Origin of the sequence: Aminobacter sp. BA135, assembly GCF_050859125.1 — a bacterium.
Taxonomy (GTDB): domain Bacteria; phylum Pseudomonadota; class Alphaproteobacteria; order Rhizobiales; family Rhizobiaceae; genus Aminobacter; species Aminobacter ciceronei.
The window spans coordinates 1,700,001-1,757,671 of record NZ_CP139572.1 but is presented as its reverse complement, the minus strand read 5'-3'; the positions used below and the strand labels follow the sequence as shown (position 1 = coordinate 1,757,671).

The window sequence follows — 57,671 nt, the reverse complement described above, 5'->3', positions numbered from 1 at the left end:
CATGTTGAAGACGCCGGCCGGGAAGCCCGCTTCCTCCATCATCTCGGCAAACACGATCGACGACATCGGGGCGATTTCAGACGGCTTCAGCACCACCGTGCAGCCGGCGGCCAGCGCCGGCACGACCTTCAGTGCCACCTGGTTCATCGGCCAGTTCCACGGCGTGATCAGCCCGCACACGCCGATAGGCTCGCGCACGATGCGCTCCTGCGGGTTCTTGTCGTTGAGCGGCTCCTCGAATTCGAAGCTTTTCAGCACCTCGATGAAGCTCTTGATGTGTCCCGAGCCGCTGGCTGCCTGCTGTTCCAGCGCCAGCTTGATCGGCGCGCCCATCTCCCAGGAAATCGCCTGGGCCATGTCGCCCACCCGCCGCTTGTAGGCAGCGAGCAGCTTTTCGAGCAACGTGATACGCTGTTCGCGGCTTGTGGCGCTCCACGCCGGGAAGGCGCGCTGCGCTGCGGCAACCGCCTTGTCGACGTCGGCGGCGGATCCCAGCGAGATCACCGCGAAGGGCTGCTCGTCGGCCGGGTTGATGACGTCGAGCTCTTTCGCGACCGTCGGCGCGACCCAGTTTCCATCGATGAAGAAATCCGTCTTGCGCAGCATGGCAGGCTCCTTGGTTCACGCCCCCGAAAATCGGGATCTCAAAATGCGACAGCGCCCTTGCGCCGGGTTGGACGCAGGGCTTGGTCGTGTTGGCAGTCTTGTAGAACGGCGCGCGGCACGTCCGTATCTCGAATCCGACCGCATTTGTAGGTCGGCTTTCCCTGAGCGTGAAGACTTGGTTCAGCGCTTCACGCGTTCTTGCCCCAATGTCAGTAGGTTTGGATAATATACCCCGCCACGTCTGGATCGCGCGTCAGCTTGTTTTTATAAGGCTCGTCCATCGAGGCCACCACCATGTCCATCACCGGTTCGCGTCGCCAGGCGGCGATCGCCTTCATCTTCGTCACCGCCGTTCTCGACATCGTCGCCATGGGCATCATCATTCCGGTGCTGCCTTCGCTGATCGAGGAGTTCGCCGGGTCCAACGCCGATGCTGGCTGGATCAACGGTGTCTTCATCGCGCTGTGGGCTTTCATGCAGTTCGTCTGCTCGCCGATCATCGGCTCGCTGTCCGACCGCTACGGCCGTCGCCCCGTCATCTTGCTCTCGACGGCAGGGCTTGCCGCCGACTACGTGCTGATGGCGCTGGCGCCGAACCTGTGGTGGCTGGCGCTCGGCCGCATCGTCGCCGGCATCACCTCGTCGAGCTTCACCACGGTCTTCGCCTACATGGCCGACATCACCCCGCCCGAGGGTCGCGCCCGCGCTTACGGCCTGATCGGTGCTGCCTTCAGTGCCGGCTTTGTTGCCGGTCCGCTGATGGGTGGCTTCCTCGGCGAAATCTCGCCACGCGCTCCGTTCTGGGTCGCGGCTGCGATGAGCGGGCTCGCCTTCCTCTACGGCGCCTTCGTGCTGCCGGAATCTTTGCCGCGCGAGAAGCGCATGTCGTTTTCCTGGCGCCGCGCCAATCCGTTCGGCGCGATGATGCTGCTGCGTTCGCACCCTGAGCTCACCGGGCTCGCCGCAGTGACCTTCCTGCTGCATTTCGCCCATCACGTCTTTTCGGCGGTGTTCGTGCTTTATGCCGCCTACCGCTACGACTGGCATGCCTGGGAGGTCGGCACGCTTTTGGCGATGGTCGGGGTGCTCGACATGATCGTCCAGGGCCTGATCGTCGGGCCAGCCGTCAAGCGCTTCGGCGACCGCGCGACGATGGTGTTCGGCCTGTTTGCCGGCGCCTTCGGCATCGCCTGCATGGGCCTTGCGCCTACGGGATTCTGGTTCTCGCTGGCGATCATTCCGAACGCGCTCTGGGGCCTCGCCATGCCGACGACGCAGTCGCTGATGACCCAGCGCGTTTCAGAATTCGAGCAGGGCCAGTTGCAAGGCGCCAACATGAGCGTGGCGAGCATCGCCGGCGTCGCCTCGCCGCTGTTCTTCGGCGCGGTCTATGCCTGGACGGTGCGCGACGGCACGCCGCTGCCCTATCCCGGCCTCGCCTTCTACCTCGCGGCGATCGTGCTTTTCGGCGCGGCCCTGCTGGGCTGGGTGGTGGCGCGCAAGGCAGACCGTGCCGATGCGGCCGAGAAGGCCGCCTGAGACGCGCTCAGGCGGGCCGCAAGGCTGGCAGCACCTCGCGTCCGAAAAACTCCATGTCGGCGAGCGCCGCCGCCATGTCGACGATGCCGTTGCCGTTGAAGACCAGGCGCATGGCATCAATACCCGTAACTGCCGCCAGCGCCCTGAGCTGCGCCACACAATCGTCGGGCGAGCCTGCAATCACCTGCCGCGTCATGGCCGTCTGCCGGTCGGGCATCACGATCTGGTCAGTAGGCCGCCCTGCGGCCTTTGCCGACGCCACCCGACGTTCGAACAGCCGCGGCACCAGCTCGTCGAGCTTGCCCATCGCCTGCACCGTCGTCGGAGCGATGCAGACATAGCGAGACAGTTGCGACGCCCGCAGACGGCAGGCATGGCCCTCCTCCTCGAGGATTGCCTGGTAGGTGGCAAGCTGCCCGACTTCAGGCGGATCGAGACTGAGCAGCAACGGCAATCCCTCGCGGGCGGCGAAGCCAAGCGTGTCGCGCGAGGTGCCGGCGACATAGACCGGCACCGTCTCGCCTGGAAGAAGCGGTCCAACCGAAACCTCCGAAGCCGGCCAGCACGCGCCCTCTTCGATCCTTGCGCCTGATGTCCAGGCATCGCGCATGATCCGGTAGGAGTCCTCGAAACGAGCCCTGGTGTTCTCGGCGGCGATGCCCAGCGCGGCAAGCGTCGCCGGATGCGTGCCACGGCCGATGCCCAGGTCGATGCGGCCGCCGCTCTGCCAGTGCAACTGTGCCACCTCCTCAGCCAAGAGGAATGGATGGTAGAGCGGCGTCACCACGATGGAGGTGCCGACCCGCAGGCGCTGCGTCCGGGCAAGGATGGCGGAGGCGAGGATCAAGGTCGACGGATAAGCCTGCGGCGGGTTCTGGAAATGAAATTCGTTGAACCAGATGCCGTCGAAGCCCATGCGCTCGACGTCTTCGCAGAGCCGCAACATCGAAGCGTGGCTCTCGGCCCTTCCCCCTCGCGCAAAGCCTGAAATGTCGAGGCGCATCAGGTCAGCTCGTGCGGGGCAAAAACGGGAATGTCGCGCAGCAGCCCGATCTCGACATTGACGCCATAGACGTCGCGCACCGTCTGTTCGGTCAGCGTGCTGCGCCAGTCGCCATGGCCGACAACGGCGCCCTTGTCGAGCAAGAGCAGGCTGTCGGAAAAGCGGGCGGCGAGCGACAGGTCATGGATGGCGACCAGCGCCGTCACACCTCGTTCGCGCGCGATCTCGGCCACCACGCGCAGGGTGAATAGCTGGTTGCCGATGTCGAGCGCGCTCGTCGGCTCGTCGAGCACCAGCACCTCGGTCTCCTGCGCCAGCGCACGTGCCAGCATCACACGCTGGCGTTCGCCGCCGCTGAGCTCCGACATCGGACGGAAGGCGAAATCCTCGAGTCGCAGCCGCCTGAGCATGTCCTCGACGACGGCGAGATCACCACGGCTCGGGCTCGCCCCCATATGCGGTGTGCGGCCGAGCAGGCAGGTCTCGAACACCGTCGCTGGAAAGCTGAGCGGCGAGGATTGCGCCACATAGGCGATCCGGCGGGCGCGGACTTTGGGCGACATCGCGCGGATGTCGTGGCCGTCGAGCAGGATTCGCCCCGACGACGGCGTGGCAAGGCCGAGCACGGTCCGCACCAGGGTCGACTTGCCGGCACCATTGGGGCCGATGAGGCCGAGTATGTCGCCCTTCGTCAGCCCGACCGAGACCTCGCGCAGCACGGGGCGGCTGCCATAACCGAAGCTGACCTTGTCGACGGAAAGATAGTCGCTCATGAAAAATACTCCGAGCGCCTGGACAGGATCAGGTGCAGGAACAGCGGCACGCCGACGAAGGCGACGACGATGCCGACCGGAATGACTGTCGGGCTGAACGCCATGCGCCCGACAGTGTCGGCCAGAAGCAGCAGCATGGCGCCGCAGATCGCCGAAAACGGGATGAGATGGCGATGGTCGCTGCCGATCATCAGCCGGGCGACATGCGGCCCGATCAACCCGACAAAGCCGATCACGCCGGTGAAGCTGATGACCACCGCCGAGACCACCACCGACAGCACGACGGCGATGCCGCGCAGCAGCGCGACATTGATGCCGAGCGAACGCGAAACGTCGTCGCCGGCGCTCGTCAACGCGTTGAATTGCCAGGCCCGCGACTGCGCCAGCGGCAGGGCGACCAGCAGTGCCGTACCAGAGACGGCAACCGCATCCCAGCCGATGCCGTTCAGGCTGCCGAACGTCCAGTGCACGACCCGGGCCAACTGCTCCTGGGTGGCGACGAACTGCACGGCTGCGGTCATGGCGCTGAACAGGTACATCAGGGCAATGCCGGTCAACACCATCGTCTGTGCCCCCATGCCGCGCAGCCAGGCCATGGAGAACACCAGCACGGCGCAGCCGAGTGCGAACAGAAATGCCGTCAGCGGCACGAAGTAGAGCCCGGCGGCGCTGAAGCCTATGCCGAACATGATGGCGATCGAGGCACCGAAGGCCGCCGCCGAGGACACGCCGATCGTATAGGGACTGACCAGCGGGTTGCGCGTGATCGCCTGCATCAAAACGCCGGCGAATGCCAGCGACCCACCGGCCACGATGGCCATGACGACGCGCGGCAGGCGCAGATGAACGAGCACCCGCGCCTGCTGCGGATCGACCTCGGCGACAAAATGACCGAACGAGACCTTTTGCAGGATGACCATGAGCAGCGTCATCAGCCCCGTCTCGGCGATGCCGACGATGGCAACGCCGCCGGCGACCAGCAGCAGCACGAGCAGCGAACACAGGATGACAGCCGCCTTGCGATGGCCGGTTCGGCGGTAGCGGCTGGAAATGCCGTCGGATCGGCTTCGCGCGAAATCGGCGCTGCTCGCGATGTCCATGGTCGAAGGCTCCGGATTGGGAAAATCACGCCGCAGCCTCTCGGGCCGCGGCGTGCGGTCCGTCAGTTGGAGGCAGTGCCCTGATAGGTCATGGCGCCCTGGAACGGCAGGCCCTGATAGATCTCGATCCATTCCTTCATCGCCGCTTCGGGATCGACGTCGGTGAAGCGGTCGGGATAGAGCCACTTGGCGACCTGCAGCGCGCCGGTGACCTTGGACGAGCCGCCGGCGAGGTAGTAGTTGATCAGACGCACATTGCCTGCCTGCCCTGCCGGCGTGCCCGATATTTCTTCGCGGGCGACGATCGCCTTCCAGCTCTCGGCGAACTTGGCCTCGGGAATGGTCTGGTAGGAACCGGGCTGCAGCTTGATCACCAAGTCCGGCTTGCGGGCGATGATCTCCTCGGGATCGACAGTGAAGCTGTTTTCGTTGCCGCGCGACGACGGCTCCTTCTTGATGTCGATGTCGCCGAAGACATTGATGCCGCCGCCGGCCTCGATCATGTCATGCCAGCCAGAGCCAGGCGTGACGGTCACCAGGTCGCGCACTTCTTCGAGATAAACCTTCTTGCGCTCGACGCCCTTCAGCCGCTCGGCCAGCAGGTCCATGTACCTGGTGTAGTAGGCGTTCAGCGCGTCGGCCTTTTCCTTCTCGTCGAACAGCTTTCCGAACAATGTCACGTTCTCGACATGCTGCAGCGTGTCCCAGGCGGTAACGACAAGCACCGGAATGTCGAAGGCCTCGAGCTTACTCGCGGCCTCCTCGTAGACGCCGTTGCGCGGGATCATCACCACGTCGGGCTTGAGCGCCACGATCGCCTCGTAATTGGGCTGCGTCTGGCCTTGGCCGACAATGTCGGCTTCCTTGAACTGCGGCCAGTAGGTCGGATCCCGCATCGTGCTGGCATCGACGCCAACGACCTTGTCGATGGCGCCAATGGCACGGGCGAACTCGACCGCGTAGCGGTTGAAGATCACCGCGCGCTTGATCGGCAATTCCAGCTCGACCTTGCGACCGGCATCGTCGGTGAAGCTTTCGGCAGCGGCCGGAGCGAGTCCGATGGACGATGCCATGGCTAGTCCGAGCCACAATGTCCACTGTCTGATGTTCATGATCTCTCCTTGCTTGAAAGGGGTGCGCAACGCCTGGCGTTGCCATGCCCGGAAGGCGTCCGGGACGATAGGTCGAGGCGCGATGCCACGGCAGCAGGCGACGAATGCGTCTGCCCAAGCTTTCGATATTCTTGGGAAACCGTTCTTCCCGACATCGCCGCGCCAACCTCTGCCTGCCCTGGCGGGGATGCGGAAATGCAGACCTGGCGAAAGCCGCAAACGGGCCTCCGGACGGGAACCGGCATTCCTGTGGCACACCCCGACCACGGAATCTCACTCTGTCAGGCAGGTCTCCTGGCTCGCGGGTCCTAGCCTTGTCGCCCGTCTTCCCGGCACGAATGCCAGTGACACAGGGGCAATAGGCTCACCGCTTACAGTTGCGGGACAGCTCCGGTTTCGCACCGGATTCCCTCTTAGCTTCCACCTCGCGGCGGAAGACCATGACGGCGCCAACCTATCGACGGCCAAGGTAAAGTCAAGTTGCCATCCGGGACTATACAGGGCGGCATTTGCCTGAGCCGCGACGATGCTGGAGACCAGGTTGCGCGGAACTGCAAGCAGCGCAAACTGTTCTCCGGCTCAGCGAACCGGCGAAACGGTCACCGAGACGATCTGGAACGGCACCGCACCATAGGTGGCGACCGTCTGCTCGTGCTCCCACGCGCGGAATTGTCGCGACGGCCGCGCCGACAGCACCAACGCGCCATCCGCCTGGTCCGGCCGAATGGTACCGCGAAACCGCAAAGTCAGCCGGCCGCCTGATTTACCCAGCTTGCGATAGCGCAGCCGCGCGAAATGGCATTCGCCGCCATTCAGCTCCATCTCGATGCGACGGCGCACCGGCGGCACGTCCAGCCGCACGACGATGTCGATCTCGGCAGGCGCACCGCCAACTGCCGCCGGCGGCAACGGCACCTGCTGCGCCAGTGCCGGGGTGACCTGCCCCGCACCATCGCCCGCCTGCGTGCGCCGGCCATGCCAGACGACGCCGGGCAGCTCGCGCTCACGGACAGCGCGTTTCTTGCGCATGCGCAACTGCTTGGCGACACCGCGTGACAGCCAGGTCAGACCCTTGAAGTCGGTCCGCGGCTTGGCCTGCAGCAAGGCAGCGATACGGGCAGCGCCGGCGCGATCGGCCATGTCGACCACCTGCTCCAGCACATCGTCGGGAGCCGGCACCGACATCTCTGCTTTCAGATAGCTCAGCGCCACCGCCGTCGGCACGGCAAGGTGCCTGCGGGCGACGACGTCGCAAAGTACGGCCCAGTCGACGCCGCCGGCGCGGATCGCCGAGGCTGTGTCGACCAGCCAGTCGCTGTGGGTATGAGCGTCGAGGCCGCCATGGCCGATCGCCAGCGTCACCCGGTCGGCGCTCGAAGGGACCAGCACGTCGAGACTGGTGAAGGAGGCCGGCGTGGCACGCTGCCAAACCGCAGCGTCGTCCGCCTCATCTGCCTGCGACCAGTCATAAGCGACCTGGTGCAGATCGATGTCGCCATAGCTGCCCTTGAAGAAATTCATCGACCGCACCGCAGCTAACCGCGGCTTGAGATATTGGGGACTGACCCCTGTCGACACCTGCCAATCGCCCCGGCGCAGCACGTCGAAGGCGTTGGCCATGTGCTCGGGGTGCACAAGTATGTCGATGTCGTGCGCCACCCGGCCACGCTGTGCCGCCGGCTCGACCGCGATGCGGCTCGCGCCCTTGAGCAGCATGATCGGCACGCCGGCCGCGACGATGGCCCTCAGTGCGGGCTCGGCCTCGCGCATGGCAAGCCGCGACTTGGTCCACAGCATCTTCTGCAGGCCAGCGAGACGCGGATAGGCGGGATGCGCGGCCAGCGCCTTGCCGAACCGGTCGGCGATCGCGGCAAGCAGCCTGTGCTCGCGGAACTCGACAGCATCGATGTCGTTGGCATCGAGCCACCGCAAGGCCTGCGTCTGCGCGACCGCATGGTCCGGCAACAGCACCGCCTTGAGCAACTGGTCGAGACCGTTGGTTGGCCATGCCCAGCCATAGTCGGGGAAGCGCCGGCCGATGCGGCGTGACGTCGGTGCCATCAGCCCTGCCCGGTGTTCTTGAGCTTGCGCCGCAGCATGGCCATCCTTGCCACCTCGAGATAGCCGCGGTCACGCTCGGGGTCGCGACCATACGACATGCTTCCCGGCAGGATCCGGCGCAAGGCCAGCACCTCGTCGATCATGGCAAGCTGATGACCATCCTCGCGGGCCCGACCGAGCCAGTCGACCATGTCGCCCCGGTTGCCGGACGGATCGATCACCGGCCCGACGGCGAGCGCCACTTCGCGGCGGACCAGCATCGTCGTGCGCGACCAACCGGGCGCCACCTTGCCGGTGCCGTCATCGGTTTCGCCATGCCGGAACGTCCGCCACTGCGTGAACACGGCAGCCAGTTGCGGCGCCTCTTCCAGCCTGCGAAACTGACGCTCGATCTTGTCGCCAAGCCACAGATCGTCGGCATCGACAGTCGCAATGAAGGGCGCCCTGGCCAGCGCGAAGCCGTGCGTCGTGGCACTGCCCGGTCCGGAATTGTCCTGCCTGACATATCGGACCGGAACGCCCGATTGCCGCGTCACCGCCTCGGTCTCGTCGGTCGAGCCGTCATCGACGACGATGATCTCGGCAGGCGGCACTGTCTGCGCGGCAACCGAGCGCAGCGTCTCGGCGATCGTGCGGGCCGCGTTCCAGGCGGGAATGACGACGCTGTAGCTCATGACCGAAGCGGCGCCCCATCGCCCGACGGATGCGCCACCTTGATGAAACCTCTGAGGTCGCCGAGCGTCGGGTCGGCCTTGCGGCGGCGCATCGATTTCTGCATCGCCTTCAGGAACTCCCGCCGCGACTCGGCGACGTTCCGGGTCAAGTTGTGCTCATGGCGGCGGTAGTAGAGCGCGACCGTGTCGGGAAAGACAAATCGCGCCCTCTGCTCGAAGATGCGAAACAGGAAGTCGGTGTCCTCGGCCTGCGCCAGGTCCTCGTCGAAATCGCCGATCCGCGCAATCAGACCGCGACGGTAAATACCGGCCGACAGGTGCACGCCGCGAAAGATGCGGTCGTCGCACCCCGCAACCGGCTCCAGCGTCTCGTCGTCGATCTGGTCGACCATGCGCATGTAGGAATAGGTGAGTTCGAGCGTAGGGTCGGTCTTGAAATAGGCAAGGTCGGCGGCAAAGCGCCCTGCGGGTGAGATGTCGTCAGAATCGATGAAGGAGACGAACTCGGTGTCGTCAGAGAGCCGGCGCAGGCCGGCATTGCGCGCCTTGGTCACGCCTGAATTGGCTTGTGAAAACAGGCGGATCGGCGCGCCGTCGGCGATGAATGACCGCACAGCCGCCACGGTACCGTCGACCGAGCCGTCGTCGATGACGATGATGTCGAGCTCCGCCGCGTCGCGCTGGCGCAAAACCGAGCGCAGCGCCGAGCCGATGTAGCTCTCACGGTTGTAGACGGGCAGCACGATGCCCAGCTTCATGAATTGCCCCTGTCCAGAAACGCAGCAATCGTCTCCGCGATCTCGTTGCTGCGCGTCCCCAATGCCAGAGTGTAGCACGGCAAACGCCGCGTCAGCTCGCCAAAGAAGCGGAATCCGCTTTCGCGTTCACCAGGCATCTGCGCGATGCCGGACGGCGCCAGCGCCATCAGTGCCTCCTTGCGCGCAAGCGGCGTGATCGCACTTTGCGCCGCACCCGATATCTGCGGCACCAGCAGCGCCACGATGTCGAGTTGTCCGGCAACACCGCGCGGGCAAACATCCTGGACCCTGAACTGATACTTGCCCTGCCAGTTGAGCGGCCCCGGATCGTGCAGCAGCCTGGCAAGCCCGAGCCGTTCGAAACCGGCCTGATCCTGCTTGAGGGTTGTGAACAGAGGGCGCGCCAGCGAACGGTCGCCGTCGAATTCGACCAGCACGTAGTCGTCGCCGACGCTGTCGAGCCCGGCAAGCAGGCCCGAGGTGACCGTGCCCGACTTGCCGGCGCCGCCGGCCCCGGCCAGCAGCACGCCCCTGCCGCCCGTGCCGAGCGTTCCGGCATGCGTGAGGCGCATGCCACGCGCCGCATATTCCCAATGCAGGAAGCAGCGCAGCGGCGCGCCGAACTCCCATGGCGGGCAGCCGTCAGCCGACAGCATGAGCTGAACGCCCAGCCGCTTTTCGACATCGTAGAACTGCCAGTAGCTGAGGTCGTGGAAGTAATGGCCGCGCAGGCCGTTGGCCTCGAGCCGCTCGGAAAACATGTTGGGATGAAACAGCGCCTCACCCCATAATGCCGGCTGCGGGATCGAGCCAAGGCCAGGATGGGCGAGGAAAATCCGGGCCGGCGTCGCAGGTTCTGCAGCTGTGGCTGCTGCCATTCCATGGGCAAGCGCCATCGCCAGATCCCCGTGATCGGAAAACACGTCGATCACAAGGCCGGGCAACTCGACCCGACTTCTCCTGGGAAAGGCATCGGCATTCGCCTCGCAGGCGGCTAGAAGCTCGCGCGCATAGTCGGCAAGATCGTCAAGGGTTACACGTCGCATCGGAACCTGAAGGCAGCAAGTGGTATCGAAATGCGCCGGAAACCGGCGCTACTGCTTCACCGCCGGCCAGCCGGCAGGCTCGTCGACGTCGTGGATCGGGTCGACCATGACCAAGTCGGCGAGCTCGTCGTGCATGTCGACCTTGAGCGCCTCGCGAGCTGCCGCCAGACGCTGCGCCAACTCAGGCGACAATGCCCCGGATGCCATGCCGGTCGCAGGCGAGAGCAGTCCATAATCGGTCAGCCTGGCAATGAAGGCGTCCAGGTCGGCGGCGGAAAGCTGTCCGCTGCCGCAGGTGCGGCCGACCAGACTTGCCGGCGGAACCTGTGCGATCAGCGCTTCCCAAATGCAGCTGCCGCTATCGGAGAAGCCGAAATACCTGCCGCTGGCCAGGTCGAGAACGACCGCGTCACCATCGAACGTCTCATAGACGATGTCGTTGCCCGAGACCGCGTAAATTGTCGAATACCCCACGCCTGCCCTACCCCTAGGTTTTTCCCGGCAAACTGCTTATCAAGCAAATGCACATATAAGCAACAGCTGCGGGCCGAGCTATCTATAGGGTTGTATTGCAAAACGCAACACTCGCGTCTAGATTGTTTTTGGTGGCAATTTTCGGCACCTCTCCGTGGCCCTTCTCTGTCGGGTGGTTCCCGTGCGATAGGTGGGCGTTGCACGGGCTCGGCTTGCGGATGACATGCGACTGAAAAACAGATTGAGACTGGCGTGGTCGAGCCACGTCCATGCCGGTCCCGGCTTTGCACCTGATGCCGCCTCGAAAGCCGGAGCCGAGCTGCGCGTGGCCGCCGGCCGGCTGGACGACGGCTCGTACCCCGTCTTCTGCTCGTCGATGCTCAATCACGCCCCGCTTGGCGTTGCGAACTATCTTGGCTCGCGCCTGGCAGGGCGAGCAGTGCTGTTTCTCGTCTGGTTCACTTGGGCGATGCGCAAGGAGCGGCAGATCCTGCGGACGCTGACCGCTGAGCGCCTCTATCGCCGCCGCCATCCCGAGCATCGCTTCGTCTTCATGTGCAATGAGCTGGAAGAGGTTGCGCTGTTTCGCGAGAACGGTCTGAACGCGCTGTTCTGCAGTCACAACGCGCTGGCCGATGAAGAAACGTTCAAGCCTGTATCCGGTGTCGAGAACACCTACGATGCCTTCTACAACGCCATGATCAGCCCCTGGAAACGCCGGCATCTGGCCCGGCTGGTGCCCAGCGCCGCCCACGTCTTCTACGAATCGCGCCTCACCGGGCGGCAGAAGACCGCCGAGCTGCTCGACGAACTCAAACGCATGATGCCGGAACATCACTTTCTCAATCCGCACGATGCCCACCGCATCGAGAAGCTCGATTGGCAGGCGATCAATGCCGTCATGGCGGCGAGCGCCACGGGCCTGTGCCTGTCGGCGGAGGAAGGCGCGATGTATGCCAGCATCGAATACCTGCTTGCCGGCCTGCCCGTCGTCTCGACGCCCTCGATAGGCGGCCGCCATATCTTCGGCGACCCCGAGACATGGCTGACAGTGGAACCCACTGAAGCAGCGGTTCGCGACGGTGTCGCTCAGATGAAAGCGCGGAATGTGCCGCGCGAGCGCGTCCGCGACATCACGCTTGCCAAGGTCCACCAGCACCGCAAGCGGCTGCGCGCCTGCGTCCTGGTGGAGACCGATGGTCAGGTCGACCTGCCTGACAACTATGGCCACGCCCTCTACCGCCGTCTCAACAACTGGCAGCGCGGCCTGGACTTCGAGCGGATGCTCGTCGACGACTATCGCAGCGAATGAAGCTGATCCAGCGCTTCCAGCCGTCTATTCAAGACTTTTCCAGCCCCCCCCGACAAGCCTCTCCCGCTCAGTTGCCCAGCCCGCGCCGCAGCAGTTCGCCCAATGTCAGTTGGTGGTCGAACCGTCCGTCGCGCAGGAAGTTGATCGTCTGGGCGATGACCAGCGGATTGTTCATCATGAAGGTGTGGGTGGTCGGCAGCACGATGTGGTCGACCATGCCGGCGAGCCTGGTGCTTTCCACCGACACCTTGCCGTCATTGGGCCCGTCGAACATCGTCGACAGGATCGGGTTCACGCTGCGGTCACCGGCGATGATGCCGACCTCGAAATCCGCAGCACCGAGCTGGTTCGGAACGCTGTCCGGCCCCGTGCCGAGCTGCATGCCGGCGGGGCCATTGAGCATCTCGAACAACTTGAGTCCGCCGAGCGTGTCGACGACCTCGGAGCCGTGGTTGGGCGGCGCAAGCATCACCACCCGGCCGAGATTTGGCGGCCGGTTGTCCTTCAGCCAGACCCGGAGCAGGATACCGCCCATCGAATGGGTGACGAAGTTGACCCTGGCTGCCGGACCGCACTTTGCCGCCGACGCACCGACATGGGCGATCAACTGCCCGATTGGCGCCTCGACCGAAGGATAGGTGTCGCTGACGACGGCGTAGTCGAGTTTGGTGAATGTCTCTTCCATCAGCAGGAAGGACACGTCGGAGCGCGCGAGGCCATGCAGCAGCACGACGCAGTCTTGCGCAAAGGCGGCCGACGACATCAGCGACAACAACAGGGCAGACAACAGTCGCATGCGCGAAGCTAGACCGGATTGCCCGATAGCCTCAAGGACGAGATCATGAGCCGCCTCAGGGAACGTCGTCGCTGGCGGCAGGCCCGCCCTCGCCCTCGAGCATCGACACTCTTTTGGTCACCGACCGGCTGAACTTCAGGCGCACGCCCGCGCCATTGCCGCCCTCCTCGGGGATGAAGACGGCGCCGTAATGTTCCAATGCCGCCTGAAGCGCGCCAATGGCGGCATCGTCCGGGATGCCGGTCTTGCGTTCGAAGGCCTCGATATCGGCCTCGTCGACGCCGGAGGCCACAGCCAGTCTTTGCCGGCTGATCTCCACCAGCGCACGCGCCGCCCTGCACATCGCTCCCGTCATCATCGCCCGCGCCTCCTGTCGAAACAGAAGTGATTGCAAATGGCGAGGTGTCTGTCACCCCACCACATCGGGAACCGCACGCGCGAGCGGCAAATGCCTGTCAGGCGGCGTCTGTGCCAGCCTGATAGGTCATCGTCCTGACCACGTCCCGCGCTGGGCGCTTTTCACCGGCGAGAACCTCGAAATCGAGCTGGTTCTCGCGCGGGACCAGCGGACAGGTGACGAAGTTGGTGAAGGCGCATGGCAGCGCCACCGCATAGTTGAAATCGATCCAGTCGATGCGGCTGTTGGTGCCGTCGGTGAACTGCAGTTCGATGACGCGGCCGGCACCGTAGGTGACGGGGCCACTGGTCTTGTCGCGGACATGGGCCACCGGCTGCACGCCCGTTGCCGTGTCCTTGCCGATCAGCTCGATGGTATAGCTCTTGCCATTGTGCTCGAAGGTGAAGGTGCCGATCCGCGGCGTCGATTCACGCACGCCGGCTTCGACGGTTTCCGCCTCGTATTCGGTGATATCAGTCGGCGTGTAGACGCCGGGAATACGCCATGCTGGATCGTAGTCGAATGCGGAAACGCCCGCCTCCTCCACCGTCGTCGCCACGCGCGGATCGCGCACGCGCACACCATAAAGCGACTTGCCGTCATTCCTGCTGCGCAGGATGGCTTCGACCTCGTTGACACCGAAATAGACGGGCTCGCTTTTGCCGTGGCCATAGGTCTGGTTGCGGCCCGGAATGATCTCGACCGGCTCGGTCGGATAGGTGCCATTGACGGAGAGGTTCGGCCCCGAAGCGGGCGGGGTGAACATGACCTTGCTGTCCTCGACCGACCAGGTTCCGGGGAGCAGGTCGAAGCTGACGTCCTTGTCGCCGGCTTCCAGCCAGTACTGGGCGACGAGCGAGGTCCAGCCATAAGGCCGGAACATCTTGGCGACATGAGCGTAGCGCCATTCGCGCCACTGGCCTTCCAAATGTTCTCTTGTGGGCATGTTCGTCTCCCTTTCGAAGAATTCAGCTTTTTGCGTGGGCATTCTGGTGGGTGGCGGCCCCGGTGATCTCGTCCAGGAAGGCGAGCATGCCGCGCCAAGAGCCGGTGTCGGCCCTCGAGTTGCCGGAGGGCGTGCCGCCGTTGGTGTAGGGGACCTTCGACACCGGATGCAGGCGGCTAATCTGCGTCGACGGCACGATCGGTAGGTTGATGGCGTGACCGGCATCGTCGAAATCGAGATGCCGGACTAGATGACGATGGCCGTGCTTTTGCAAGGTCGATACGACCATGCGGGAATAGAGGCTGGACGGCCAGGCGCGGTCGTCGCGCCCGGAGATCAGCAACACCGGACCCGCTATTTTTTCGACTGGAATGCGCGCACGTGCAGCAAGCGCGGTGTCCTTCAGGCCTTCGAAGAAGACCGAATGATGCCGGTTGGGCGGAGCCTCGCCGGCCCAGGGATGCCAGTGCACGGCGGCATTGTCCTGCCACAGATGCGGCAGCGGAACGCCGCCCCTTGTCCAGGTCGTGCCTTGCCAGCCGCCACGTGCCGGATCGCCCGCGCCCTGGGCGCCATGGACCACAGCACCTGGCACGAAAGCAATCACGGCGGAGACCAGTTCAGGGAACGTGGCGCCGAGCAGGAGCGCGAGTTCGCCGCCGCGCGACTGGCCGCTGACAGCGACGAAGCCGTCTTTCGGCTGGAGCTCTCGACGCGCCCAGCGCAGGCCGGCCTCGAGATATTCGAGCGGTGTTTCGGTGATGAAGGGCGACAACCCCGGCGCCTTGAAGTAGCCGAGCGCAAAGGCCTGGTAACCACGGGATGCAAGCAGTGCTGCGCGCGGTTCGTTAATGCCGCCGCCCGAGCCGTTGAGCACCACGACGACCGGATGCGGTCCCGACCCGGCGGGCGTGAACAGCGTGCCGACCAATCCGTCGTCGCGGATCTCGCAACGCTCCACTCCAGGCGCGGCGAAAGCCTGAAGAAGCCTGGCCTCGGCCCGCACGCCACCTGCGGTTTCGGCTGTCAGCGTCGTCGCCATGGGCTGCATGATATCGTCGGCGAAGAGCTCGGCGCTGGTACTGTCGACCGGCTGCTGGCTCCAGATCAGGCCCATGGCTGCAACTTCGGCATAGTCTCCGCCGACCGGCGCGTCACGGGCCAGGTCGACCACGCCGTCGGCGCCCGCCATGAAGGTCGCCTGGCTCATCCAGGTCACGCCATGCGCCCGCTCGGTGCGGGCAGAGACGGCGACGAGTTCGTCAGGGACGAGGCCGGAGACGACGATCCGCCGCGGCTCGTCGATCAGGCCGTCTAAGGCATCGATGGAAAAGACAGGTGCTGAAACGGGCTTTGTGGTCATCTGGCTTACAAACTCTGCATCTGGTTGACCGGCGTGGTCATCGGCCTGGCTGGATCGTCATGCGGGCGAGAGAGGTGTCGAGACGCTGGACGAAATCGTCGTCCAGCACGGCCTTGGGTGCCGCGCGGCCGCCACGCGGCCAGTGACCGCCGCCCTCGATCCAGTCGCCCTTCAGCCCTTCCAGCTTTGCTTGCCAGTCGATGCCTTCATCAGCCTTGGCCGGATCGAAGGCGAGAATGAACACGCCCCGCCCTTCCGGATCACCCCTGCCTCCGCCGGCGATGCCGGCCATGAGCTCGACGACCAGCCCGAGCAGCGAGCCGATCTGGCCCCCACGCGGTAGCAAGGCCGCAACCTCGGCAGCAATGTTTGTCGGTCGGCCTTCACCGTCCAGCGCGATCCCTTCAGGCAGGGGCGCGCCGGAAACGCGGGCATTGCGGATATCTGCCATGGTCGCCGTGCTGGTGGCGACGTCGATGACGACACGGTTCGCACCCTGCCCCATGGCCAGCGCCAGTGGGTTGGTGCCGATCACCGCGCGACTGCCGCCATGTGGCGCGACGAAGGGCGGGCCCTCGGCGCCGGCGATGCCCAGAAGGCCGGCATCTGCGAGATGGCGAACGAAGGGAGCGAGCCGCCCGAAACCCCTGACGCCGCGCAGGAAGACGGCGGCGACGCCGAACTGCCTGGCAGCCTCGGCCAGATCGAGTGTGGCGCTGGCGACCGCCAGCGGCGCAAAGCAGGAGGCACAGTCGAGCCAGCCTATAGCCTGCGCGCCGTCGCGTACCGGCACCGGCGCAGCATCAACAGTCCATTCGTCGAGCATGGCGATGCCGAAGCGCGGCAGGCCGAGCTCATCGGCCTCGACAAGCGCCGACGCCGCGAGCTGCGCTGCCGGGCCGCCGCCAAGTGCTGCCGCCAACCGGCCGGCCGCATCAGGGATCGCGATCATTCGGCCGGGCTCCGCGCTGCGCCGCCAAGCTGGATCTCGCTTGCCGACAGATAGCCCAGCGTCATCAGACGCTCGATCAGGAACTCCCTGGAGTGCTTGATATGTGCGAACTCGATCGCCGCGGCCCGCTCGCCGTCGCCGGCCGCAATCGCATCGACCAGTGCCGTATGCTCGTCGGAATGCTCGCCTGCCTTGACGGTGAAATCGATGGCAAAACGCAGCAGGCGTTCGAGCTCGTCGAACAGGGTCTCTGAAAGCGCGACGACACGCTTGTTGCGGCTGCAGCGGGCAATGGCGAGGTGAAAGCGCCGCGCCACCTGCTGCATGGTGCCGATATCCATCGGCTCGGCATATTCCCTGACGATCTGGCGCAGCAGCGCGATTTCCGCCGGCGTGGCGTAACGTGCCGCCTGCCGCGCCGCATGCGGTCCGATCGCGGCGCGCATGTCGAGGATATCGTGCACCGCCTGGAAGGTGATGGGAGCGACGCGATAGCCGCTGCGCGGCAGGATCGTCACAAGTCCATCGGCGGCAAGCTTCTGCATGGCATCGCGCACCGGCGTCTTCGAGACCTCGTACTTGCCGGCGATTGAGGCAGCATCAAGCGTCGTCCCCGGCACGATCTCGCAACGCATGATCTCCTGGCGGAGCGCCAGATAGATGCGCTCCGAAACGGGTGCATTCACGGTGGGGTCGGCGTCGACGATCATGAGCTTGTGCTCCTCAGCCCCTCAGTGTTTTGCCCAGGGCACGAAACGCCGTTCCAGCGCCTCGAGCGCGAGAATGGTGAGATAACCCAGGGCCGAGATCACCACGATGCCGACGAACATGCGCGACACCGCAAAGGTCTGCCACGACGCCCAGATGAAGAAGCCGACACCGCTGCGCGCGCCAAGGAATTCCGCCGCCGCGATGATGATGTAGGACGACCCTGCGGCCAGCCGGAGCCCGGTGAAGATGTTGGGCAGAGCCGACGGCAGTGCAATGCGGAAAAATGTCTGGAAGCGCGTCGCGCCGGCGTTCTTGGCAACGTCGAGATAAATCTGCGGCGTCTGCATCACCCCGCCCATGGTGTTGTAGAGCAAGAGGAAGAATACGCCGATGGCGATGACGACGAATTTCGAGGCGTCGCCGACGCCGAAGATCAACAGGATCAGCGGCAGGATGGCGATCTTCGGCACGGGGTAGAGTGCGGCAAAGATCGGCCCGAGCACCCGCCGCGCCGTCTGCGACAGGCCGAGGATCAGGCCGAGCAGAATGCCCGGTACGGCACCCATGACATAGCCGACCGAGACGCGGCGCAGCGTGGCACCGATATGGTCGAAGATTTCGAAGCTGGCGATCATCTGCCAGGCGGTGCCGGCAATGGCACTCGGCGGCGGGAAGAAGCGCCGGTCGATGACATTGAGCTGCGAGGCGATCTCCCACAGCAACAACAACAGGATCGGGCTGAAATAGGAGATGGTGCGGAACAGCCGCTCACGCTGGGCCGGAGCCTTGAGCTGGCGGATCTGTTCTTCGGTCAGCTTTGCGGTGATGAGGCTCATGCGTGGCGCTCCGGCGAAGTTGAGGCCAACAGCCGCCAGACCTCATAGGTGAGGTCCCAGAAACGCTTGTCGCGGCGCATCTCGACGACGTCGCGCGGCCGGTCGAAGGGGACAGTGAGATCGGCGATAATGGTGCCGGGACGCGGCGACATCACCAACACCCGGTCGGCCAGTGTCAGCGCCTCGTCGACGCTGTGGGTGATGAACACGACGGTCTTGCCCGTCGTCTCCCAGATGCGCAGCAATTCCTGCTGCAGCACCAGCCGCGTCTGCTCGTCGAGTGCGCCGAACGGCTCGTCCATCAAGAGGATCTCGCGGTCGTCGACAAGCGCGCGCGCCACCGAGACGCGCTGCTTCATGCCGCCGGACAGCCGGTGCGGCAGCGCATCGGCAAAGTCGGTCAGCCCGGTCAGTTCGAGCAGTTCGTCGACGCGCATCCGCCGCTTTTCGGCAGAAACGCCCTTCAGGCTGAGCGGAAAGCCGACATTTTCGCGCACGGTGAGCCAGGGCAGCACCGAAGCCTCCTGGAACACCATCGCTGGCGGGTTTTCGCTCCGCATGTCGATGCTGCCGCCGAGCTTGCTTTCAAGCCCGGCGAGGATGCGCAGCACCGTCGTCTTGCCGCAGCCGCTGGGACCGACGATGCAGACGAATTCGCCGCGCTTGACCTCGAACTCGACCTCGTAGGCAGCGACGGTCGTGCGGTCGCTGTCGGCGTCGTAGAAGGCCTTGGTGAGGTTGCGCACCTCGATCGCCGTTTCGCTCATCGTACCCGCCCCTTGCGGCAACGCGGCCTGGGTCACTTCTTGCCCACCAGTTCGTTGGCGCGCTTCAGCAGGTCGCTGCGATAGACCGAGGAGATGTCGACGTCGCCCTTGTATTCGAGGTCGCCGCGCTTGCGGAAGAATGCCTCCTGCTCACGCACGGAGTTCAAGTCGATCGACCCGTCTTCCGAACGAATGGTGTAGGCTATGCCCTGCAGCAGCGATTTTTCGGTGCCGGTGTAGCGGGCGACGATGTCGAGCACCTTCTCGTCCTTCCAGCCGCCATTGTCGAGCTGGCGCGCGGCCTTGAGATAGGCGGCGAGGAAGTTGACGACGGCATCCTCGTGGCTCGCCACGAACTCCTTGTTGAAGGCGATGAAGCCAAGCTCGGTGCCGAAGGTATGGTCCTCGACAAGGCGGCGGCCCAGGCCTTCGCGCTCAAGCTGCAGGGCGAAGGGTTCGATGCTCCAGCCGGCCTCGAGGCCGCCATTGGCGAAGGCGGCGGCAGTCGCAGGCGGCGGCAGGTAGATCGCCTCGACGTCGTCGACGGTCAGACCACCCTTCTCCAGCGCCTTGGCGACCGAATACATGCCAAAGCCGCCAGGCCCTGGAATACCGACACGCTTGCCCTTGAGGTCGGCGACCGTCTTGATGCCTTCGTCCCAGGCCTTCTGCGAGACCATGAAGGGCGACGGCGACGGCACGGTATTGGGCATCTTGGCCGAGGTTGCGACTATGGCGACCGTGGCGCCCGCATTGATCGAGTTGAACAGCCCGGCACCCCAGGTCGCGGCACCCGCCTGAACATTGCCGGAGGCCAGCATCTGGATCGTCTCGGCGGTACCGCTCTTCGGCGACAGGGTCACGTCGACGCCGTATTCGTCGAAATAGCCGAGGTCCTCGGCGAGGAAGAACGGCGCGTAGTCGGCAAAGGGCGAATAGAGGAATTCGATCTTCGGCTTGTCCTCAGCCAGCGCGCCACCGGCGGCTCCGGCAAGAAGGCCAGCCGCAAGGGCTGCGACAACAAATCCGCGACGATTGACGGCAAACATAAGAACCCTCTCCATTGAGCGATCAGCCAGACTTTGATGTCCTGGATTTTGCAACTGATGCATCACATGGTGAAGGTGATATTTTCTAATTGGATTGGCAAGTGGAAAAATCTCATCCTCGAAGGTTGGCCATGGCAGCACGCCGGCGCAAAGGCCTAGCTTGTAGCGACCACAGAGACCCGACCGGCCCCGGCGCGAATTAAGAATCGCGAGGCTTGATCTGAAATATATTTCAGTATATGAATTTTATTGACATATGCTGGGTGAGCTGTAATCTCCAGACCGTCGGCTTTCGGGAGGAAGTCCGGCGGCAATCAATCCACATAGCGGCGCCTCGGGCGGCCGCGACGGTCATTGAGGATGGCTTCGGCCAAGGGAGGAAACTTGCGCAAATTTTTGAGCACGCTCGCAATCGCGGCGGCTGCGTCGACCTGTTTGGCTTCGACCCAGGCGCTTGCCGAAACCGCCAACCCGTTCAAATGCGAGCCGGGTGAGAAGTACGTCATGAACGTCATGGTCTCGGGCGTCGAATACTGGTTCCCGGTCTATGAGATGTTCAAGCAGGCCGGCCAGCAGTTCGGTTGCGAGACGGAATACACCGGCACGCCCGAATACGACGTCAACAAGCAGATCGCCACCTTCGACCAGGCGCTCGCCCAGAAGCCGGCCGGCATCCTGGTCCACCCGATGAACTCCGACCCGTTCATCGAGCCGATCAACCGCGCCATCGAGCAGGGCACCGCAGTCGTCACCTTCGCGGCCGACTCGCCCAACTCCAAGCGCACCTCCTTCATCACTTCGGACAATCTGGCCGAAGGCACCTATGCCGCCGACGCCGTTGCCAAGGCGATGGACGGCAAGGGCGAGTATGCCGTGCTGGAAAACCCCGGCCAGGACAACCACGACAAGCGCATCTCGGCCTTCATCGCCCGCATGGAAGCCAAATGGCCCGACATGAAGCTGGTCGGCCGCGCTGCCTCGAACCAGGACCCGACCAAGGCCTATCAGGCCGTTCTCAGCCTCGCCCAGGCACATCCTGACCTCGGTGCGGTGTTCATGCCGGAAGCCAACTCGGCGATCGGTGCTGCCCAGGCGGCCAAGGAAGGCGGCGGCAAGATCAAGGTCATGCTCGCCGACGTCAATGCCAAGATCCTCGACATGATCAAGGCCGGCGAGATCTACGGTTCGGTCAACCCCAACCAAGGCATGCAGGGCTATATGGGCTTCATGCTGCTGTGGCTGGCCGCGCACCCCAACCTGATCGACCCGATGAACGACACGAAGCGGTCAGGCGCCAACGGCATGAGCGTGCCCTTCGTCGACAACGGCTTCTCCATCGTGACCGCCGAAAATGCCGACGACTTCTATTGGGACAAGTATCTCAAGCGTCGCGGCACCAAGGGCATCGAGGAATAAGCTCGCATCCCTTGCCGCTCGCGGCAGAAAACCCGGAAGGGGGCCTTGGTCCCCTTCCCCTTTGTGGCGCCCATCGCAGGAGCATGGCGTGACTGAGACGCCCATTCTTGAAATACGCGGCCTGTCCAAGGCGTTCGGGCCGGTTAAGGCGCTCAGCGACGTGCAGTTCGAGCTCAGGCGCGCGGAGATCCATGCGCTGTGCGGCGAAAACGGCGCCGGCAAATCGACGCTGATGAACATGATCGCCGGCGTGCTGCAGCCCGACCGGGGCGAGATCCTGATCGACGGCACAAACGTTTCGATCCCCTCGCCGGCGGCAGCCCAGCGTCTTGGCGTAGCACTCGTCCACCAGGAGATTGCGCTCTGCCAGGACGCGACGGTCGCCGAAAATATCTACATGGCCGCCATCAATGCCCGCCGCGCGCCGCTGATGAATTTCCAGAAGCTTTATGCCGACGCGCAGAAGGTGATGGACCTGCTCGCGCCCATTCCCGTGCGCACCAGGGTCGCCGACCTCTCCATTTCCAACCAGCAGCTTGTCGAGATCGCCAAGGCGCTGACACTCGACTGCAAGGTGCTGATGCTCGACGAGCCGACCGCGGCGCTGACCGAAAGCGAAGCGCAACGCCTGTTTGCCATCGTCCGCGGCCTCAGGGATCGCGGCATTTCGGTGGTCTATATCAGCCATCGCATGGCCGAGATTTTCTCGCTCTGCGACCGTGTCACCGTCTTCCGCGACGGCCACTATGTCGCCACCGACCCAATTGCCAAAAGTTCACCCGACGACGTCGTGCGCAAGATGGTCGGCCGCGAGATCACCCAGCTCTATCCCGACAAGCTGGCTCAGGAGCCCGGCCACAAGCTGCTTTCGGTCGAAGGCCTATCGGATGGCGACCGCTTCAGCGGCGTCAATCTTGAGCTTCGGGCCGGAGAAATCCTCGGTATCGGCGGCCTGATCGGCGCTGGCCGCAGTGAAATTGCCCAGAGCATCTGTGGCCTCAGGCCCGTGATGTCGGGCACCGTCGCGCTCGACGGCCAGAGCTTGCGCATCTCGAGCTACAGCGATGCCGTCAAGGCTGGCCTCGTCTATCTCTCCGAAGACCGCAAGGGTTCGGGCGTGTTCCTCGACATGTCGATCGCGGCCAATGTCTCCGCGCTCGATTTGGGCAAGCTGACCGGTTCGCTCGGCCTGCTCGACCGCAAGGCCGAGGACCATCAGGCGACGGACCTGACCAGACGTCTCGGCGTGCGTATGGCCGGCATCGACGCCAAAGTGTCGACGCTGAGCGGCGGCAACCAGCAGAAGGTGGCGATCGCCAAGCAATTGTCGATCGACCCCAAGGTCATCATCATGGACGAACCGACGCGCGGCATCGATGTCGGCGCCAAGGTCGAGATCCACCGCCTGCTGCGCCAGCTTGCAGCCAAGGGCACCGGCATCGTCGTCATCTCCTCGGAACTGCCGGAACTGATCGGCCTGTGCGACCGCGTGATCGTGGTGCGCGAGGGCCGCATCGCCGGCGAACTCGGCGCCGACGCACTCGGCGAGGAAGCCATCATCATGCTCGCCTCGGGCGTCCAGAACTCTTCGAATCAAGAAAAGCAGGCTCAAAATGTCGCCTAGGGAAGCCGGAGAAACCGTGATGCACGCCGAGATCAAGGCACCCGACACCGCCGGGCGCATCAACTTCGCCCGCCTCGCTTCGATGCGCGAAGCCGGCCTGATCGTCATCATCCTGGCGCTGTGCATCGCCATGAGCTTTGCCTCGCCACACTTCCTGACATGGGGCAATTTCCGCGCCATGCTGATGAGCTTCTCGATCGAGGGCATCGTCGTGGTCGGCATGACCATCCTGCTGATCGTCGGCGGCATCGACCTGTCGGTCGGCTCGGTGGTCTGCTTCTCGATGGTGGTGTCGGGCGCACTGTTCCTCGCTGGGCTGGACCCGTGGACGGCGAGCCTGATCGGCATCGGCACAAGCGCCTTGATCGGCGCTGCCATGGGCTTTTTCGTCACCGTGGTCGGGCTCAACCACTTCATCACTTCGCTTGCGGCGATGGTCATCGTCCGCGGCCTGTGCCTGGTCATCACCAAGGGCACGCCGCTGTCGCTGTTTTCGCTGCCGCCGGAATTCAAGGCCATCGGCCAGGGCAGCTTCCACGGCCTGCCCTATGTCATCATCATCTTCGTCGTCGTCGTTGCGATCTTCGACTTCCTGCTGCGCCGCGCCACTGCCTTCCGCAAGGTGTTCTACACCGGCTCCAACGAGAAGGCGGCGCAGTTCTCCGGCATCAAGACCAAGCAGGTGAAGTTCTGGGTGACGGTGCTGTGCTCGACCCTCGCCGGGCTGGCGGGTGTCATCTACATGGCCCGCTTTGGTGCTGCGACGCCCACCTTCGGCGCCGGCATGGAGCTCAACATCATCGCGGCGGCGGTGATCGGCGGCGCATCTCTCAATGGCGGCTCGGGCACCATCTTCGGCGCCATTCTCGGTATGGCACTGCTCTCGGTGGTCACCAGCTCGCTGATCCTGCTCGACGTCTCCGTCTACTGGCAGGACATGATCAAGGGCTGCATCCTTCTGGCGGCCGTCTCCATCGACCACTTCCTGCACCGCAAGAAGTCCTGAGCATCAAGCACGAGACACCATCATGGCTCCCCCCAACACCCGCGACGACATATCGACCGTCCGCCAGATGCACCAGGCACTCGTGCTCCACTATGTCGAGGGCAAGACCCAGGCCGAGATCGCCAAAGAACTCGGCATCTCGCACGCCACCGTCAACCGGCTGATCAAGCGCGGCCACCAGCTCGGCCTCGTCGAGATCAAGATCAAGTCGCCGATCGACCATCTCGTCGACATCGAGACGCGTCTTGTCGCGCTCGGCGGTATCGAACGCGCCGTCGTCGTGCCCTCGGTATCCGACAATCCGCAGACCGCGCTGCAGCGGGTCGGCGAGGCCGCCGCCCGTCTGCTGCTCGACACCATCAAGGATGGCGACACCATCTCGATCACCGGCGGCAAGGGCGTCAGCGCACTTGTTGCCGGGCTCAAGCCCGGTCGCAGCTATGATGTCGAGGTCATCCCGGCCACCGGTCTCGTCCAGGGCAAGCACTATACCGACGTCAACCACGTCGCATCGCTGATGGCCGACAAGCTCGGCGGACGCGCCTACCAGGTGCATGCGCCTTTGTTTGCCGACACGCCGGAACAGCGCGAAATGCTGATGGGCGTACGTTCCGTTGCCGATGTCTTCCGCAAGGCGCGCGAGGCAGATGTGGCGGTTGTCGGCATCGGCTCGATCCTGACCGACGACTCCAGCTATTACGACCTGCACCCATCATCGAGCGCCGACCGGCAGGCCATCCAGCAGTCGGGCGCATCGGGCGAGTTGCTCGCCCACCTGATCGACAGTCGCGGCAAGCTCTGCGGCTACGCCCTCAACCGGTCGCTGGTGTCGCTGACCTTGGATGAATTCGCCACCATCCCGCGCTCGATCGGCATCGCCAGCGGGCCGAGCAAGGCCGCGCCCATCCTCAGCGCCATGCGCGGCAACCATCTCGACACCATCGTCACCGACGAGGCGACAAGCCTCCAGATTCTCGACCTTGCCGAACAGGAGGCAGCATGAGCTCCCGACAGATCCAACGCCCCATTGGCCGCTCCGGCGTCTCTGCTTCGGCCGTCGGCCTCGGCACCTGGGCGATCGGCGGCTGGATGTGGGGTGGCACCGACGAGCAGGCCTCGATCCGCGCCATCGAAGCCTCGATTGAATCAGGCATCAGCCTGATCGACACCGCGCCTGCCTATGGCCTCGGCCGCAGCGAGGAGATTGTCGGCAAGGCGATCAAGGGCAAGCGCGACAAGGTGGTCATCGCCACCAAATGCGGCCTCAACTGGCATTCCGGCAAGGGCAACCACTTCTTCGACCAGGACGACAAGCCGGTGCACCGCTATCTCGGCGCCGACGGCATCGCCCATGAGATCGAGCAGAGCCTCGGCCGCCTCGGCACCGACTACATCGACCTCTACATCACCCATTGGCAGGACCCGACGACGCCGATCACCGAGACCATGGCGACGCTGGAAAAGCTCAAGGCAGCGGGCAAGATCCGCGCCATCGGCGCTTCCAATGTCAGCACTGAGGACCTCGAGCTTTATGTCGCCGCTGGCCAGATCGACGCGATCCAGGAACGCTATTCGATGATCGATCGTGAGATCGAGACCAGCCTGCTGCCGATCACCCAGCGCAACGACATCGCCACGCTCAGCTACTCCTCGCTGGCGCTCGGCCTGTTGACCGGGATGATCGATCCTTCGCGTGAATTCACCGGCGATGACCAGCGCAAGGGCAATCCACGTTTCTCCGCCGCCAACAGGCAGAAGGTGGCAAAGCTCAAGCAGGCCATCGCGCCGGTCGCTGAACAGCACAAGGCGTCGATGGCCCAGATCGTCATCGCATGGACACTCGCCCAGCCCGGTATCACTTTCGGCTTGTGCGGCGCGCGCACAGCCGAACAGGCGCTCGACAATGCACGGGCCGGCGAGATCACGCTTGGCACGGACGAATTGGCAATCATCGACACGGCAATCGCCGCGCATCTCACCGCCATGGATGCCTGAGCGAAAAGGCACAGCCCACATGAACCGCTACGACACACTCGCCGCTCTGCGAGAGCGGCCCGATATTGCCGTGCTCGTGATAGGCGGCGGCATCAACGGCATCTCGGTGTTCCGCGAACTCGCGCTGCAAGGCGTCGACGTCGTGCTCGCCGACAAGGGCGACTATTGCTCAGGCGCCAGTGCTGCACTGTCGCGCATGGTGCATGGCGGGCTTCGCTATCTCGAAAACGGCGAGTTCAAGTTGGTGCGTGAATCGCTGGTCGAGCGCGACCGGCTGCTCAAGAACGCCCCGCACTATGTCGCGCCGCTGCCGACGACGGTGCCGATCTTCGACACCTTCTCCGGCATCGCCAACGGCGCGGTCCGCTTCCTCGGCCTGACGCGCAATCCCAGCCGCCGCGGCGCGCTGGTGATCAAGGCCGGACTGACCATGTACGACCTGTTCACGGCAGCACGGCGATTGATGCCGAAGCACCGCTTCCGCGGCCGTGCCGAAACACTCAAGACATGGCCCGCGATCAATTCCGATATCCGCAGCTCCGCCACCTATTACGACGCCTGGGTCAGCCGTCCCGAGCGCCTCGGCCTGGAGATGTTGTTCGACGCATTGGCATCGAGCCCCACCGCGCACGCCCTGAACTATGCCGCGGTCGCCGCGTCCAACGACGGCCTCGCCCTTACCGACAGCTTGACCGGCGAGGTCCTGCAGCTCCGCCCCAAGCTGATCATCAACGCCACCGGTGGTTGGATCGACCTCACCAACAAGGCCATTGGCGCGGCCGCCCCGCGCATGATGGGCGGTACCAAGGGCTCGCACCTGATCGTCGACAATGCCGAGCTGCAGGACGCGCTTGGCGGCCACATGGTCTATTACGAGAACGAGGATGGCCGCATCTGCATCCTGTTTCCCTATCTCGGCAAGGTGCTGATCGGTTCGACCGACATCCGCGTCGATGATCCCGACCAGGTCCGCTGCGAGGACGACGAGCGCAGCTACATCCTGCAGTCGCTGGCCTTCGTGTTTCCGACGATTGCGATCGCCGAAGAAGACATCGTCTTCCGCTTCGCCGGCGTGCGCCCCTTGCCTGCCAGCGATGACAGCTTCACCGGGCGCATTCCGCGCGACCATTTCTGCGAGTTCGTGGAACCAAGCGGCGGCCTGCCGGCGACCTTGTGCATGATCGGTGGCAAGTGGACAACCTTCCGCTCCTTCGGCGAGATGGCGGCCGACATGGCGCTCGAGCGCCTCGGCCTGACGCGCCATACCGGCACCCAGGACCTCGCCATCGGCGGCGGACGAGAATTTCCCGCCGCGTCGGATGCATGGTGCGCAAAGCTGGCGGAAAAGCACGGTCTCAATATCGAACGCGCGCATGCCCTGCTTGAGCGTTACGGCACCTCGGCGGTCGATTTCGCGGCTGCCTCCGACCCGATGCTGGTGGGCTCCGACTATTCGACCGGCGAAATCCGCATGATCGTCGAGCGCGAGCAGGTCGAATGCCTCGCCGACATATTCCTGCGCCGCACAACCATCGCCATTTCGGGCGGGCTCAACCTCCAACTCATCGAGGCCGTGCTCGCCATCCTGGCCAACCACAAAGGCTGGAGCGCCGCCGAGGCCGCCGCCGAGCGCAGCGCCTTTCTCGCCTTGCTCGCCCATCAGCACGGCATCGCACTTTCCGATCTCTCCCAGACGAACGACAAAAGGAGCGCCCTATGCGCCTGAACCACAAAGTCCGCATGAACAGGCTGTTCGGCGGTGGCCGCTGCCTCGACGTCGCCATCGATCACGGCGTCTGCAACGAACCGAGTTTCCTCAACGGGCTTGAGGACATGGCAAGCGTCGTCGGTCAGCTGGTCAAGGCTCGTCCCGACGCCATCCAGATGAACTACGGCCAGGCCGACCTGCTGCAGACCGTTCCGGGCAAGGACAAGCCCGCACTCGTGATGCGCATCGACATGGGCAATCCCTACAACAAGATCCGCCATCGGGCGATGTGGGCGGTGCTTCAGAACGAGGCCGAGCCTTTGCTCGGTGCGATCGAGATGGATGCGGCCTGCGTCGTGGTCAATCTGTTCATGCTGCCGGATGAGCCTGACCTGTTCCGGCAATGCGTCCAGAACATCGCGCGCGTCCGCGCCGACTGCGAGAAATACGGTCTGCCGCTGATGATCGAGCCGCTGGCGATGCTGCCCGTCGACCAGAGCGGCGGCTACATGGTCGACGGCGATGCCGAAAAGATCGTCACGCTGACCCGCCTCGCCCGCGAGATGGGCGCCGACATCATCAAGGCCGACCCGACCACCGATCCCAACGACTTCCACCGCGTGGTCGAGGCGGCACGCTGCCCGGTCCTGGTGCGTGGCGGCGGCAAGGAGGATCTGCGCGCCGTCTTCGACAAGTCGGCGGCGCTGATGGCGCAAGGCGCGATGGGGATGGTCTATGGTCGCAATATCTACCAGCATGCCCATCCGAGCGCGGTCGTTCGCGGACTGATGGCGATCATCCACGACGGCGCGGATGGTGCCACAGCCTTCGACCTGTACAAGCAGGCTTGAAGCAGCGGCATCGGGAGGAGCCAATGGGCACGTACATTCTTGGCCTCGATGCGGGCAACACCGTCATCAAGGCGATCATCTTCGACACGTCAGGGCGCGAACTTGCGCTCGCCGCCCGCGACGGCCGCTCCTGCATGCCGAAGCCAGGCCATGTCGAACGCGACCTCGACGAGCTCTGGCGCAACGCCATTGCCGTCATCGGCCAGTGCATCGACCAGGCCGGCATCGACGCCGGTGACATCGTTGCCATCGGCTGTGCCGGACATGGCAACGGGCTCTATGCGCTCGACCGCGACGGCGCTCCGCTGATCGGCATCCAGTCGCTCGACACGCGCGCCATAGGCATCGTCGACGAATGGGCCGAACAGAATGTCGGTGACCGCACCTACGCCCATTGCCTGCAAAAGCCGTGGGCGGCACAGACGCCCACCCTGCTCGCCTGGATCAAGCGCCATGCGCCCGCGCTTTTCAGCCGCATCGGCACGGTGTTTCTGTGCAAGGATTTTGTCGTCAACCGGCTGACCGGCGCACGCTCCACCGATACGTCTGATATGTCTGGCTGCGGCCTGCTTGAAATGCCCAGCCGCTGCTACGCTCAAGACCTGCTTGCCGCTTACGGGCTTGGCGACTGCATGGAGCTTCTGCCGCCTGTGCTGGAATCGGCCGAGATCGCCGGCCACGTCACGCCAGAGGTCGCGGCCCAGACCGGCCTGCGCGCCGGCACGCCAGTGGTGGCAGGCCTGTTCGATGTCGTTGCCAGCGCTGTCGGCTCGGGCGTCACCCGCACGGGCGCAGCCTCGATCATCGCCGGCACCTGGAGCATCAACCAGGTCATTACGGACGAGCCGATCCGCGACCCTTCGATTTTCATGCTGTCGACCTTCGACCCCAGGCGCTATCTGGCGATCGAATCGAGTGCCACCTCGGCCGCCAATCTCGAATGGATCGTCCGCGAGTTCTTCGAGCATGGCCATGACGGCGACGCTTCGCCGTTCGAATTGTGCAGCGAACTCGTCGCGTCTGTCGACCCCGATGGCGACATTCCGATCTACCACCCCTTCCTCTATGGCTCGCAGCAGAACGGCCACGCCCGCGCCGGATTCTACGGCGTCGCCGGCTGGCACACGCGCGGCCATATGTTGCGCGCCTTGTTCGAAGGCGTTGCCTTCGAGCACAAGCGCCACGTCGAGACCTTGTGCAAGGCGGGTGCCAACTTCGACGAGGTCACATTGTCGGGCGGCGGCTCGCGCAGCGCCGTCTGGCCGCAGATCTTCGCCGACGTGCTCGGCGTTCCGGTCACCGTGGCTCGCAGCCGCGAGACCGGCGCGCTGGGCGCCGCCATTGCCGCCGCGACCGGCTTTGGCCTCTTCGCCGACTATGCTGAAGGTGCGACGGCGATGACCTCGGCCGCCCGCCACTATACGCCCAATGGCGCGATTGCCCCTGTTTATGCCAGGCGCTATCGATTGTATGGCGAGATCAACCAGGCGATGGCCCCGATCTGGCAGCGCATCGCCATTGAGCAGTCCGAGCAGGCACCGCAGTGACCGAAGCATCCTCCTCATTTGGCGACCATGACTACGTCATCGTCGGCGCAGGCTCCGCCGGTTGCGTGCTTGCCAATCGGCTGTCCGCCGATCCCCGCAATCGCGTGCTTTTGCTCGAAGCCGGTGGTTCCGACCGCTATCACTGGGTCAACATCCCGATCGGCTACCTCTACTGCATGGGCAATCCGCGCACCGACTGGCTGATGAAGACCGAGCCGGATGCCGGCCTCAATGGCCGCAGCCTGAACTACCCCCGGGGCAAGGTGCTGGGCGGCTGCTCGTCGATCAACGGCATGATCTACATGCGTGGCCAGGCCGCCGACTATGATGGCTGGCGCCAGTCCGGCAATGTCGGTTGGGGGTGGGATGATGTGCTGCCTTACTTCCTGAAGTCGGAAGACCATCACGCCGGCAAGAGCGCCATGCACGGGTCGGGCGGCGAATGGCGCATCGAAAAACAACGCCTGTCCTGGCCGATCCTCGACGCCTTCCGCGACGCCGCCGAGGAACTCGGCATCCCGCGCACCGACGACTTCAACACCGGCACCAACGAAGGTTCCGGCTATTTCGAGGTCAACCAGCGGGGCGGCGTGCGCTGGAACACCTCCAAGGCCTTCCTGCGCGGCATAACCGACCGCAGCAACCTGCGTGTCGTCACCGGCGCCGAGACCGAGCAGCTCGAATTCGACGGCAGGCGCGTTACCGGCCTCGTCTTCCGCAAGGACGGCCAGTTGCATCGCGTCAAGGCAAGCCAGACAATCCTCGCCGCCGGCGCCATCAACTCGCCAAAGATTCTCGAGCTCTCCGGCGTCGGCCGGCCCGAGCTGCTTTCAAGCCTCGGCATCGAAATCCGTCATGCGCTGGCCGGCGTCGGCGAAAACCTGCAGGACCATCTGCAGATCCGGACCGTGTTCAAGGTAACGGGGGCGGCGACGCTCAACCAGCGCTACCACAATCTGTTCAGCCGCGCCGCCATGGGGCTCGAATATGCGGTGAAGCGCAGCGGCCCGCTGTCGATGGCGCCGAGCCAGCTCGGCATTTTCGCCAAGAGCGATCCGCGTCTCGAAACGCCCGATCTCGAATATCACGTTCAGCCGCTCAGCACTGATCGGCTGGGCGAACCGTTGCACCGCTTTCCAGCCGTCACGGTGTCGGTCTGCAATCTGCGTCCCGAAAGCCGCGGCAGCGTGCACATGGCTTCATCAGACGCGCGCGAGGCAGCGAAGATCAGGCCGAACTATCTCTCCACCGACGGCGACCGCAGCACCGCCATTGCCTCGCTGCGCCATGTCCGCCGCCTGATGAAGGCCAGGGCCGTCGCGCGCTTCGCGCCTGAGGAAATGCTTCCAGGGACCCAGTACGACAGCGACGCCGATCTCATCCGCAAGGCCGGCGACATCGGCACGACGATCTTCCACCCGGTCGGCACCTGCAAGATGGGGTCTGACACAATGTCCGTGGTCGACGACCGCCTGCGCGTCCACGGCCTCGACGGATTGCGTGTCGTCGACGCCTCGATCATGCCGACGATCGTTTCCGGCAACACCAATTCGCCTGTCATCATGATCGCCGAGAAGGCAGCCGAAATGATCCTCGGGGACCGCCGCGCCTAGCCGCAGATCGTCTGGGCCAAAAGAAAATCGCCTGGGGTAATGCAATCGTGACCCACTGGAACGGGGTCACCAATAGAGCCGGATTGTCTTGCCCGGCAGGCCAGATGGCGCGGCGCCGACACAAATTTCCAAGAAACGCCGGCTAGAGGCGGATCTTTCCGACAGGTCTTCGAGACGTCTTCATTCGCGATCGACATGACACGGTTGCGACCAGTCCGTCATGTTCACAAAACATCTGGTCCGCAGAAGATCAGAAGAACTGCAAGACATTCCGGGAGCGCTCTCGCGACGACGAAGATCGCCGCACAGGCAGCTTGGCGCCATCGCCGCCACGCTTGCCGGCCTCCTTTGGCGTCGACATACCCATGTTGACTGCGCTACTCATGTATTGCTACCGCCCCTCAGGCCCCAGCACCTTCAGCTTCCAAGGAGTGCCCCCGTGAAGTCCCCACATTTCGCCTTGACCAGCGCCGCCCTGCTGACCGCCCTCTACGCTTCATCAGCCCTGGCGCAGGATGCCGACGGCATCGTCGTCTACAACGCCCAGCACGAAAGCCTGACCAACGAGTGGGCCGAAGCCTTCACCAAGGAAACCGGCATCAAGGTAACGATCCGCAAGGGCAGCGACACCGAATTCGGCAACCAGATCGTCGCCGAAGGCAAGCTGTCGCCGGCCGACGTCTTCCTGACCGAGAACTCGCCGGCCATGGCGCTGGTCGACACTGCCGGGCTGTTCGCGCCTGTCGATGCCGACACGCTGGCGCAGGTGCCCGAGGAATTCCGTCCCGCCAACGGCCACTGGACCGGCATTGCCGCGCGCAGCACCGTCTTTGCCTATGACAAGACCAAGCTCACCGCCGACAAGCTTCCGAAATCGCTTCTAGACCTCGCCGACCCGAGCTGGAAAGGCCGCTGGGCGGCCTCGCCGTCGGGTGCCGATTTCCAGGCCATCGTCGGCGCGCTGCTCGAACTCAAGGGCGAGGCTACCACCGCCGAATGGCTGAAGGGCATGAAGGCCAATTTCACCGCCTATCGCGGCAACAGCACCGCCATGAAGGCGGTCAATGCCGGCGAGGTCGAGGGCGCCGTGATCTACCACTATTACTACTATGGCGATCAGGCCAAGACGGGCGAGAACAGCAAGAATGTCTCGCTGCATCTGTTCAAGAACCAGGATCCTGGCGCCTTCGTCAGCATCTCTGGAGGTGGGGTCCTCGCGTCCAGCAAACACCCCAAGGAAGCCCAGGCGTTCCTCAAGTGGATCACCGGCAAGACCGGCCAGGGCATCCTCAGGACCGGCACCTCGTTCGAATATGCCGTCGGCACCGGCGACGAGTCCAACCCGGAGCTCACCCCACTCAAGGACCTGCAGGCGCCGAAGGTCGAGGCCTCGAAGCTCGACAGCAAGAAGGTGTCCGAGCTGATGACGGCGGCCGGGCTGCTCTGAATGCCGCTGTGCCAATCAAGCTCCCGCGACACGGCCGCGGGAGCTTTTGCGCCTGAAGGGCTTGCCAAGACGGCGGAATTCCTTCACCGGATGGTCACCTATTCCTCGCCGCGAGGCGAACCGGGAGCCTGGAGTGACGCCTTCATCGGCTGAGTATCATCCTTCGCGGCCATCGACCCCAGCCGCGGCCTGGTCCCGCCTGCTGCCGACATCCTGGATCGCGGTCGCGGCGGTGCTGGTGTCGCTGTTTGCCCTTTTGCCGCTCGGCTTCATCATCTGGGTTGCGATCCAGACCGGCTGGACATCAGTTGCCCAGCTGGTGTTCCGGCCACGCGTCGGCGAACTCCTGGTCAACACGCTGTCGCTCGTCATCCTCGTCGTGCCGATCACCGTGCTTTTGTCGGTGGCCTTGGCCTGGCTGACCGAACGCAGCGACTTGCCCGGCGCACGTTTCTGGTCGGGGCTGTCGGTAGCGCCGCTCGCCGTTCCCGCCTTCGTCCATTCCTATGCCTGGATCACTCTGTTTCCATCCATGCACGGCCTTTTCGCCGGCGTGCTGATTTCGGTCATTGCCTATTTTCCCTTCATCTATCTGCCGGTGGCAGCGACGCTGCGCCGGCTCGATCCGGCTCTGGAAGATGCTGCCGCCTCGCTCGGCAACACCCCTTGGCGCGTCTTCCTTCGGGTCGTCCTGCCCCAGCTCAAGCTCGCCGTGCTGGGCGGCGCGCTGCTCGTTGGCCTGCACCTGCTTGCCGAATACGGCCTCTATGTCTTCATCCGCTTCGACACCTTCACCACCGCAATCGTCGACCAGTTCCAGTCGACGTTCAACGGACCGGCGGCCAATATGCTGGCCGGCGTGCTGGTCGTCTGCTGCCTCGTGCTCCTGGCGCTCGAAGCCATGCTGCGCGGCGGCGAGCGCTACGCCCGCGTCGGCTCGGGTGCTGCGCGCACCGCTGAGCGCACAAGCCTCGGCCGCGCCACCGTGCCTTGCCTCGCCTTGCCGCTGATCACAGCATCGCTGACGCTCGGCGTGCCGTTCCTGACCGTCGGCCGCTGGCTCGTCGCCGGTGGCGCCGGCGTCTGGAACCTCGATGTCATTGGCCTCGCGCTGTGGCAGACGCTCGTGCTGGCGCTTGGCGGCGCGCTGCTCACCGTCGCCATCGCCATTCCAATGGCGTGGCTGTCGATCCGCCGCCCAGGCCCACTGCCGCGCCTGCTCGAAGGCTGCAACTACATCGTCGGCTCCTTGCCCGGCGTGGTCATCGCGCTCGCTCTGGTCACGGTCACGGTGCGTGTCGCGATGCCGCTCTACCAGACCGTCGCCACCATCCTTGCCGCCTATGCGCTGATGTTCCTGCCCCGGGCGCTGGTGTCGCTACGCGCCAGCATCGCCCAGGCTCCGGTCGAGCTCGAACAGGCGGCCGGCAGCCTCGGCCGCAGCCCGCTGCGCGCGCTGTGGTCGACGACGGTGCGCCTCTCCGCGCCGGGCGCCGCCGCCGGCATTGCCCTGGTCGGGCTTGGCATCACCAATGAACTCACCGCCACCCAGATGCTCGCGCCCAACGGCACCCGCACGCTCGCCATGGCCTTCTGGGCGATGAGCAACGAACTCGACTATGCCGCAGCCGCACCCTACGCGCTGATCATGGTGGTGATGTCGCTGCCCTTGACCTGGCTCCTTTATGTACAGTCGCGACGGATGGCCGGCCGATGAGCTTTCTTCACCTGCATGGCCTGCGCAAAGCCTATGGCAATGTCACCGCCGTCGACGGCATCGAGCTTGCTGTAGCAGCCGGAAGCCGCACCGCCATCGTCGGCCCCTCGGGCTGCGGCAAGACCACACTGTTGCGTCTCATCGCCGGTTTCGAGGCCCCCGATGCCGGCAGCATCGTGCTTGATGGCACCGAGCTCGCGGGCAATGGCGATGCCGTGCCGGCGCATCGCCGCGGCATCGGCGTGGTGGCGCAAGACGGCGCGCTGTTTCCCCATCTCAGCATCGCCGACAATATCGGCTTCGGCATGAAACGCGACGAGGATGGGCGCGACGAACGCATCGCCGACCTCGCTTATGTCGTCGGCCTCGACAGGGGCATCCTCAAGCGCCGCCCGCACCAGCTCTCCGGCGGCCAGCAGCAACGCGTGGCACTCGCCCGTGCCATGGCGCGCAAGCCGCGCCTGATGCTGCTCGACGAACCGTTCTCGGCTCTCGACACGGGCTTGCGCGCCTCGATGCGCAAGGCCGTCGCCGAACTGCTCGAACAGGCCGGCATCGCCACGATCCTGGTCACCCACGACCAGGCCGAGGCCTTGTCTTTCGCCGACCAGGTCGCTGTCATGCGCGACGGCGCCTTCTCGCAGGTCGGCGCGCCACGCGACCTCTATCTGCGCCCGAAGGACCGGATGATCGCCGAGTTCCTTGGCGACAGCATCATCCTTCCGGCGCGTATCTCAGGCGGCATCGCCGAATGCGCCATCGGCCACATCGGCGCTGACAGCACGAGCCCGCGCGACGTCGCCCGTATCATGCTGCGCCCGGAGCAGGTCTTCCTTGAGCCGGCGTCGCGGGCAGACGTCGCCAATCCGCCACCCAACGTGGTTTTCGGCGAGATCATCGAGGCAGAGTTCGCCGGCTCGGTAAGCACTGTCGCGTTGCGTGTACTCAACAGTCTCGACCCGCCCGACGCCGCCGTTATCGGCAACCACCCGCTCATCCTGCGCCGGTCCTTCGTCGACGCGCCAACGGTGGGCGCGATCGTACGGATCAGCGTCCACGGCAAGGCCCACGTCTTCGATGGCACCGCCGGATCAGGCTGATCCCGCCGCTACCAACAGAAAGCCCCGCTGTTGCGAGGCTTTTGCGTTGTCGAAGGTGATGTGTGGTGCCGGTTGCGCCTACGACCGTGGGCGTTCCTTCTTGGGGTCGTAGTGGGCGAACGGCACGATCCTGGCCGGCAGGCGCTTTTGCTGGCCGTCGAGCTTGCCGACCTCGACCTCGGTGCCGATCTCTGCATGCGCTGCCTCGACACGGGCGAGTGCGATGTTCTTGCCGAGGATCGGCGAGCGCATCGACGAGGTGACGATGCCGATCTGGGCGCGGCCGATATGGACGCAGTCGCCATGGCCGACAGCGACATTGGCGTCGATGTCGAGACCGACAAGCTTGTGGATCGGGTTGTCCTTGCGCCGGATCAGCGCCTCGCGGCCGATGAAGTCGTCGGTCTTGGTCTTCAAGGGCACGGTGAAGCCGATGCCTGCCTCGAACGGGTCGGTCTGGTCGGAGAACTCGTAATTGGCAAAGATCAGCCCGGCCTCGATGCGCACCATGTCGAGGGCGGCAAAGCCCATCGGCTTCAGCCCATGCGGCTGGCCCGCTGCCCACACCGCGTCGAAGACAGTCTCGGCATCGCGCGGATGGCACCAGACCTCATAACCGAGCTCGCCGGTGTAGCCCGTGCGCGACACCACCACAGGGACACCCTGCGCATCGCCGATGCGGCCGATGGTGAAGCGGAACCATTCGAGTTCGCCGAGTGCCGGCTGGTGCGGCGGCGTCCAGACGATCTCCTTCAGGATGTCGCGGCTGTTCGGGCCCTGGACGGCGATGTTGTGCATCTGGTCGGTCGAGGAGCGGACCAGCACCTTGAGGCCGAGTTTCTCCGCCTGCTCGCGCAGCCAGACGCCGGAATAGTCGTCGCCGCAGATCCAGCGGAAATTGTCCTTGCCCAGGCGCAGCAAGGTGCCGTCGTCGACCATGCCGCCATGCTCGTAGCACATGGCGGTGTAGACGACCTGGCCGACACCGAGCTTCTTGACGTCGCGGGTCAGCGTGTACTGCATCAAGGCTTCGGCATCAGGGCCGGTGACCTCGAACTTGCGCAGGGCAGAGAGATCCATCACCACCGCCTTCTCACGGCAGGCCCAGTATTCGGCGATGGCGCCCTCCTTGGCGAATTCCTGCGGCAGCCAGAAGCCCTTGTATTCGATGAAGTTGCGGGTGTGCTTGGCAAAGCTTGCGTGGAAGCCGGTCTCGCGGGTCATCTTGGGTTCTGCCTCCGGGGTCGTGCGTCGGGCGATCGCGCGCTGGAACTTGTTGGAGCCGGAATAGGTCCGGACGTGGATGTCGGTGAGGTTCCAGCCATTGGATGGCGTGGTGTCGTCAGGACAGGCGGAGGAGACGCAGATGATGTCGGTCAGCGCTCTCAGCAGCACATAGTCGCCCGGCCGCGACCAGGGTTCGTCCGAGAACATCACGCCGTGGGCGTCGATGCCGGTGTTGAAGAAGAAGTTGACCGCCATCCAGCCGGCGCGGGCATTGACGCCATGCGGCACAAGCGCGCCGTTGAAGTTCTCCGAGCAGTTGATGTGGCCGGGATAACCGATGTCGTCGTAATATTTGGCGTAGCAGGCGAGCGCAAAAGCGTCATGCCGGCCGCAGGTGTCCTGCACGACCTCGACAAGCGGCTCGAAATCCTGGTCGAAATATTTGGCATGCAGGCCGGGCATCGGATAGGCGTGGCCCATCAGCGAGCGGGTGGCGGTGACGTCAAGCGCGAGGTCCCTGCCCTTATCGAGCTTGCGCGCCGAAAAGCACTGGAAGTCGGTGCACTGGCGGCCATCGACGTCGATGATCTGGATGTAGTCGCCGGCCTTGACGAAATAGCTCTCCGCCGTCTTCGACTTGACCCTGACATCGAGCACCGGATCGGCGAGCGGATCGGGCAGCTCGAAGCCGCCTGATACGGCACGCACCTTGGCCCGCTTGACCATCACCACCAGAGGCGTAGTCGTGTCCTGGCTGTCGACCGACATCGGCGCCCCGGGTGCGGCAATCACCAGCGAGCCCGGCCGCGAGACGACAAAACGCTCCTCGACCCCGGCAGCGGTCGCGCCATCGAAGAAGCGCACCGCCTCGACCCGGCCAAGCTCGAGCTTGCGGCGGGCGAGACCAAGCCGAAACTTCTGCAGGCTCTCGTCGCCATCGACGAGCAGCGCCTTCAGCCCCGAGGCATCGCTGTTCGAGCGCGTGCCGAGCATGCCCGGATCGGCGCGGCCGGCAGCATCGAAGGCCACCAGCTCGCACGCCTGCCCGCCTTCGAGATTGCGCACCGTCACATGATCGCCGGCCTCGATGTCGATCAGCACCGCACCGCCACCAGGCACGTGATAGCGCTCCATGCCGGGCACCAACAGGCCAGGCTGCACGATCAGACTCGGACGCGGGGGGCCCGAGACCACCTTGGGATAGACCACATTTGTCGCAATCATCACCGCCCTCCTCGCAGCACGCCGCAGCCACCTGCCAGATTAGCGTCCGGCTGTGAACCGGTCCCCCGCGGCATGTGAAAATCAGCACAGCAAATGTGAAAAATTGTTATCGGCTACTGCACGTCGAAGGTCGGCTTGAACCAGGCAGGGGCCAGGCTGCGTTCTAGGTCGAGCGCCTGGATATTGTTCCTGTCGATCACCTCGACCGGCGGGCCGACATGGCGGTAGTGCAGCGTGCCCTCGATCGCCCGGATCGCCTGGTCGATGGCAATCCGACCCTGCAGCGGCGGTGAGTCGGTCGGCGCCGCCACCACCTTGCCCCGGTTGATTTCGCGGAAGGTACCATGGGTGAAATAGTCGGCCAGAACCTGGACGTGGTTGGCCCTGCCCTGCGCCCTCAGGATGCTGACCGCAGCATCCGCCGTGGGCGCGCTGCCGACGATGTAGTCGATATCGGGCTGGGCTTCGAGCATCTCCTCGATCAGCAGGAGCTGGATCTCGACGCCGGTGTCGCCCCATTTGACCGCAGCAATCTCGGCCGAACTCTGCTTCAGCGCGCGCTGGAAGCCGGCTTCGACGAATTTCACCCAGCCTGCACCCTTTGGCCCGGGAAACCAGGCGACGCTGACCGGCATGGTGCCGGCCGGATGCAGCTGCGCCAGATAGGCACCGATGGACTGCCCCATCTCCTCCCAGGAGACCCCCGATTTCGCCGAGATGCCGGCGTCGTCGATGTCGTTGACCGCAGCGATGACAGGGATGCGCCTGGCGATATCCTTGATCGTCGGTGTCAGGCCCTCATAGGACACAGTGCCGACGATGAGCGCGTCGGCGGTGGCGCTGCAGGTGCGGATCTGCTCGATCTGGCGCTCGAGATTGGGATAGCCGCCGGCCTCGACGACGGTCAGTTTGACGCCCGCCGAACGCGCCTGCTCGACCATGCCGTAATTGACGCTGACCCAGTAGGAATCCTTGAGATGCGGATAGGACGCACAGATGCGCCACGGCTTCGCCGCTTTGACGACCGGCTGGTAATCGATCGGCGCCGGCTGCCTGGAATAGTCGAATGGCGGCTCCCAGGCGTTCAGCTTCCACGTCGTCTCAGCGGCCCCGGTGGACTGGGCGATACTGCAGGCGACAAAAGCCGTGGCGATCAGGTTCAGGCAGTGGCTTGGGGCGGGGGCACGCATCGTCTTACGCTAGTGCATGACCCCGAAAATCGAAATCGATTTTCGAAAAGGATCATGCCCACTCAAAAGCTGCAGCTTACGCTGGCAGTGCAAACCATGGTTATATGAGCCATGCTTCATAGGTTCGGCATCGGCGGGAGGCTGTTTCTCGCCTTCCTGTGCATCACCGCACTGTCCCTGACATCCGGCATCGTCAGCTGGCTGATCCTGCGCAACATTGCCGATGCCCAGGCCGTGGTGAACGCGCAAGCCCTGCCTGCGGTAGCGGCGACCCAGCGGACAGCCGAGCTCAGCGCCAAGCTGATCGCCACCGCACCTGCCCTTGCCGCCGTCACCTCGCGCGACGAACTGCTCGCCGAACAGGCCAAGCTCGCAACGCTGTCGCAGGAGATCGTCAAGTCGCTCGCCGAGGTCCGGCGTCTATCGATCGACCCCGAGCTCGTCGAGGCTTTTGCCGGCTCGGTCGAGAAGATGCTGGCCAACCTCAAACAGAACAACGAGCTGGTGCGCCAGCGCCTCGACGAGGACAAATCCTATCGCGACGGCGCCGAGGCCGCGACATCGGCAGCGCAATCGGTGCTGCTTCTGTCGGAAACGCTGATCTCCAACGCCTCGGCCGGCGCTTCGGCGGTGACCGCCAGCCTCTATGGCCTGATCGGCGATCCCGGGCGCCGGGAAGATGCCTATATCGCGCTCGACCGGCTGATCGAGCACGACATCTACCTGATGGAGCGCATGTACGAGCTGCGCCACCGCAGCGCCCAGATCAGCCTGCTGATCAACCGGCTGAGCCGCGCGGAGACAAAGGCCGAGATCAACGAGATCAGCGGCATCTTCCAGGACCATGTGAAGGTCATCAGGCGCCGCATCCTCAGCATCGACGATCCCGTTCGGCGCAAGCAGGGCATCGAGTTCTTTGGCGCCATCGAGGCCGCCGCCGGCGACGTGCCCGTGTCGAGCTCGATCTTCGGCCGCCGCCAGCGGGTCATCGACCTAGCCGGCAGCCTGAACGCCATGGCCGAAGCGAACCGCGATCTCGCCGTGACGCAGAACCAGATCGCCCGCAACATTCTCGACCGCTCCGACGAGTTCGCCCGCACAACAGCCGAGCGCGCCGACAATGCTGTGCGCATTGGCGTCATCGTGCTTGTCGTCACCCTGCTCGGCGCCATCCTCGCCTCGGGCGCCATCGTCTGGTTCTATGTCGAGCGTAACCTCGTTCGCCGCTTGAGCGGCCTGTCGCGCGCAATGCAGCGGCTGACGACGGGTGATCTCGATGTCACCGTCACCGACAGTGGCGACGACGAGCTGCGCACCATGGCGGTGGCCGTCAATCAGTTCCGCGACGAGTCGCGACGCCGGCTCGAGTTGGAGCAGGAGCGCGCGCGCATCACCGACGAGCTCCGGCGCCACCGCGAGGAGTTGCAGCAGCTTGTCGAGGAACAGACCGAGCAGATCAGGCTGGTCAATACGCGCCTGCGCCAGGAGGCGATCGACCATGACGAGGCACGCGCCCGGGCCGAGCAGGCAAGCAGCGCCAAGTCGGCCTTTCTGGCGACGATGAGCCACGAGATCCGCACGCCGATGACCGGCATGCTGGGCATGATGCGCCTGCTCGCCGACAGCAAGCTGGGGCCGAAGCAGCGCGAGCATCTGTCGGTCGCCGCCAGCTCCGGTGAAGCCCTGCTCGGCATCCTCAACGCCATCCTCGACTACTCCAAGGTCGAAACGGGCAATGTCGACGTCGACAAGGTCGATTTCGACCTTGGCAAGCTGGTCAGCGGTGTTGCCGCCTTCATGCGCCCGATGGCCGCCGAAAAGGGGCTCGACCTCACGCTGGCGCTCGACAACAAGCTTGCGCCCGCCTTCAGCAGCGATGCCGGCAAGATTCGCCAGATCCTGTTCAACCTGGTCAGCAACGCCATCAAGTTCACTGAGCACGGCCAGGTCACCGTCGACGTCAAGGTCGTCGCCAACCGCAAGGACATGCAGACGTTGCGCCTTGCCGTAGTGGACACGGGCATCGGCATCGCACCCGAGCGGCAGCAGGACGTTTTCCAGCCCTTCACCCAGATGGACGCCTCGATCACCCGCCGCTTCGGCGGCACCGGGCTCGGCCTTGCCATCAGCCGCGAGTTCGCCAACCTGATCGGCGCCGAACTCAGCGTCGCCTCGGAGGCCGGAAAAGGCAGCACCTTCATGCTCGACATGACGCTGCGCAAGGCCAAGGCAGCAGCGCTTTCGGCCCAGAAACGCCAACGCGGCCGCAAGACCAATCCCGCTGCCTGCAACATCCTGCTGGTCGAGGACGACGACGCCACCCGGCTGGTCTCGACCACGGTGCTGGCCAATGCCGGTCACCGGATCACGGCGGTCAGCTCCGGCTATCTCGCGCTCGAGGCAATCGGCGAGTTCAGACCCGACCTCGTCGTCATGGACGTCAGTCTTCCCGGCATCGACGGCATCGAGACGATGAAGCGCTTACGCGAGAAGCTTGGGGCGCCCGACCTGCCTGTCGTGGCGATGTCGGCGCATGTGTTCAAGGCCGATGTCGAGCGCTATCTCGACGCCGGTGTAGATGCCTTCGTTGCCAAGCCGATCGTCCACGAGCAATTGCTCGACGCCGTAGCCTCGCTCGGCGGCCAGTCCGTGCCGCAACAGCCACAGGACGTGGTCGCGCTCGACATCGCTGCCTTCAAAGCCGACGTCGACGCATTGGGTTCCGAGACGGTGCGGCGGCTGCATCGCATCGCCCATGACAGCCTGCCCCGGCGCTTCCAGGCGATGCGCGACGCGGTCAAGGCGGATGACCGCGAAGCATTGCGCGACCTTGCCCACGCCACCCGCAGCACGGCCGGCTCGCTCGGTTTTCCACGTCTCTTGCAGGCGGCTGAAGCTCTCGAGACGGCTGCAGCGCAAAGGCCGGCAGCAGAGCTCAGGCAGATCGTCGGCTCTTGCGAAACGGCCTTCGCCGACGGCTCGCGGCAATGGGAACAGATACTCGAAGGCAGCGCCGACCCCGTCCTGCCGGCCTAGAGCTATCGCCTAAAGAGCCGCAGCGACACGCCCGGGCTGGACGGCGTCCGGCGCGAAGAAGTAACCTTCGCCATGAGCGGTGACGATGATGCGCGGCGTACGCGGATTGTCGTTCAGCTTCTGCCTGAGACGCCTGACCAGCACGTCAACGGTGCGATCGCTGGCATCCCATTCGCGCCTTGATATCTCGTGCAGCAGCCGCTCCCGCGACAGCACCTGGCCGGGATTGGCTGTCAGCACCGACAGCAGCTTGAACTCGGCTCCGGTCAACTCGACGAAGGTGCCGTCGGCTGCCTGCAGCGTGCGGCGAGCAACCTCGAGCGTCCAGCCATAGAAATGCCGCGTGGCCGTAGCCGGTTGCGGTATCCGGCCCTTGCCGACGCGGCGCAGCAAGCCCTTGACCCGGGCGAGCAGCTCGCGATGCTCGACCGGCTTGGTGACATAGTCGTCGGCGCCGATCTCGAGCCCGACGATGCGGTCGACAGTGTCGGTGCGCCCGGTGACCAGGATGATGCCGACGTCGGACCGCTCGCGTTGCTCACGCGTCAGCTTGAGCCCATCCTCACCCGGCAGATTGATGTCGATCATCAAGAGATCGGCCGGATGCCTGGACATGATGGCACGCATCTGATCGCCGTCGCCGGCCTCGCTGACCTTGTAACCTTCGGCCAGGAAATAGCCCGCAAGCTTCGCCCGTGTGACCGGGTCATCCTCGACGATCACTATGTGATGCTGAGCCCGCATACCATTCTATCCTCCCGACTTTTGTTGACATCATTTCACAAGTCGGGCGGCCCGGGCAACGACGGAAGGAGCCGGCGCACTTGTCATGGCGTCGCCGGCCCCTGCATCATTGCCTGGGATCTGTCACGTCAGCCTTTCCTAGCCGAGAAGCAAGGCAGGACATCTTCCTTGAAATACGGCTCTTGGTTGACCCAGAACATGTAGCTAACCTTCAGGAAATCCTGCGCAAAGGCATGAAGGCTCGGCACCAGGTTCGTGCGCTTCGTCACGATGTTCGTCGAGCCTGTCTCGCCGACATAGTTGCCGTCCTGGACCGCAATGCCGAGCGGCACGCTGAACTTGCCTTCGTGCATCATGGCCAGGGCATGGTTGAGCTGGCCCTTTTTCTTGTACATGAGATCGGGAGCCCCCATGCCGACGCCGATCTTGTCGCCAAACTCATAGATTCCGCGCAGATATCCCTTGTCCTCCCAGGGCAGCCATTCGCCGGGCATGAAGTTCGCGTAGAGCATGGTGGTTGACTTGGGGAATGCGGCCTTCATGGCTTGCATGTTGGTCTTGAGCGCCGCCACATATTTGTCCGGGGTAAAGGACGCATCCGTCTCCTTGGAAACACCGATGGCCGTTTCCTGCAGGTTGATGCCCTCGACAACGCCGTCGAACTGCTTGCCGAGTGCCGCAAGCAATGCCGCGAAGCGCGCCTGGACTTTGGCGTTCCAGCGCTTGGCAACCCAACCTTCGACAACTCCGTCGTCGGTATGTTGGGCGGTGACGCCGCCGTCATAGTCACCTTTCAGCAGATAGTCGGGCACCGGCTTGTATTCGGGTGAGAAGGACGCATCCTGCAACTGGATGAAAAGCCGCTTGCCATGCTTGGCCAGGTAGTCGATGTCGGACTGGATCGGTGAGAAGTCGTAGTGTCCTTCCGTCGGCTCAAGCTGGCGCCACACATACATGATCTGCGCGCCTGCGAAACGATCGCTGGTCAGGAAGGCATGGTCGCGGATCGCGTCGCGATCCCGGCTGAAATAGACGAAATGCTCGATCTTGTCCGCCGGCAGCGGACATGTTGCATCAGTGTATTGCTTGTAGGCGTTGGCGTATCGATTGGCGGGATTGTCCCATGCCACCGAGGATGTGGCGGCAATCGCGGCACAAAGCGTTACGACGGCGCCAAGAAGACGTTTCAACTTCATAGGTCTACCCTTGAGTGGATCGGGGCCAGCAGGCCCGTGACCCTCAGACGTCTAGTTTGCGGATGACCCGCATTCGCCGTCGAAGTGGTGCAACTCGTGTGCAGATTCCGTGCAGGCCAGCTCGAACGCAATGCGCACCGATGGAAGCTAGCCGAACTCGATCTCGAAAACCGCACCGCCCGGAGCGGCAACCGGCGTCAGCCGCGCACCATAAAGCTCGAGAACGGCCACCACGATGGCCAGTCCAAGCCCCGTTCCGCCCTCCTCGCGGCGCGTGGTGAAGAACGGTTCGACCATGCGGCCGAGGTCGATGTCGGCAAATCCCTCACCATTGTCTGAAAGCCGGAGCGTCCGTCCATCCCAATCGAGGTCGAGCCTGGTCGCCCCATGATGGCGGGCATTCCCCGCCATGTGCGCCAGTACCGTTTGTCCATGCGCAACCGAGAGGGGCAGGATGGCATCCGGGGGAGCCAGGCTGATATCAAGCCCGGAAATCTCGGGCAGCATATCTCGCAACTGGCCAGGTTCACCGCGCCTGGCTTCGCGCGACCTTGTCATGTCGCGAAGCTGGTGAAGCAGCAAATCCATCCGCTCTCCCTGGGCCCTGATGGTGCCTATGAGACTTTGCTGCGCAGCATCGGACAGGTGGCCATCCTCGAGAAGCTCGGCTGCTCCCATGATCGAGGTAACCGGCGATTTGAGCTCATGGGTGACGTGGTTGGTGTAGATGCCGATTTCCTTGCTGCGCTGCGACAGCGTGCCGGCCATGGTGATGACCGCCTCACCCAAGTCGGCGATCTCCCGCATGCCATAGTGGCCGAGCGGGGCAAGCTCGGAATGGCTGCCATTGGCGACCATTCTCGACTGGTCGCGCAGGGCGCGGATCGGCCGTAGCATCGTTCGCACAAGCAACGTTCCCACGACTGCGGCGCTCAACAGCGTCACGACGGCCAGGACGATGACGGCGCTGCGCTCGCCGGCAAAATACTCCGTCAGCCCGGGAGCGGTCCTGGACAAATAAACCGCGCCGATAACCCGGTTGTGGCTGATGACGGGATAGGCAACCAGCACCCTGAACCCTGTCCCGCCGCCAAGCACTGCGAGGCGCAACCGCGTACCCGCGTCACCCCGCCAGCGCAGTGCGGCCCCGACATCGCCTTGCAGCGCCTGCTGGACCTCTGGCACGGCGGCAAAACTCGCCGACTCGCCAGCGAGCATGTCTATGCCCTGATGATCCAGGAAAACGACAGTCGAAAGTGTCGTGCGGCTGGCATTGTCGGCCAAGGCACCCAGCCCCGGCGCAATCCTGAGATAATGCGGATCGAGCCGCTCCGCGGTAGGAACAGGATCGGGGCGGACGGGCTCGACCACATCTTGGCGCAGGTTCAGGAGCGGTCGAAAGGTTCGTGACGCAGCACTCCAGAAAATGCGCTTGGGCGGCGGCAGATAGTAGCCAGGTATAGCCCCGCCTGCTTCGGGCGGCTCGGTCTCGAACGCGACGGCATAGGCGCCGGCATAGATCGCCGCTTGCTTGATCAGGGAGGCCTCTGTCTCGTTGACCAGCCGGTTTGTTCCGATCTGCAACACCAGCGTCGTCACGACCGGCACCGCCAGCAGGCTAACGCAGACGATCGCCACAACCAGCGGCATGGATGGCCGCCATTTCCGGACGACCCGGCTCACGCGGTGCCTGGTCCGGCGACACAATTGCCAAGCCGTAGGCCCACCCCTCGCACCGTTTCGATTATGTCGGAGTAACCAAGTACCGCCGCCTTGGCGCGGATGTTGCGGACATGGCTGTCCACCGTGCGTCCGGACAAGGTGTTGTTCCCGCCATAGGCCTTGTCGATCATCGCGCCCCGACCGACGACGATCCCGGGCCGGACCGACAGGATCTCCAGCACCGAAAATTCCGTTGCCGTCAGCGGCAGATCTTTTCCGGCAAGCGAGCAGATGTGGCGTTCGCTGTCGAGACTGAGGTCGCCGTGCCGCGTGATACTGCCTGCCTGCTTGCCGCGTGCCAGTATGGCCTTGATTCGCAGCAGCAGTTCGCGCGGCGAGAACGGCTTGCTGACATAGTCGTCCGCCCCCAGCTCGAACCCCACGATTCGGTCGACTTCGTCGTCATGCGCCGTCAGGAAGACGATCGGGACATGCGAGCTGGCACGGATCGCCTTGCAGCATTCGATGCCGTCCATGACAGGCATGCCGATGTCGAGCACCACCAGGTCGGCATGGTGTCGCCGCAACTGCTCCAGCGCCAGGCGTCCGTTGGCCGCCTGCTGGACATGCATTCCCGCCCTTTCCAGTGCAATGCCAATCACGTTGCGGATGTCCGGGTCGTCATCGACAACGAGAATGCTGGGGTTCATAGCGCGATCACCAAGGAGACATGCCGGCTGATGGCCGACACCAGCTTCTTCTATCGAAGCGGGCGGTTGCAAGCCAAGCACTGCCCGACAATCTCGACTACAAAAGCGCGAAGATGATGGCGCGCCTGCCGCCTCGCCGACCTGATGGCCTGTCCTCGGGAAACGACGCGCGACTTTCACCGCGCGACAGGTTGCCTGTTAACATCATTTCACAAGTCGACTTACGACTTTTACACCCCGGCCGACACCGGTTCACTTCTCGTCGCTATCTTTGCGGGGATGGCGCGGAAATCCAACAGGCACACAGAGGCCGGCATCCCGCCTTCCATGGGAACAATCGCAACAACAGGAACGGGAGGTTCAATGACCCATTTTACCAAGTCCGCAACCATGGCCACGATCATGGCTTTTGCGGCCGGCACGGCGTTCGCCCAGGATTCCACCGACCCTATCAAGATCCCAACCCACAACTGGTCGAGCCAGATCGTCGGTGCCCACATCGTCGGCAAGCTGCTCGAGAAGGGCGGCGCCAAGGTCGAATACGTCTCCGCCGACAGCCAGGTCGTCTACACCGCTCTGTGCGAAGGTGACGTCAGCCTCGTGCATGAGGTCTGGGAAGGCGCCTTCGGCGTTGCCTTCCAGAAGGTGGTCAAGCAAGGCTGCGTCGTCGATGCCGCCACCCACGACGCCAAGACACGCGAGGAGTGGTGGTACCCGACCTATGTCGAGGAGGTCTGCCCCGGCCTGCCCGCCTGGGAAGCGCTGAACGCCTGCGCCGACAAGTTTGCCACGGCCGAAACCGCGCCGAAGGGCCGATTCCTCGGCGGTCCTGTCGACTGGCTCAAGCATGACGCAGAACGCGTCGAGGCCCTCGGTATGAACTTCGAGGTCGTTAATGCCGGCTCGTCCGCCGCCCTGTGGGCCGAGCTCGAATCCGCCGTCAAGCGCAAGGAGCCGATCGTGCTCTTCAACTGGACGCCCAACTTCGTCGAGGCGCTTTACGACGGCAAGTTCGTCGAGTTCCCGGCTTTTGATCCCAAGTGCAAGGACGACCCGGCCTGGGGCTCCAACAAGGAGCTCAGCTACGACTGCGGCAACCCGAAGGACGGTTATCTGAAGATCGCTGCCTGGAAGGAATTCCCGACCAAGTGGCCCAAGGCCTACGCCATCCTGCAGAAGATCAACTTCTCCAACATGGACATCGCCGTGCAGGCGAAACTCGCCGACATCGACAACATGGAGCCCGAGGCGGCCGCCGACAAATGGCTGGCCGACAATGAGGCGCGCTGGAAGGCCTGGCTCGGTTCCGCCAGCTAACTCTCCGCATCGATCCGTCCCGTCATGGCGTCGTGACGCCCGCGTAAATGCGGGCGCCACCTCGCCGCGCGTATCATCGGCCCCCTTTGGCGAGAGGCAGACATGTCCGAAGCAAAAATCGCATGCCGCAACCTTTGGAAGCTCTACGGCTCCGATCCCGCCGGCTTCCTGCGCCGCAACCACAACAATCCTTCCATCGAGACCATCAGGGCCGAAGGCTACGTCCCCGCCGTCCGCAACGTCTCCTTCGATGTGATGCCGGGCGAAATCCTAGTCGTCATGGGCCTCTCCGGCTCGGGCAAGTCGACCTTGCTGCGTTGCCTGGCGCGGCTGATCGAGCCGACCTCGGGCGAGGTCATGTTCGAGGGCCGCGACATTCTGGCCGCCACGGAGCGCGAGCTGATCGATCTCAGGCGCCACAAGATGGGCATGGTGTTCCAGCACTTTGCCCTGCTGCCCCACCGCACCGTGCTCGACAACGTTGCCTTCCCGCTCCAGGTTCGCGGCACCAATCGCCAGAAGCGTGAGAGACGCGCCCGCGAGGTGATCGAACTCGTCGGGCTGAAGGGCCGCGAGGGCTATTATCCGCGTGAACTCTCCGGCGGCCAGCAGCAGCGCGTCGGCATCGCCCGCTCGCTCGCCGTCGGCCCCGACGTCTGGTTTCTCGACGAGCCGTTCTCGGCACTCGATCCGCTCATCCGCCGCGAGATGCAGGACGAATTCCTGCGCCTGCAGAAGGTGCTCAACAAGACAATCGTCTTCATCACCCACGATTTCGACGAGGCGATCCGCGTCGCCGACCGCATCGCCATCATGAAGGACGGCGTCGTCGAGCAGCTCGGCACCGCCGAGGAGCTGGTGACCTGCCCGGCCACCCCTTACGTCGCCGAGTTCACCCGCAACGTCTCGCATGATCGCCTGCTGTCGGTTCGCGCCGTCATGGCGCCCGCATCCTCTCGAAAGCCGGACGCCGCTGCGGTCCAGGCACAGGCCCTGCTCGCCAGCGTCGCCCGCCAGGTGCTGACCTCGGAGCGTCCCGTCGACGTCATCGACGATGCTGGCGCGCTCGTCGGTACGCTGACCCGCGACGGTCTGATCGATGCTCTCTACGGCAAGGAGCAGTGTGCATGAGTGCCGCGACACTGACCCGCCAGGAGGCGATGGAACCGCAGAAGCCGCTGGCCGCAATGACCAGGCCGCTGCTTGTCGTTCTGCCTTTCCTCGTCCTGCTGCTTGCCGCCTCGCTTTTGCCCGACTGGGCGGTGCAGGTGCCCAAGGGCTGGACTATTCCGTTCGTCGACTGGGCGAACACCGTTTTCGATCACCTGCGCGACGACGCCATCTTCGGGCTGTTCTCGTTCCGCGACCTGACACGCGGTGCTGCCGAGCTGATCACCTGGCCGCTGGCCTTCGTCGAGGGACTTTTGGTCTCCGGCTTCCCCGATATCGGCATCGCCGCCATGCCCTGGGTCATGACCGCCGGCCTGTCAGGCGTGCTGGGCTGGTACCTCCGGGACTGGCGACTTGGCACACTTGCCGCCAGCTGCGTCGCTTACATGGCAATCTTCGGCAAATGGGAATTGTCGATGATCACCTTGTCGGTGGTCCTCGTCGCCGCCCCCATTGCCGGTCTCATCGGTTTCGGCATCGGCATTCTCGCAGTGAAGAAACAGTGGTTCGAAGCGCTCGTCGTGCCGCTGCTCAACGTGCTGCAGTCGTTGCCGCATTTTTCCTACCTGATCCCGATCGCCATCTTCATCGGCGTCGGCCACAAGGCCGGCGCGATCGCCACCGTCATCTTCGCCATTCCGCCGATGGCCCGCCTTACCATTCTCGGCCTCAAGGGCGTTGCCGAAGAGGTGCGCGAGGCCGGCAAGATGGCCGGCTGCACCCGCTTCCAGACCCTGTGGATGGTGGAGATTCCGTCGGCGCGCCAGCCGCTGCTCGTCGGCGTCAATCAGGTCATCATGCAGTGCCTGGCGATGGTGGTCATCGCCTCCTTCGTCGGCGCCCGCGGCCTTGGCCATGACCTGTTGTTCCGGCTCCAGGCGCTGAAGATCGGCCAGGCGCTGGAAAGCGGCGTCGCGATCGTCCTGATGGCGATCACGCTCGATCAGCTGAGCCGCGCTGCCGCCCACAAGGAGCCCTCGCATCTCGCGCCCGACGCCAGCCTGCTGCAGCGCTTTCCGTTCCTCGCCGCATCGCTGGCCGTCATTGCCGCGTCGCTGTTGCTCGCCGCGATCACGCCTTACGCCCAGGCCTGGCCTTCGGAGCTCGCCCTCAGCACCGCCCCCTTCTGGGATGCCCTCGTCGACTGGATCACCGTCACTCTCTACGACCCGTTGCAATATCTCCGCAACGCCATGCTGCTATACGTGCTGATCCCGATCCGCGACCTGTTCCAGTCGATCCCCTGGACGGCGATGGTGGCGCTTGTCGCCGCGGCGGGCTGGTCACTCGGCGGCTTCAGGCTCGCTGCGATCGTCTCCGGCTTCGTGCTGTTCATCGCCTTCGCCGGCTATTGGGAGCGCTCGCTGATCACCGCCTATATGGTGACCGTCGCGGTGCTGCTGTGCATCATGATCGGCCTGCCGATCGGCATTTGGGCTTCGCGCAGTGAACGCCGCACCGGCATCGCCAAGCTCCTGTGCGACACGTTCCAGACCTTTCCGTCCTTCATCTACCTGATCCCCGTGATCATGCTGTTCAAGGTCGGCGACGTCGCCGCGATCTCGGCGATCATCATCTATGCGATGATCCCGATCGTGCGTTACACCATCTTCGGCCTGCGCAACGTGCCCCAGGAGATCGTCGAGGCCGGCATCACCTCGGGCTGCACGCAAAGGCAGCTTCTGTGGAACATCCGCATGCCGCTGGCCTTCCCCGAGATCATGCTCGGCGTCAACCAGACGATCATGTTCGCCCTGTTCATGGTCATCATCGCCGCCTTCATCGGCACCAAGGACATCGGCCAGGAAATCTTCCGGGCGCTGACCTTCAACGATGCCGGCAAAGGCCTCGTCCTGGGCCTCTGCGTCGCCTTCATGGGCCTGACCGCCGACCAGCTGATCACGGCATGGGCAACGCGGCGGAAACAGAAGCTGGGGCTGGCAGGCTGACTACCGGCCTTCGGCCCGTTGCAACGCCTGGACGATCGACAGCCGACTGGCCCGTAGCCCATCGCCATGCAGGAGGAACTTGCGTGGCGGCCCGCAGCGCCGGCGGAAGTGTGCTTCTCGCCGGCGCAGCCAATCCCGTCAGGACAGATCAGAACTTGTAGTTCAAGCCGACCTTGCCGCTTGAAAGGCTGAGGTCGTAGGTATCCCCATCGAACTCCTGCTCGCCAAGCCCGTAATAGGCGTACTCACCGAAAACCGACCAATTGGCATTGAGTTTCAAAGCAACGCCGGCGCCAGCGGTGTACCCGGTGTATGTGGGGTCGGCGGATCCTCCCGGGTACTTTATTGCAGTATCCGCCACGGCCAGACCGGCCAGGCCGTAGAGCAACACGCTGTCGAAGGCGACACCGCCACGGGCGGTCAGGCTGGCCAGCCAGTTGACCTCCATGGAGATGTTGGGAAATGGCCCGAAGCCGAAGTCGTAGTTACCGCTCAGGCCACCCCCGGAGACATCGCCCTGCACACCGAGCACAAAGTTACCGAACTGCGCCAAAGCGCCGACCTGGCCGCCGGCGAGCAAGCCGTCAAGCTCGAAGCCTGCCTCAAAACCAGGAACCCATTGTTCCCCTTGCGTCGCGGCGCCATCGGCGAAACCGACATGCAGGCCGGCGTAGATCCCGCTCCAGTCCGTCGCGTCAGCATACGCCGTGCCGGCTGGGGCGGTCTCGGTAGTCACGTTTTCCGCCCGCGCCGTCCCCGCGCTCATCGCAATCAACGCAGAGGTCATCAAAAGGCCAGCATGTATCTTCACAGCCAAATATCCTTCAATATATGTCGCTTCAGTTTCAATATAGATCGCTTCAGTAGCGTCGCCTGACAGGCGCAGCCGCCATCGCAAAAAGTGTAGACAGTGTGCTGGGCAGTCAGCACCTTTTTGTTCCGGCATGTCAACCAAGCAACGCAATATTTCCCAGTTGATCGAAACTTTGGCTCTGCAATCCCGTTGACGGTAGTGCCCGGGATCTGAAGCGGGACGTCTCGGTCATCCGGCACTACACGATCGAGGAGGCCTACGAAATCCGTTCCGACGGCCGTCCACTTCATTCTGACACCCGGCACAAAGCGCGGCGAGATCGAGCTGCGCGGTATGGGGAACTGGGTATGATCCTGAACTGGACCGAGCGACAGGCAGTTGGCCCTGCAACGACAAACACTGCCGGAGCAAGGCTCACGGGAGTGTCGTTATCAATGGTTCTGGGGCCAGGCTTTGGCTTTTATCGCTTTGCTTGTGGGTAAGCGTCCAGTCGAGGGCTTGGAGGAAACCGCGACGAAGATCGTCCCGATCTCAAGCAGTGGTCTCTGGACTCTCGAGATGAGTTTGGTTCGCCGTTCCTGTCACGTCACCTTCAATACAATTGTGCCGGCGATCCGGTCGTGAAGTGCGACACGGCTCGCGAGAACAGACGCACACAAAATGCCCAGCCAAACCATGGCACGATAGCCCCAGCGCCGAGACGGCTCCTGTCCAGATAGCCGGAGCCCCGTCGCCTGGTTCAAGAGTAAGCCCGAATGAAAATGACGAGTATAGTAACAATGCCAAAGCTGGCGCCAGAACAGCCGTCCGAATGACTGCACGAGCTATCGGAAGGCGTCGTTGTTTGGTGTCATTGACGCTCGTTACGCGCAGCCCAGCCAGCCGTTTGCCGAAAGTCGCGCCGCCCCTCGCTTCGGCGATCAATCGGTAGACGAGGAAAAGCGCGAATGCGAGCCAGTCCAGGACAATGATCTTCCCTTCGACCAGGCCGCCCTGTCTGTTGAGGTAGTAATATCCCGGAGCCTGCGTTTCGTCGTTGTTTCGCGGCCCTAATAGCCGTGCCGTTGGCAGGCCAAGAACAGTTTCGCTGCAGTCATCGATGAAGAAGGCGCCGGCCTCCAATGGTGGCTATACGCCCGCATTCGCTGGCCCACATAGATTGACGAAGAACCAGGTTTGGCCCTGCACCTGACCGTTGGTTGAAAGATACAATGACCCGAGGATCAGTTGGGTGACGAAAAGGATGCCGAGTGCGCCGAGTGCGATGGCTGCAACGCGACGAAGGATACTTGCATTCTGCGTCAGTCGACTGTCCACGGCCATTTCTCCCCACCCAGCAAGAAGATATGCACAGCCTCGACTCGATGTTCAAAGTGATCTGGATAGACAGATAGTCGGCATTGGCTTTGTTGCGTGCCCCTGATGCGCTTCAAGATCGGGCAGTCAGTGGGTTCCAGATAGCAAAAGGCCCGCCGTGGTTTTCACCTTGGCGGGCTTTTATTGTTGGTTGCGGGGACAGGATTTGACATTTTTGTCCCGCGTCGTCGGCTTTGCCTTCTAGCGGGCCCCTGATGCAGGTTCACCTCGACCGTCACCTGCGTCCAAATACCAAAACAGCCCAGACAAGCTGGGCTGTTTTGGTATTTGGTTGCGGGGACAGGATTTGAACCTGTGACCTTCAGGTTATGAGCCTGACGAGCTACCGGGCTGCTCCACCCCGCGCCACCGGACTTTTGCGACAGGCAAAATGTCCTTTTTCAACGCTTTCTGACTTTTGCCACAGGCAAAATGTCTTTTTGTCTGGCTTTTGCCAAAGGAAAGGGCCGCTTACGCGGCCCGTCTACCCGTTGGCGGGCCTTTTGTATCGAGAAGATTTAACATGCGCTTGGCAGACCTGGCAGCGACTTACTCTCCCGCGTCTTGAGACGAAGTACCATCAGCGCTGGAGCGTTTCACGGCCGAGTTCGGAATGGGATCGGGTGCAGCCGCTCCGCCATAACCACCAGGTCGGCAAAGCGCATGTTAATCGAGAAGCTGTTTTTGTGCTTTTGTCACATTTCGTGACGACCCCTTTGGGATCGCACTGCGATGAACATAAGGAATGAGAACGATCAAGCCTATCGAACTATTAGTACCGGTAAGCTTCATGCGTTGCCGCACTTCCACACCCGGCCTATCAACGTGGTCGTCTTCCACGGTTCTCAGGGAATACTCGTTTTAAGGTGGGTTTCCCGCTTAGATGCCTTCAGCGGTTATCCCGTCCGGATATAGCTACCCTGCTATGCGGCTGGCGCCACAACAGGTCCACCAGAGATCCGTCCATCCCGGTCCTCTCGTACTAGGGACAGATCCTTTCAATATTCCTACACCCACGGCAGATAGGGACCGAACTGTCTCACGACGTTCTGAACCCAACTCACGTACCGCTTTAAATGGCGAACAGCCATACCCTTGGGACCTGCTCCAGCCCCAGGATGCGATGAGTCGACATCGAGGTGCCAAACAACCCCGTCGATATGGACTCTTGGGGGTCATCAGCCTGTTATCCCCGGCGTACCTTTTATCCGTTGAGCGATGGCCCTTCCACACGGGACCACCGGATCACTATGACCGACTTTCGTCTCTGCTCGACTTGTCAGTCTCGCAGTCAGGCGGGCTTATGCCATTGCACTCGACGACCGATTTCCGACCGGTCTGAGCCCACCATCGCGCGCCTCCGTTACTCTTTAGGAGGCGACCGCCCCAGTCAAACTACCCACCATACATTGTCCCGGACCCGGATAACGGGCCGCGGTTAGACATCCATAGAGATAAGGGTGGTATTTCAAGGGTGGCTCCACCAAGGCTGGCGCCCTGGCTTCAAAGCCTACCACCTATCCTACACATGCCACTACGAATGCCAATGTAAAGCTATAGTAAAGGTGCACGGGGTCTTTCCGTCTAACCGCAGGAACCCCGCATCTTCACGGGGAATTCAATTTCACTGAGTCTATGCTGGAGACAGCGGGGAAGTCGTTACGCCATTCGTGCAGGTCGGAACTTACCCGACAAGGAATTTCGCTACCTTAGGACCGTTATAGTTACGGCCGCCGTTTACTGGGGCTTCGATTCAAAGCTTGCACCTCTCCTCTTAACCTTCCAGCACCGGGCAGGCGTCAGACCCTATACGTCGTCTTGCGACTTCGCAGAGCCCTGTGTTTTTGATAAACAGTCGCTACCCCCTGGTCTGTGCCACCCTCACCCTGCTTGCGCAGGAAAGGGTCACGCTTCTTCCGAAGTTACGCGTGCAATTTGCCGAGTTCCTTCAGCATAGTTCTCTCAAGCGCCTTGGTATACTCTACCAGTCCACCAGTGTCGGTTTCGGGTACGGTCTATAAGGAGGAGCTATTTCCTGGAACCACTCCGCTGCAGGGATCAATCCAATAAGACCCCACAACATACGTGATCCGTCACTTCCTCCAGGCCCACGAATATTAACGTGGTTCCCATCGTCTACGCATTTCTGCCTCGACTTAGGGGCCGGCTAACCCTGCTCAGATTAGCTTTAAGCAGGAACCCTTGGACTTTCGGCGGGGGTGTCTCTCACACCCCTTACGTTACTCATGTCAGCATTCGCACTTCTGATACCTCCACCGCCCCTCACAGGTACGGCTTCGTCAGCTTACAGAACGCTCCGCTACCGCTTGCAGCAAGCTGCAAACCCTAAGCTTCGGTGTATGGCTTTAGCCCCGGTACATTTTCGGCGCAAAGACCCTTATTTAGACCAGTGAGCTGTTACGCTTTCTTTAAATGATGGCTGCTTCTAAGCCAACATCCTGGTTGTTTTGGGATCCTCACATCCTTTCCCACTTAGCCATAACTTGGGGACCTTAGCTGTAGGTCAGGGTTGTTTCCCTTTTCACGACGGACGTTAGCACCCGCCGTGTGTCTGCCGACTAGTACTCCCAGGTATTCGGAGTTTGGTTAGGTTTGGTAAATCGGTGAGATCCCCTAGCCCATCCAGTGCTCTACCCCCTGGGGTATTCGGTCGACGCTCTACCTAAATAGATTTCGCGGAGAACCAGCTATTTCCGAGTTTGATTGGCCTTTCACCCCTAGCCACAAGTCATCCCGAACTATTGCAACAGTTATGGGTTCGGACCTCCAGTAAGTGTTACCTTACCTTCATCCTGCTCATGGCTAGATCACTCGGTTTCGGGTCTAATGCGTCGAACTGAACGCCCTGTTCAGACTCGCTTTCGCTGCGCCTACACCTACCGGCTTAAGCTTGCTCGACACACTAAGTCGCTGACCCATTATACAAAAGGTACGATGTCACCATTTCAGGCTCCATCTGTTTGTAGGCAACCGGTTTCAGGTACTCTTTCACTCCCCTTGTCGGGGTGCTTTTCACCTTTCCCTCACGGTACTAGTTCGCTATCGGTCATGCACGAGTACTTAGGCTTGGAGAGTGGTCTCCCCATGTTCAGACAGGATTTCACGTGTCCCGCCTTACTCAAGGACGATTGATCGCATTACGCGTACGGGGCTGTCACCCACTATGGCCCTACTTTCCAGAAGGTTCCGCTTGTCTCTCAATCGCCACTGGCCTGGTCCGCGTTCGCTCGCCACTACTTGCGGAGTCTCGGTTGATGTCCTTTCCTACGGGTACTTAGATGTTTCAGTTCCCCGCGTTCGCCACTTTACCCCTATGTATTCAGGGTAAGTTACCTAATAACGATACTTGTAAACCACAACAGCCGCCGAACTTGCGCTCGCCGACTGCTCTGATTTTACAAGTATCTTAGGTGGGTTTCCCCATTCGGAAATCGTCGGATCAAAGGGTATTCGCACCTCCCCGACGCTTATCGCAGCGTATCACGTCCTTCATCGCCTGTGCATGCCAAGGCATCCACCAATTGCCCTTAAGACACTTGATCGTTCTCATTGCCAATGTTCATCATGATTTCTCACAACGACATCGGCACAAAAAGACCAGCTTCTCGAGATCGGTCCGGGGGCAGCGGTTAGGCAAGCCCATCATATGCGGGAGATTGAGCGTCTCACCGCGACAAACCATCTTCATCACCGCGCAAACTCTTCCAACAAGGCATGGCAGCCTTGTCTTCCAAGCTCACACTCCGAGAATGGAGT

General features: G+C 63.5%; 45 protein-coding genes, 1 tRNA gene, 2 rRNA genes and 1 riboswitch (1 of these 49 only partly in view). Of the genes, 18 read left to right on the top strand and 30 right to left on the bottom strand.

The window, feature by feature from the left end:
* A protein-coding gene (locus SLT36_RS08635) for an aldehyde dehydrogenase family protein (protein ID WP_432286862.1) crosses the window boundary here: on the bottom strand, positions 1–606 show its 5' end (the start). 843 nt of this gene lie to the left of the window's left edge; only the first 606 of its 1,449 coding nucleotides appear in the window; the start codon lies at positions 604–606; the stop codon falls past the left edge of the window.
* A 294-nt stretch (positions 607–900) separates the two neighbouring features.
* On the opposite strand from SLT36_RS08635, the gene SLT36_RS08630 reads away from it, so the two are divergent.
* A complete protein-coding gene (locus SLT36_RS08630) occupies positions 901–2,145 on the top strand; it encodes a TCR/Tet family MFS transporter (RefSeq protein WP_432286861.1) in 1,245 nt (414 codons plus the stop codon).
* Positions 2,146–2,152: 7 nt separating this feature from the next.
* Here SLT36_RS08630 and SLT36_RS08625 read toward each other — a convergent pair whose 3' ends face one another.
* The 9 genes from SLT36_RS08625 to SLT36_RS08585 all read right to left on the bottom strand — a co-directional run bounded on the left by SLT36_RS08625 (position 2,153) and on the right by SLT36_RS08585 (position 11,146).
* Entirely contained in the window at positions 2,153–3,148 is a 996-nt protein-coding gene (locus SLT36_RS08625; RefSeq protein WP_432286860.1) for an LLM class flavin-dependent oxidoreductase, read from the bottom strand.
* Entirely contained in the window at positions 3,148–3,921 is a 774-nt protein-coding gene (locus SLT36_RS08620; RefSeq protein ID WP_432286859.1) for an ABC transporter ATP-binding protein, read from the bottom strand. Before SLT36_RS08620 ends, SLT36_RS08625 begins: the two co-directional genes overlap by 1 nt.
* Positions 3,918–5,021, bottom strand: coding sequence for a FecCD family ABC transporter permease (locus SLT36_RS08615; protein WP_432286857.1), 1,104 nt, complete (start codon positions 5,019–5,021; stop codon positions 3,918–3,920). The genes SLT36_RS08620 and SLT36_RS08615 overlap by 4 nt, the downstream gene beginning before the upstream one ends.
* 62 nt (positions 5,022–5,083) lie before the next feature.
* Positions 5,084–6,133: an ABC transporter substrate-binding protein gene (locus SLT36_RS08610; protein WP_432286855.1), complete on the bottom strand. Its 1,050-nt coding sequence runs from the start codon at positions 6,131–6,133 to the stop codon at positions 5,084–5,086.
* Positions 6,134–6,401: 268 nt separating this feature from the next.
* A riboswitch (cobalamin riboswitch) is annotated at positions 6,402–6,591 on the bottom strand.
* A 121-nt stretch (positions 6,592–6,712) separates the two neighbouring features.
* The gene (locus SLT36_RS08605; protein ID WP_432286854.1) at positions 6,713–8,194 is read right to left on the bottom strand and encodes a nucleotidyltransferase family protein; all 1,482 of its coding nucleotides are present in this window, start codon (positions 8,192–8,194) and stop codon (positions 6,713–6,715) included.
* A complete protein-coding gene (locus tag SLT36_RS08600; protein ID WP_432286852.1) occupies positions 8,194–8,868 on the bottom strand; it encodes a glycosyltransferase family 2 protein in 675 nt (224 codons plus the stop codon). Before SLT36_RS08600 ends, SLT36_RS08605 begins: the two co-directional genes overlap by 1 nt.
* Positions 8,865–9,626 carry a glycosyltransferase family 2 protein gene (locus tag SLT36_RS08595; protein WP_432286851.1) on the bottom strand — a complete coding sequence of 254 codons (762 nt, stop codon included), beginning with the start codon at positions 9,624–9,626 and terminating at the stop codon, positions 8,865–8,867. Before SLT36_RS08595 ends, SLT36_RS08600 begins: the two co-directional genes overlap by 4 nt.
* Positions 9,623–10,672: a serine kinase gene (locus SLT36_RS08590; protein ID WP_432286850.1), complete on the bottom strand. Its 1,050-nt coding sequence runs from the start codon at positions 10,670–10,672 to the stop codon at positions 9,623–9,625. Before SLT36_RS08590 ends, SLT36_RS08595 begins: the two co-directional genes overlap by 4 nt.
* A 48-nt stretch (positions 10,673–10,720) precedes the next feature.
* A complete protein-coding gene (locus tag SLT36_RS08585) occupies positions 10,721–11,146 on the bottom strand; it encodes a PqqD family protein (protein WP_432286849.1) in 426 nt (141 codons plus the stop codon).
* 223 nt (positions 11,147–11,369) lie between these two features.
* Here SLT36_RS08585 and SLT36_RS08580 point away from each other — a divergent pair, with 223 nt between their 5' ends.
* Positions 11,370–12,458, top strand: coding sequence for a hypothetical protein (locus tag SLT36_RS08580; protein ID WP_432286847.1), 1,089 nt, complete (start codon positions 11,370–11,372; stop codon positions 12,456–12,458).
* Between the two features lie 67 nt (positions 12,459–12,525).
* Here the strand turns inward: SLT36_RS08580 and SLT36_RS08575 are convergent, their stop codons facing one another.
* The 9 genes from SLT36_RS08575 to SLT36_RS08535 all read right to left on the bottom strand — a co-directional run bounded on the left by SLT36_RS08575 (position 12,526) and on the right by SLT36_RS08535 (position 20,275).
* Entirely contained in the window at positions 12,526–13,254 is a 729-nt protein-coding gene (locus tag SLT36_RS08575) for a lipase family alpha/beta hydrolase (RefSeq protein WP_432286845.1), read from the bottom strand.
* Positions 13,255–13,309: 55 nt separating this feature from the next.
* Positions 13,310–13,612, bottom strand: a complete 303-nt coding sequence (locus SLT36_RS08570; protein WP_432286843.1) for an XRE family transcriptional regulator — start codon at positions 13,610–13,612, stop codon at positions 13,310–13,312.
* Positions 13,613–13,709: 97 nt separating this feature from the next.
* Entirely contained in the window at positions 13,710–14,597 is an 888-nt protein-coding gene (locus SLT36_RS08565) for a DUF1684 domain-containing protein (RefSeq protein WP_246765201.1), read from the bottom strand.
* 22 nt (positions 14,598–14,619) lie between these two features.
* Positions 14,620–15,960 (bottom strand): acyl-CoA thioesterase/BAAT N-terminal domain-containing protein, encoded by a 1,341-nt coding sequence (locus SLT36_RS08560; RefSeq protein ID WP_432286842.1) that lies wholly within the window; start codon positions 15,958–15,960, stop codon positions 14,620–14,622.
* A 37-nt stretch (positions 15,961–15,997) separates the two neighbouring features.
* Positions 15,998–16,912, bottom strand: coding sequence for an Ldh family oxidoreductase (locus SLT36_RS08555; RefSeq protein ID WP_432286841.1), 915 nt, complete (start codon positions 16,910–16,912; stop codon positions 15,998–16,000).
* Positions 16,909–17,622 (bottom strand): GntR family transcriptional regulator, encoded by a 714-nt coding sequence (locus SLT36_RS08550; protein ID WP_067957918.1) that lies wholly within the window; start codon positions 17,620–17,622, stop codon positions 16,909–16,911. The genes SLT36_RS08555 and SLT36_RS08550 overlap by 4 nt, the downstream gene beginning before the upstream one ends.
* A 21-nt stretch (positions 17,623–17,643) precedes the next feature.
* Positions 17,644–18,459, bottom strand: a complete 816-nt coding sequence (locus SLT36_RS08545; RefSeq protein WP_432286839.1) for an ABC transporter permease — start codon at positions 18,457–18,459, stop codon at positions 17,644–17,646.
* A complete protein-coding gene (locus SLT36_RS08540; protein WP_067957912.1) occupies positions 18,456–19,226 on the bottom strand; it encodes an ABC transporter ATP-binding protein in 771 nt (256 codons plus the stop codon). The genes SLT36_RS08545 and SLT36_RS08540 overlap by 4 nt, the downstream gene beginning before the upstream one ends.
* 32 nt (positions 19,227–19,258) lie before the next feature.
* Complete coding sequence (locus tag SLT36_RS08535; RefSeq protein ID WP_432286837.1) at positions 19,259–20,275, bottom strand: ABC transporter substrate-binding protein; 1,017 nt, start codon at positions 20,273–20,275, stop codon at positions 19,259–19,261.
* A 384-nt stretch (positions 20,276–20,659) separates the two neighbouring features.
* On the opposite strand from SLT36_RS08535, the gene SLT36_RS08530 reads away from it, so the two are divergent.
* The 12 genes from SLT36_RS08530 (at position 20,660) to SLT36_RS08475 (ending at position 36,299) form a co-directional block, all read left to right on the top strand.
* The gene (locus tag SLT36_RS08530) at positions 20,660–21,691 is read left to right on the top strand and encodes a substrate-binding domain-containing protein (RefSeq protein ID WP_067966154.1); all 1,032 of its coding nucleotides are present in this window, start codon (positions 20,660–20,662) and stop codon (positions 21,689–21,691) included.
* A gap of 88 nt (positions 21,692–21,779) precedes the next feature.
* A complete protein-coding gene (locus tag SLT36_RS08525) occupies positions 21,780–23,315 on the top strand; it encodes a sugar ABC transporter ATP-binding protein (protein WP_432286835.1) in 1,536 nt (511 codons plus the stop codon).
* Between the two features lie 19 nt (positions 23,316–23,334).
* The gene (locus SLT36_RS08520) at positions 23,335–24,321 is read left to right on the top strand and encodes an ABC transporter permease (RefSeq protein ID WP_067957909.1); all 987 of its coding nucleotides are present in this window, start codon (positions 23,335–23,337) and stop codon (positions 24,319–24,321) included.
* A gap of 22 nt (positions 24,322–24,343) precedes the next feature.
* Positions 24,344–25,324 carry a sugar-binding transcriptional regulator gene (locus SLT36_RS08515; protein WP_067957907.1) on the top strand — a complete coding sequence of 327 codons (981 nt, stop codon included), beginning with the start codon at positions 24,344–24,346 and terminating at the stop codon, positions 25,322–25,324.
* Entirely contained in the window at positions 25,321–26,316 is a 996-nt protein-coding gene (locus tag SLT36_RS08510; protein ID WP_432286834.1) for an aldo/keto reductase, read from the top strand. Before SLT36_RS08515 ends, SLT36_RS08510 begins: the two co-directional genes overlap by 4 nt.
* A gap of 19 nt (positions 26,317–26,335) precedes the next feature.
* Entirely contained in the window at positions 26,336–28,042 is a 1,707-nt protein-coding gene (locus SLT36_RS08505) for a glycerol-3-phosphate dehydrogenase/oxidase (protein WP_432286832.1), read from the top strand.
* A complete protein-coding gene (locus tag SLT36_RS08500) occupies positions 28,033–28,875 on the top strand; it encodes a class I fructose-bisphosphate aldolase (protein ID WP_192314547.1) in 843 nt (280 codons plus the stop codon). The genes SLT36_RS08505 and SLT36_RS08500 overlap by 10 nt, the downstream gene beginning before the upstream one ends.
* Positions 28,876–28,898: 23 nt before the next feature.
* Complete coding sequence (locus SLT36_RS08495; protein WP_432286830.1) at positions 28,899–30,422, top strand: FGGY-family carbohydrate kinase; 1,524 nt, start codon at positions 28,899–28,901, stop codon at positions 30,420–30,422.
* The gene (locus SLT36_RS08490) at positions 30,419–32,035 is read left to right on the top strand and encodes a GMC family oxidoreductase (protein WP_432286829.1); all 1,617 of its coding nucleotides are present in this window, start codon (positions 30,419–30,421) and stop codon (positions 32,033–32,035) included. Before SLT36_RS08495 ends, SLT36_RS08490 begins: the two co-directional genes overlap by 4 nt.
* A gap of 439 nt (positions 32,036–32,474) precedes the next feature.
* A complete protein-coding gene (locus SLT36_RS08485; RefSeq protein WP_432286827.1) occupies positions 32,475–33,482 on the top strand; it encodes an iron ABC transporter substrate-binding protein in 1,008 nt (335 codons plus the stop codon).
* A 199-nt stretch (positions 33,483–33,681) separates the two neighbouring features.
* Complete coding sequence (locus tag SLT36_RS08480; protein ID WP_432288289.1) at positions 33,682–35,199, top strand: ABC transporter permease; 1,518 nt, start codon at positions 33,682–33,684, stop codon at positions 35,197–35,199.
* A complete protein-coding gene (locus SLT36_RS08475; RefSeq protein ID WP_432286825.1) occupies positions 35,196–36,299 on the top strand; it encodes an ABC transporter ATP-binding protein in 1,104 nt (367 codons plus the stop codon). The genes SLT36_RS08480 and SLT36_RS08475 overlap by 4 nt, the downstream gene beginning before the upstream one ends.
* Before the next feature lie 78 nt (positions 36,300–36,377).
* Here the strand turns inward: SLT36_RS08475 and SLT36_RS08470 are convergent, their stop codons facing one another.
* Positions 36,378–38,750, bottom strand: coding sequence for a DUF1989 domain-containing protein (locus SLT36_RS08470; protein ID WP_432286824.1), 2,373 nt, complete (start codon positions 38,748–38,750; stop codon positions 36,378–36,380).
* Between the two features lie 113 nt (positions 38,751–38,863).
* Positions 38,864–39,940 (bottom strand): TMAO reductase system periplasmic protein TorT, encoded by a 1,077-nt coding sequence (gene torT, locus SLT36_RS08465; RefSeq protein ID WP_432286823.1) that lies wholly within the window; start codon positions 39,938–39,940, stop codon positions 38,864–38,866.
* Positions 39,941–40,051: 111 nt separating this feature from the next.
* On the opposite strand from torT, the gene torS reads away from it, so the two are divergent.
* On the top strand, positions 40,052–42,976 hold the full coding sequence (gene torS / locus SLT36_RS08460; RefSeq protein WP_432286821.1) for a TMAO reductase system sensor histidine kinase/response regulator TorS: 2,925 nt from the start codon (positions 40,052–40,054) through the stop codon (positions 42,974–42,976).
* A 9-nt stretch (positions 42,977–42,985) separates the two neighbouring features.
* Here torS and torR read toward each other — a convergent pair whose 3' ends face one another.
* From torR to SLT36_RS08440, 4 genes are all read right to left on the bottom strand, one after another.
* On the bottom strand, positions 42,986–43,720 hold the full coding sequence (gene torR, locus SLT36_RS08455) for a two-component system response regulator TorR (protein ID WP_067957866.1): 735 nt from the start codon (positions 43,718–43,720) through the stop codon (positions 42,986–42,988).
* Between the two features lie 128 nt (positions 43,721–43,848).
* Positions 43,849–44,916: a hypothetical protein gene (locus tag SLT36_RS08450; RefSeq protein ID WP_432286820.1), complete on the bottom strand. Its 1,068-nt coding sequence runs from the start codon at positions 44,914–44,916 to the stop codon at positions 43,849–43,851.
* 147 nt (positions 44,917–45,063) lie between these two features.
* Entirely contained in the window at positions 45,064–46,566 is a 1,503-nt protein-coding gene (locus SLT36_RS08445; RefSeq protein ID WP_432286819.1) for a histidine kinase dimerization/phospho-acceptor domain-containing protein, read from the bottom strand.
* Between the two features lie 29 nt (positions 46,567–46,595).
* Positions 46,596–47,468: a response regulator transcription factor gene (locus SLT36_RS08440; protein ID WP_432286817.1), complete on the bottom strand. Its 873-nt coding sequence runs from the start codon at positions 47,466–47,468 to the stop codon at positions 46,596–46,598.
* Between the two features lie 183 nt (positions 47,469–47,651).
* On the opposite strand from SLT36_RS08440, the gene SLT36_RS08435 reads away from it, so the two are divergent.
* The 3 genes from SLT36_RS08435 (at position 47,652) to SLT36_RS08425 (ending at position 51,724) form a co-directional block, all read left to right on the top strand.
* The gene (locus SLT36_RS08435) at positions 47,652–48,605 is read left to right on the top strand and encodes an ABC transporter substrate-binding protein (RefSeq protein ID WP_432286815.1); all 954 of its coding nucleotides are present in this window, start codon (positions 47,652–47,654) and stop codon (positions 48,603–48,605) included.
* A 102-nt stretch (positions 48,606–48,707) separates the two neighbouring features.
* Positions 48,708–49,736, top strand: coding sequence for a quaternary amine ABC transporter ATP-binding protein (locus SLT36_RS08430; protein ID WP_432286814.1), 1,029 nt, complete (start codon positions 48,708–48,710; stop codon positions 49,734–49,736).
* Positions 49,733–51,724 (top strand): ABC transporter permease, encoded by a 1,992-nt coding sequence (locus SLT36_RS08425; RefSeq protein ID WP_432286812.1) that lies wholly within the window; start codon positions 49,733–49,735, stop codon positions 51,722–51,724. The genes SLT36_RS08430 and SLT36_RS08425 overlap by 4 nt, the downstream gene beginning before the upstream one ends.
* A gap of 148 nt (positions 51,725–51,872) precedes the next feature.
* Here the strand turns inward: SLT36_RS08425 and SLT36_RS08420 are convergent, their stop codons facing one another.
* From SLT36_RS08420 to SLT36_RS08400, 5 genes are all read right to left on the bottom strand, one after another.
* Positions 51,873–52,670 (bottom strand): outer membrane protein, encoded by a 798-nt coding sequence (locus tag SLT36_RS08420; protein ID WP_432288287.1) that lies wholly within the window; start codon positions 52,668–52,670, stop codon positions 51,873–51,875.
* A gap of 399 nt (positions 52,671–53,069) precedes the next feature.
* On the bottom strand, positions 53,070–53,462 hold the full coding sequence (locus SLT36_RS08415; protein WP_432288285.1) for a hypothetical protein: 393 nt from the start codon (positions 53,460–53,462) through the stop codon (positions 53,070–53,072).
* 721 nt (positions 53,463–54,183) lie between these two features.
* A tRNA-Met gene (locus SLT36_RS08410) sits at positions 54,184–54,260 on the bottom strand.
* A gap of 170 nt (positions 54,261–54,430) precedes the next feature.
* Positions 54,431–54,545 (bottom strand): 5S ribosomal RNA (gene rrf / locus SLT36_RS08405).
* A 100-nt stretch (positions 54,546–54,645) separates the two neighbouring features.
* A 23S ribosomal RNA gene (locus tag SLT36_RS08400) occupies positions 54,646–57,457 on the bottom strand.
* Between the last annotated feature and the right edge of the window lie 214 nt (positions 57,458–57,671).

What these genes read in the sequence shown, in the direction of transcription:
- SLT36_RS08620 (WP_432286859.1), bottom strand. Translation starts at nt 3,921, where the DNA reads ATGAGCGACTATCTTTCCGTCGACAAGGTCAGCTTCGGTTATGGCAGC.
- SLT36_RS08445 (WP_432286819.1), bottom strand. Translation starts at nt 46,566, where the DNA reads ATGCCGCTGGTTGTGGCGATCGTCTGCGTTAGCCTGCTGGCGGTGCCG.
- SLT36_RS08590 (WP_432286850.1), bottom strand. Translation starts at nt 10,672, where the DNA reads ATGCGACGTGTAACCCTTGACGATCTTGCCGACTATGCGCGCGAGCTT.
- SLT36_RS08515 (WP_067957907.1), top strand. Translation starts at nt 24,344, where the DNA reads ATGGCTCCCCCCAACACCCGCGACGACATATCGACCGTCCGCCAGATG.
- SLT36_RS08500 (WP_192314547.1), top strand. Translation starts at nt 28,033, where the DNA reads ATGCGCCTGAACCACAAAGTCCGCATGAACAGGCTGTTCGGCGGTGGC.
- SLT36_RS08615 (WP_432286857.1), bottom strand. Translation starts at nt 5,021, where the DNA reads ATGGACATCGCGAGCAGCGCCGATTTCGCGCGAAGCCGATCCGACGGC.
- SLT36_RS08535 (WP_432286837.1), bottom strand. Translation starts at nt 20,275, where the DNA reads ATGTTTGCCGTCAATCGTCGCGGATTTGTTGTCGCAGCCCTTGCGGCT.
- SLT36_RS08565 (WP_246765201.1), bottom strand. Translation starts at nt 14,597, where the DNA reads ATGCCCACAAGAGAACATTTGGAAGGCCAGTGGCGCGAATGGCGCTAC.
- SLT36_RS08625 (WP_432286860.1), bottom strand. Translation starts at nt 3,148, where the DNA reads ATGCGCCTCGACATTTCAGGCTTTGCGCGAGGGGGAAGGGCCGAGAGC.
- torR (WP_067957866.1), bottom strand. Translation starts at nt 43,720, where the DNA reads ATGCGGGCTCAGCATCACATAGTGATCGTCGAGGATGACCCGGTCACA.
- SLT36_RS08560 (WP_432286842.1), bottom strand. Translation starts at nt 15,960, where the DNA reads ATGACCACAAAGCCCGTTTCAGCACCTGTCTTTTCCATCGATGCCTTA.
- SLT36_RS08430 (WP_432286814.1), top strand. Translation starts at nt 48,708, where the DNA reads ATGTCCGAAGCAAAAATCGCATGCCGCAACCTTTGGAAGCTCTACGGC.
- SLT36_RS08475 (WP_432286825.1), top strand. Translation starts at nt 35,196, where the DNA reads ATGAGCTTTCTTCACCTGCATGGCCTGCGCAAAGCCTATGGCAATGTC.
- SLT36_RS08510 (WP_432286834.1), top strand. Translation starts at nt 25,321, where the DNA reads ATGAGCTCCCGACAGATCCAACGCCCCATTGGCCGCTCCGGCGTCTCT.
- SLT36_RS08545 (WP_432286839.1), bottom strand. Translation starts at nt 18,459, where the DNA reads ATGAGCCTCATCACCGCAAAGCTGACCGAAGAACAGATCCGCCAGCTC.
- SLT36_RS08630 (WP_432286861.1), top strand. Translation starts at nt 901, where the DNA reads ATGTCCATCACCGGTTCGCGTCGCCAGGCGGCGATCGCCTTCATCTTC.
- SLT36_RS08505 (WP_432286832.1), top strand. Translation starts at nt 26,336, where the DNA reads ATGAACCGCTACGACACACTCGCCGCTCTGCGAGAGCGGCCCGATATT.
- SLT36_RS08435 (WP_432286815.1), top strand. Translation starts at nt 47,652, where the DNA reads ATGACCCATTTTACCAAGTCCGCAACCATGGCCACGATCATGGCTTTT.
- SLT36_RS08605 (WP_432286854.1), bottom strand. Translation starts at nt 8,194, where the DNA reads ATGGCACCGACGTCACGCCGCATCGGCCGGCGCTTCCCCGACTATGGC.
- SLT36_RS08495 (WP_432286830.1), top strand. Translation starts at nt 28,899, where the DNA reads ATGGGCACGTACATTCTTGGCCTCGATGCGGGCAACACCGTCATCAAG.
- SLT36_RS08450 (WP_432286820.1), bottom strand. Translation starts at nt 44,916, where the DNA reads ATGAAGTTGAAACGTCTTCTTGGCGCCGTCGTAACGCTTTGTGCCGCG.
- SLT36_RS08580 (WP_432286847.1), top strand. Translation starts at nt 11,370, where the DNA reads ATGCGACTGAAAAACAGATTGAGACTGGCGTGGTCGAGCCACGTCCAT.
- SLT36_RS08555 (WP_432286841.1), bottom strand. Translation starts at nt 16,912, where the DNA reads ATGATCGCGATCCCTGATGCGGCCGGCCGGTTGGCGGCAGCACTTGGC.
- SLT36_RS08575 (WP_432286845.1), bottom strand. Translation starts at nt 13,254, where the DNA reads ATGCGACTGTTGTCTGCCCTGTTGTTGTCGCTGATGTCGTCGGCCGCC.
- SLT36_RS08520 (WP_067957909.1), top strand. Translation starts at nt 23,335, where the DNA reads ATGCACGCCGAGATCAAGGCACCCGACACCGCCGGGCGCATCAACTTC.
- SLT36_RS08610 (WP_432286855.1), bottom strand. Translation starts at nt 6,133, where the DNA reads ATGAACATCAGACAGTGGACATTGTGGCTCGGACTAGCCATGGCATCG.
- SLT36_RS08420 (WP_432288287.1), bottom strand. Translation starts at nt 52,670, where the DNA reads ATGCCGGAACAAAAAGGTGCTGACTGCCCAGCACACTGTCTACACTTT.
- SLT36_RS08425 (WP_432286812.1), top strand. Translation starts at nt 49,733, where the DNA reads ATGAGTGCCGCGACACTGACCCGCCAGGAGGCGATGGAACCGCAGAAG.
- SLT36_RS08540 (WP_067957912.1), bottom strand. Translation starts at nt 19,226, where the DNA reads ATGAGCGAAACGGCGATCGAGGTGCGCAACCTCACCAAGGCCTTCTAC.
- SLT36_RS08550 (WP_067957918.1), bottom strand. Translation starts at nt 17,622, where the DNA reads ATGATCGTCGACGCCGACCCCACCGTGAATGCACCCGTTTCGGAGCGC.
- torS (WP_432286821.1), top strand. Translation starts at nt 40,052, where the DNA reads ATGCTTCATAGGTTCGGCATCGGCGGGAGGCTGTTTCTCGCCTTCCTG.
- SLT36_RS08570 (WP_432286843.1), bottom strand. Translation starts at nt 13,612, where the DNA reads ATGATGACGGGAGCGATGTGCAGGGCGGCGCGTGCGCTGGTGGAGATC.
- SLT36_RS08595 (WP_432286851.1), bottom strand. Translation starts at nt 9,626, where the DNA reads ATGAAGCTGGGCATCGTGCTGCCCGTCTACAACCGTGAGAGCTACATC.
- SLT36_RS08600 (WP_432286852.1), bottom strand. Translation starts at nt 8,868, where the DNA reads ATGAGCTACAGCGTCGTCATTCCCGCCTGGAACGCGGCCCGCACGATC.
- SLT36_RS08470 (WP_432286824.1), bottom strand. Translation starts at nt 38,750, where the DNA reads ATGATTGCGACAAATGTGGTCTATCCCAAGGTGGTCTCGGGCCCCCCG.
- torT (WP_432286823.1), bottom strand. Translation starts at nt 39,940, where the DNA reads ATGCGTGCCCCCGCCCCAAGCCACTGCCTGAACCTGATCGCCACGGCT.